The organism is Fictibacillus gelatini DSM 15865 (genome assembly GCF_000430745.1).
In the GTDB taxonomy this organism is placed as follows: Bacteria; Bacillota; Bacilli; order Bacillales; family Fictibacillaceae; genus Fictibacillus_A; species Fictibacillus_A gelatini.
Genome location: NZ_AUMP01000021.1, coordinates 1 through 56,571, shown reverse-complemented (window position 1 = coordinate 56,571; position 56,571 = coordinate 1). Strand labels below are relative to the sequence as shown.

The 56,571-nt window shown below is 40.0% G+C and carries 68 protein-coding genes, 1 pseudogene and 1 riboswitch (1 of these 70 only partly in view); of the genes and pseudogenes, 20 read left to right on the top strand and 49 right to left on the bottom strand.

Going from position 1 to position 56,571, the window contains the following annotated elements:
• On the bottom strand, positions 1–116 hold the beginning of the coding sequence (locus H538_RS23760) for a hypothetical protein (RefSeq protein ID WP_035350745.1). It extends 160 nt beyond the left edge of the window; only the first 116 of its 276 coding nucleotides appear in the window; it begins with the start codon at positions 114–116; its stop codon lies off the left edge, out of view.
• Between the two features lie 73 nt (positions 117–189).
• Here H538_RS23760 and H538_RS23755 point away from each other — a divergent pair, with 73 nt between their 5' ends.
• Positions 190–654 (top strand): Hsp20/alpha crystallin family protein, encoded by a 465-nt coding sequence (locus H538_RS23755; RefSeq protein ID WP_051291458.1) that lies wholly within the window; start codon positions 190–192, stop codon positions 652–654.
• On the opposite strand, the gene H538_RS23750 is transcribed toward H538_RS23755, so the two are convergent.
• Positions 651–884 (bottom strand): hypothetical protein, encoded by a 234-nt coding sequence (locus H538_RS23750; RefSeq protein ID WP_035350697.1) that lies wholly within the window; start codon positions 882–884, stop codon positions 651–653. The two genes, H538_RS23755 and H538_RS23750, sit on opposite strands and share 4 nt — an antisense overlap.
• A gap of 118 nt (positions 885–1,002) precedes the next feature.
• Between H538_RS23750 and H538_RS0112070 the strand changes: the two genes are divergently transcribed.
• Positions 1,003–1,386, top strand: coding sequence for a hypothetical protein (locus H538_RS0112070; protein WP_026677820.1), 384 nt, complete (start codon positions 1,003–1,005; stop codon positions 1,384–1,386).
• 9 nt (positions 1,387–1,395) lie between these two features.
• On the opposite strand, the gene H538_RS0112065 is transcribed toward H538_RS0112070, so the two are convergent.
• From H538_RS0112065 to H538_RS0112005, 13 genes are all read right to left on the bottom strand, one after another.
• On the bottom strand, positions 1,396–2,325 hold the full coding sequence (locus H538_RS0112065) for a pseudouridine-5'-phosphate glycosidase (RefSeq protein WP_026677819.1): 930 nt from the start codon (positions 2,323–2,325) through the stop codon (positions 1,396–1,398).
• Complete coding sequence (locus H538_RS0112060) at positions 2,322–3,416, bottom strand: carbohydrate kinase (protein ID WP_026677818.1); 1,095 nt, start codon at positions 3,414–3,416, stop codon at positions 2,322–2,324. Before H538_RS0112060 ends, H538_RS0112065 begins: the two co-directional genes overlap by 4 nt.
• Before the next feature lie 97 nt (positions 3,417–3,513).
• The gene (locus H538_RS0112055; RefSeq protein ID WP_026677817.1) at positions 3,514–4,383 is read right to left on the bottom strand and encodes a DUF421 domain-containing protein; all 870 of its coding nucleotides are present in this window, start codon (positions 4,381–4,383) and stop codon (positions 3,514–3,516) included.
• 37 nt (positions 4,384–4,420) lie between these two features.
• The gene (locus tag H538_RS0112050) at positions 4,421–4,627 is read right to left on the bottom strand and encodes a DUF1657 domain-containing protein (protein WP_026677816.1); all 207 of its coding nucleotides are present in this window, start codon (positions 4,625–4,627) and stop codon (positions 4,421–4,423) included.
• Between the two features lie 61 nt (positions 4,628–4,688).
• The gene (spoVAE, locus tag H538_RS0112045) at positions 4,689–5,042 is read right to left on the bottom strand and encodes a stage V sporulation protein AE (RefSeq protein WP_026677815.1); all 354 of its coding nucleotides are present in this window, start codon (positions 5,040–5,042) and stop codon (positions 4,689–4,691) included.
• Positions 5,043–6,056 (bottom strand): stage V sporulation protein AD, encoded by a 1,014-nt coding sequence (spoVAD, locus tag H538_RS0112040; RefSeq protein ID WP_026677814.1) that lies wholly within the window; start codon positions 6,054–6,056, stop codon positions 5,043–5,045. It lies immediately after the preceding gene.
• The gene (spoVAC, locus tag H538_RS0112035; protein ID WP_026677813.1) at positions 6,057–6,536 is read right to left on the bottom strand and encodes a stage V sporulation protein AC; all 480 of its coding nucleotides are present in this window, start codon (positions 6,534–6,536) and stop codon (positions 6,057–6,059) included.
• 19 nt (positions 6,537–6,555) lie between these two features.
• Positions 6,556–7,002 (bottom strand): YhcN/YlaJ family sporulation lipoprotein, encoded by a 447-nt coding sequence (locus H538_RS0112030; RefSeq protein ID WP_026677812.1) that lies wholly within the window; start codon positions 7,000–7,002, stop codon positions 6,556–6,558.
• Between the two features lie 73 nt (positions 7,003–7,075).
• Positions 7,076–7,279 carry a DUF1657 domain-containing protein gene (locus H538_RS0112025; RefSeq protein WP_026677811.1) on the bottom strand — a complete coding sequence of 68 codons (204 nt, stop codon included), beginning with the start codon at positions 7,277–7,279 and terminating at the stop codon, positions 7,076–7,078.
• Between the two features lie 91 nt (positions 7,280–7,370).
• Positions 7,371–7,589, bottom strand: a complete 219-nt coding sequence (locus H538_RS0112020; protein WP_026677810.1) for a hypothetical protein — start codon at positions 7,587–7,589, stop codon at positions 7,371–7,373.
• A 117-nt stretch (positions 7,590–7,706) separates the two neighbouring features.
• A complete protein-coding gene (locus tag H538_RS23745; RefSeq protein WP_051291457.1) occupies positions 7,707–9,041 on the bottom strand; it encodes a nucleobase:cation symporter-2 family protein in 1,335 nt (444 codons plus the stop codon).
• The gene (locus H538_RS0112010) at positions 9,034–9,627 is read right to left on the bottom strand and encodes a xanthine phosphoribosyltransferase (RefSeq protein ID WP_026677809.1); all 594 of its coding nucleotides are present in this window, start codon (positions 9,625–9,627) and stop codon (positions 9,034–9,036) included. Before H538_RS0112010 ends, H538_RS23745 begins: the two co-directional genes overlap by 8 nt.
• 122 nt (positions 9,628–9,749) lie before the next feature.
• Positions 9,750–9,851: riboswitch (purine riboswitch) on the bottom strand.
• Positions 9,852–9,903: 52 nt separating this feature from the next.
• Positions 9,904–11,028, bottom strand: a complete 1,125-nt coding sequence (locus H538_RS0112005; RefSeq protein ID WP_026677808.1) for an MGDG synthase family glycosyltransferase — start codon at positions 11,026–11,028, stop codon at positions 9,904–9,906.
• Positions 11,029–11,160: 132 nt separating this feature from the next.
• Between H538_RS0112005 and H538_RS0112000 the strand changes: the two genes are divergently transcribed.
• Both H538_RS0112000 and H538_RS0111995 read left to right on the top strand, forming a co-directional pair.
• Positions 11,161–11,736, top strand: a complete 576-nt coding sequence (locus H538_RS0112000; RefSeq protein WP_026677807.1) for a YkoP family protein — start codon at positions 11,161–11,163, stop codon at positions 11,734–11,736.
• 60 nt (positions 11,737–11,796) lie between these two features.
• Complete coding sequence (locus H538_RS0111995; protein WP_026677806.1) at positions 11,797–12,606, top strand: metallophosphoesterase; 810 nt, start codon at positions 11,797–11,799, stop codon at positions 12,604–12,606.
• A 32-nt stretch (positions 12,607–12,638) separates the two neighbouring features.
• Here H538_RS0111995 and H538_RS0111990 read toward each other — a convergent pair whose 3' ends face one another.
• From H538_RS0111990 to H538_RS0111960, 7 genes are all read right to left on the bottom strand, one after another.
• The gene (locus H538_RS0111990) at positions 12,639–13,220 is read right to left on the bottom strand and encodes a superoxide dismutase family protein (protein ID WP_026677805.1); all 582 of its coding nucleotides are present in this window, start codon (positions 13,218–13,220) and stop codon (positions 12,639–12,641) included.
• Between the two features lie 157 nt (positions 13,221–13,377).
• On the bottom strand, positions 13,378–14,682 hold the full coding sequence (locus H538_RS0111985) for an ABC transporter permease (RefSeq protein WP_026677804.1): 1,305 nt from the start codon (positions 14,680–14,682) through the stop codon (positions 13,378–13,380).
• Positions 14,666–15,370, bottom strand: coding sequence for an ABC transporter ATP-binding protein (locus tag H538_RS0111980; RefSeq protein ID WP_026677803.1), 705 nt, complete (start codon positions 15,368–15,370; stop codon positions 14,666–14,668). The genes H538_RS0111985 and H538_RS0111980 overlap by 17 nt, the downstream gene beginning before the upstream one ends.
• A gap of 226 nt (positions 15,371–15,596) precedes the next feature.
• Positions 15,597–16,286, bottom strand: a complete 690-nt coding sequence (locus H538_RS0111975) for a hypothetical protein (protein WP_026677802.1) — start codon at positions 16,284–16,286, stop codon at positions 15,597–15,599.
• The gene (locus H538_RS23740; RefSeq protein ID WP_154657971.1) at positions 16,271–16,852 is read right to left on the bottom strand and encodes a sigma-70 family RNA polymerase sigma factor; all 582 of its coding nucleotides are present in this window, start codon (positions 16,850–16,852) and stop codon (positions 16,271–16,273) included. Before H538_RS23740 ends, H538_RS0111975 begins: the two co-directional genes overlap by 16 nt.
• 98 nt (positions 16,853–16,950) lie before the next feature.
• On the bottom strand, positions 16,951–17,826 hold the full coding sequence (locus H538_RS0111965; RefSeq protein WP_026677801.1) for an alpha/beta fold hydrolase: 876 nt from the start codon (positions 17,824–17,826) through the stop codon (positions 16,951–16,953).
• A 140-nt stretch (positions 17,827–17,966) separates the two neighbouring features.
• On the bottom strand, positions 17,967–19,031 hold the full coding sequence (locus H538_RS0111960; RefSeq protein ID WP_026677800.1) for a M42 family metallopeptidase: 1,065 nt from the start codon (positions 19,029–19,031) through the stop codon (positions 17,967–17,969).
• A gap of 256 nt (positions 19,032–19,287) precedes the next feature.
• Between H538_RS0111960 and H538_RS0111955 the strand changes: the two genes are divergently transcribed.
• Both H538_RS0111955 and H538_RS26115 read left to right on the top strand, forming a co-directional pair.
• Positions 19,288–20,598, top strand: a complete 1,311-nt coding sequence (locus tag H538_RS0111955; RefSeq protein ID WP_026677799.1) for a murein hydrolase activator EnvC family protein — start codon at positions 19,288–19,290, stop codon at positions 20,596–20,598.
• A 101-nt stretch (positions 20,599–20,699) separates the two neighbouring features.
• Entirely contained in the window at positions 20,700–20,846 is a 147-nt protein-coding gene (locus H538_RS26115; RefSeq protein ID WP_154657969.1) for a hypothetical protein, read from the top strand.
• A gap of 51 nt (positions 20,847–20,897) precedes the next feature.
• Here H538_RS26115 and H538_RS0111945 read toward each other — a convergent pair whose 3' ends face one another.
• The 5 genes from H538_RS0111945 to H538_RS0111925 form a co-directional block, all read right to left on the bottom strand.
• Positions 20,898–21,662, bottom strand: coding sequence for a hypothetical protein (locus H538_RS0111945; RefSeq protein ID WP_026677798.1), 765 nt, complete (start codon positions 21,660–21,662; stop codon positions 20,898–20,900).
• A 134-nt stretch (positions 21,663–21,796) separates the two neighbouring features.
• A complete protein-coding gene (locus tag H538_RS23735; RefSeq protein ID WP_051291455.1) occupies positions 21,797–22,816 on the bottom strand; it encodes an ABC transporter permease in 1,020 nt (339 codons plus the stop codon).
• On the bottom strand, positions 22,813–23,667 hold the full coding sequence (locus H538_RS0111935; protein ID WP_026677797.1) for an ABC transporter permease subunit: 855 nt from the start codon (positions 23,665–23,667) through the stop codon (positions 22,813–22,815). Before H538_RS0111935 ends, H538_RS23735 begins: the two co-directional genes overlap by 4 nt.
• A 131-nt stretch (positions 23,668–23,798) precedes the next feature.
• Positions 23,799–24,338 (bottom strand): hypothetical protein, encoded by a 540-nt coding sequence (locus H538_RS0111930; RefSeq protein ID WP_026677796.1) that lies wholly within the window; start codon positions 24,336–24,338, stop codon positions 23,799–23,801.
• 120 nt (positions 24,339–24,458) lie between these two features.
• Positions 24,459–25,259, bottom strand: a complete 801-nt coding sequence (locus H538_RS0111925) for a DUF2935 domain-containing protein (protein ID WP_026677795.1) — start codon at positions 25,257–25,259, stop codon at positions 24,459–24,461.
• Between the two features lie 105 nt (positions 25,260–25,364).
• Between H538_RS0111925 and H538_RS0111920 the strand changes: the two genes are divergently transcribed.
• From H538_RS0111920 to H538_RS26465, 4 genes are all read left to right on the top strand, one after another.
• Positions 25,365–26,084, top strand: a complete 720-nt coding sequence (locus H538_RS0111920; RefSeq protein ID WP_026677794.1) for a helix-turn-helix domain-containing protein — start codon at positions 25,365–25,367, stop codon at positions 26,082–26,084.
• A gap of 58 nt (positions 26,085–26,142) precedes the next feature.
• A complete protein-coding gene (locus H538_RS23730) occupies positions 26,143–27,060 on the top strand; it encodes a DMT family transporter (protein WP_211235568.1) in 918 nt (305 codons plus the stop codon).
• 90 nt (positions 27,061–27,150) lie between these two features.
• A complete protein-coding gene (locus H538_RS23725) occupies positions 27,151–28,014 on the top strand; it encodes a hypothetical protein (RefSeq protein ID WP_051291454.1) in 864 nt (287 codons plus the stop codon).
• Positions 28,014–28,169 carry a hypothetical protein gene (locus tag H538_RS26465; protein ID WP_169729206.1) on the top strand — a complete coding sequence of 52 codons (156 nt, stop codon included), beginning with the start codon at positions 28,014–28,016 and terminating at the stop codon, positions 28,167–28,169. Before H538_RS23725 ends, H538_RS26465 begins: the two co-directional genes overlap by 1 nt.
• 11 nt (positions 28,170–28,180) lie before the next feature.
• On the opposite strand, the gene H538_RS26955 is transcribed toward H538_RS26465, so the two are convergent.
• Positions 28,181–28,309 carry a hypothetical protein gene (locus H538_RS26955; protein ID WP_281172188.1) on the bottom strand — a complete coding sequence of 43 codons (129 nt, stop codon included), beginning with the start codon at positions 28,307–28,309 and terminating at the stop codon, positions 28,181–28,183.
• Positions 28,310–28,494: 185 nt separating this feature from the next.
• On the opposite strand from H538_RS26955, the gene H538_RS0111895 reads away from it, so the two are divergent.
• The 3 genes from H538_RS0111895 to H538_RS0111885 all read left to right on the top strand — a co-directional run bounded on the left by H538_RS0111895 (position 28,495) and on the right by H538_RS0111885 (position 30,991).
• Positions 28,495–29,835 (top strand): Nramp family divalent metal transporter, encoded by a 1,341-nt coding sequence (locus H538_RS0111895; RefSeq protein WP_026677793.1) that lies wholly within the window; start codon positions 28,495–28,497, stop codon positions 29,833–29,835.
• A gap of 149 nt (positions 29,836–29,984) precedes the next feature.
• Positions 29,985–30,107, top strand: coding sequence for a hypothetical protein (locus H538_RS26950; protein WP_281172187.1), 123 nt, complete (start codon positions 29,985–29,987; stop codon positions 30,105–30,107).
• 95 nt (positions 30,108–30,202) lie between these two features.
• On the top strand, positions 30,203–30,991 hold the full coding sequence (locus tag H538_RS0111885; protein ID WP_035350692.1) for a TatD family hydrolase: 789 nt from the start codon (positions 30,203–30,205) through the stop codon (positions 30,989–30,991).
• Positions 30,992–31,083: 92 nt separating this feature from the next.
• Here the strand turns inward: H538_RS0111885 and H538_RS26110 are convergent, their stop codons facing one another.
• Positions 31,084–31,242 (bottom strand): hypothetical protein, encoded by a 159-nt coding sequence (locus tag H538_RS26110; protein WP_154657967.1) that lies wholly within the window; start codon positions 31,240–31,242, stop codon positions 31,084–31,086.
• 123 nt (positions 31,243–31,365) lie between these two features.
• Here H538_RS26110 and H538_RS0111875 point away from each other — a divergent pair, with 123 nt between their 5' ends.
• The 7 genes from H538_RS0111875 (at position 31,366) to H538_RS0111840 (ending at position 39,747) form a co-directional block, all read left to right on the top strand.
• Positions 31,366–32,055, top strand: a complete 690-nt coding sequence (locus H538_RS0111875) for a response regulator transcription factor (protein WP_026677791.1) — start codon at positions 31,366–31,368, stop codon at positions 32,053–32,055.
• Positions 32,056–32,068: 13 nt separating this feature from the next.
• A complete protein-coding gene (locus tag H538_RS0111870; RefSeq protein ID WP_026677790.1) occupies positions 32,069–33,055 on the top strand; it encodes a sensor histidine kinase in 987 nt (328 codons plus the stop codon).
• Positions 33,056–33,197: 142 nt separating this feature from the next.
• Positions 33,198–33,854, top strand: coding sequence for a lysozyme family protein (locus H538_RS0111865; protein ID WP_026677789.1), 657 nt, complete (start codon positions 33,198–33,200; stop codon positions 33,852–33,854).
• 122 nt (positions 33,855–33,976) lie between these two features.
• Positions 33,977–34,747: an ABC transporter ATP-binding protein gene (locus H538_RS0111860; RefSeq protein WP_026677788.1), complete on the top strand. Its 771-nt coding sequence runs from the start codon at positions 33,977–33,979 to the stop codon at positions 34,745–34,747.
• Positions 34,722–36,647, top strand: coding sequence for an ABC transporter permease (locus tag H538_RS0111855; protein WP_026677787.1), 1,926 nt, complete (start codon positions 34,722–34,724; stop codon positions 36,645–36,647). Before H538_RS0111860 ends, H538_RS0111855 begins: the two co-directional genes overlap by 26 nt.
• A gap of 339 nt (positions 36,648–36,986) precedes the next feature.
• Positions 36,987–37,823: a transglycosylase domain-containing protein gene (locus tag H538_RS23720; protein WP_051291453.1), complete on the top strand. Its 837-nt coding sequence runs from the start codon at positions 36,987–36,989 to the stop codon at positions 37,821–37,823.
• Between the two features lie 34 nt (positions 37,824–37,857).
• A complete protein-coding gene (locus tag H538_RS0111840; RefSeq protein ID WP_026677786.1) occupies positions 37,858–39,747 on the top strand; it encodes an FtsX-like permease family protein in 1,890 nt (629 codons plus the stop codon).
• Positions 39,748–39,783: 36 nt separating this feature from the next.
• On the opposite strand, the gene H538_RS23715 is transcribed toward H538_RS0111840, so the two are convergent.
• From H538_RS23715 to H538_RS26720, 20 genes and pseudogenes are all read right to left on the bottom strand, one after another.
• On the bottom strand, positions 39,784–40,293 hold the full coding sequence (locus H538_RS23715) for a YhcN/YlaJ family sporulation lipoprotein (RefSeq protein WP_051291452.1): 510 nt from the start codon (positions 40,291–40,293) through the stop codon (positions 39,784–39,786).
• Positions 40,294–40,434: 141 nt separating this feature from the next.
• A complete protein-coding gene (locus tag H538_RS25570) occupies positions 40,435–40,662 on the bottom strand; it encodes a hypothetical protein (protein WP_081412645.1) in 228 nt (75 codons plus the stop codon).
• A 171-nt stretch (positions 40,663–40,833) separates the two neighbouring features.
• A complete protein-coding gene (locus tag H538_RS0111825) occupies positions 40,834–41,661 on the bottom strand; it encodes an SAM-dependent methyltransferase (RefSeq protein ID WP_026677784.1) in 828 nt (275 codons plus the stop codon).
• A gap of 80 nt (positions 41,662–41,741) precedes the next feature.
• Positions 41,742–42,572, bottom strand: a complete 831-nt coding sequence (gene bioC / locus H538_RS0111820) for a malonyl-ACP O-methyltransferase BioC (RefSeq protein ID WP_026677783.1) — start codon at positions 42,570–42,572, stop codon at positions 41,742–41,744.
• The gene (locus tag H538_RS0111815; protein ID WP_026677782.1) at positions 42,517–43,314 is read right to left on the bottom strand and encodes an alpha/beta fold hydrolase; all 798 of its coding nucleotides are present in this window, start codon (positions 43,312–43,314) and stop codon (positions 42,517–42,519) included. Before H538_RS0111815 ends, bioC begins: the two co-directional genes overlap by 56 nt.
• Positions 43,311–44,489 (bottom strand): 8-amino-7-oxononanoate synthase, encoded by a 1,179-nt coding sequence (bioF, locus tag H538_RS0111810; protein ID WP_026677781.1) that lies wholly within the window; start codon positions 44,487–44,489, stop codon positions 43,311–43,313. Before bioF ends, H538_RS0111815 begins: the two co-directional genes overlap by 4 nt.
• A gap of 129 nt (positions 44,490–44,618) precedes the next feature.
• A complete protein-coding gene (locus H538_RS0111805; protein WP_026677780.1) occupies positions 44,619–44,942 on the bottom strand; it encodes a c-type cytochrome in 324 nt (107 codons plus the stop codon).
• Positions 44,943–45,351: 409 nt separating this feature from the next.
• Positions 45,352–45,492, bottom strand: coding sequence for a hypothetical protein (locus H538_RS26575; protein ID WP_211235567.1), 141 nt, complete (start codon positions 45,490–45,492; stop codon positions 45,352–45,354).
• A 175-nt stretch (positions 45,493–45,667) separates the two neighbouring features.
• Positions 45,668–47,491 carry a ribosomal protection-like ABC-F family protein gene (abc-f, locus tag H538_RS0111790; RefSeq protein ID WP_035350717.1) on the bottom strand — a complete coding sequence of 608 codons (1,824 nt, stop codon included), beginning with the start codon at positions 47,489–47,491 and terminating at the stop codon, positions 45,668–45,670.
• A 398-nt stretch (positions 47,492–47,889) separates the two neighbouring features.
• On the bottom strand, positions 47,890–49,083 hold the full coding sequence (gene dltD / locus H538_RS0111785) for a D-alanyl-lipoteichoic acid biosynthesis protein DltD (RefSeq protein WP_026677778.1): 1,194 nt from the start codon (positions 49,081–49,083) through the stop codon (positions 47,890–47,892).
• The gene (gene dltC, locus H538_RS0111780; protein WP_026677777.1) at positions 49,080–49,319 is read right to left on the bottom strand and encodes a D-alanine--poly(phosphoribitol) ligase subunit 2; all 240 of its coding nucleotides are present in this window, start codon (positions 49,317–49,319) and stop codon (positions 49,080–49,082) included. Before dltC ends, dltD begins: the two co-directional genes overlap by 4 nt.
• Before the next feature lie 32 nt (positions 49,320–49,351).
• Entirely contained in the window at positions 49,352–50,500 is a 1,149-nt protein-coding gene (gene dltB / locus H538_RS0111775; protein WP_026677776.1) for a D-alanyl-lipoteichoic acid biosynthesis protein DltB, read from the bottom strand.
• Positions 50,497–52,008: a D-alanine--poly(phosphoribitol) ligase subunit DltA gene (gene dltA / locus H538_RS0111770; protein ID WP_026677775.1), complete on the bottom strand. Its 1,512-nt coding sequence runs from the start codon at positions 52,006–52,008 to the stop codon at positions 50,497–50,499. The genes dltB and dltA overlap by 4 nt, the downstream gene beginning before the upstream one ends.
• Positions 52,009–52,025: 17 nt before the next feature.
• Positions 52,026–52,175, bottom strand: a complete 150-nt coding sequence (locus tag H538_RS0111765) for a teichoic acid D-Ala incorporation-associated protein DltX (protein WP_026677774.1) — start codon at positions 52,173–52,175, stop codon at positions 52,026–52,028.
• Positions 52,176–52,528: 353 nt separating this feature from the next.
• A complete protein-coding gene (locus tag H538_RS0111760) occupies positions 52,529–54,289 on the bottom strand; it encodes a methyl-accepting chemotaxis protein (RefSeq protein WP_026677773.1) in 1,761 nt (586 codons plus the stop codon).
• A 242-nt stretch (positions 54,290–54,531) separates the two neighbouring features.
• Positions 54,532–54,891, bottom strand: coding sequence for a Na-translocating system protein MpsC family protein (locus tag H538_RS0111755; RefSeq protein ID WP_026677772.1), 360 nt, complete (start codon positions 54,889–54,891; stop codon positions 54,532–54,534).
• On the bottom strand, positions 54,888–55,328 hold the full coding sequence (locus H538_RS0111750) for a phosphate-starvation-inducible protein PsiE (protein WP_026677771.1): 441 nt from the start codon (positions 55,326–55,328) through the stop codon (positions 54,888–54,890). Before H538_RS0111750 ends, H538_RS0111755 begins: the two co-directional genes overlap by 4 nt.
• Before the next feature lie 59 nt (positions 55,329–55,387).
• Positions 55,388–55,867 (bottom strand): helical membrane plugin domain-containing protein, encoded by a 480-nt coding sequence (locus tag H538_RS0111745; RefSeq protein ID WP_026677770.1) that lies wholly within the window; start codon positions 55,865–55,867, stop codon positions 55,388–55,390.
• A pseudogene (locus tag H538_RS25565) lies at positions 55,867–56,265 on the bottom strand (molybdopterin dinucleotide binding domain-containing protein); the annotation flags it as partial. The gene H538_RS0111745 and the pseudogene H538_RS25565, both read right to left, overlap by 1 nt.
• Before the next feature lie 37 nt (positions 56,266–56,302).
• The coding region (locus H538_RS26720) for an ATP-binding protein (RefSeq protein WP_161627203.1) at positions 56,303–56,571 on the bottom strand (269 nt) is incomplete at its 5' end.

Below are 56,571 nucleotides of genomic sequence, written 5' to 3'. Positions count from 1 at the left end.
GAGTTGCTCCAGTCAGCTAAATAATTCTCCCCGATATTTACTGCTGAAGCATTTTCAAAGGAATTAATTTTAAAAAGAAAAATATTTATGACTATAGAAGGTGAACTCACTATTATCCCCCCTTTTCCCTTACAATATATGTTCACTCCCCATGAATATGTTCCCTAATCGATCTGGAGGTGATTGTTAATGGACGTAGACAAATTGAAGCAATGGCTGGAAATCGCGCAAAAGTTTCAGGGAATGGATTTTTGGAACGGCATATTCGATAAAGACCAATCAAGGAAAATGAACGAATTGGCAAACATCCCCGGGTTTCAAGGAGGAAATAATGCACCTGTCGAATTGCCAAGGGTGGACATTTATAAAAGTCATCGCGAGTTAATTGTCGTCATTGATTTGCCCGGGCTTAATAAAAGTGATGTCCAACTTTCTCTTTCCGGCGACCAATTAATGATTAAAGGATTTGCCCGAACACCTTATCAAGATATTACCTCTATTCAGTCTGAACGATTAAAAGGTTCGTTTGAGCGGATTATACAGCTCCCTGAAACGGTGAATGAAGCGCGGACTGCAGCGAAATTTCAAAATGGCGTGCTTGAAGTTCGCATCTTGCGGGCCCATACATCCCATAAACAAATACGGATCGACTAGCGATGTGATCTTTTTCGATTAATGCAATCGAAAATATCGCTGTCGTCTACAAATGAAATGGGGATATGCACCCGAACACAATCAGCATTTTGTTCACCGAACCCTTCTGTTTTTTTATTCGTTTGATGAATGCCGGTTGCAGCTGTTTGGCCAACGGAAAACTTGCAGTGCTGGCCAAGAGAATTAATTTTAATGTATGATATGTTCGCCTCTGTAGATCGAAATTTCACCTGTCTCACCTCCTCCCCTTTCCCTTGCCCGCCTTCCACTTCTTACTTCTAGAAAGTTAACTTGTACATATGAATGAAAGTAGGAGCTATGAATCGGAAATGAAATGTGGGGATCCTTATGCTTTTTAAAAGAGTACTCAACCGGTTAATAAAAAATGATTCGAATGTAAAAGAATTAAATAAAAAGATTCAATGGCTCGAAATGCAATTACAAGAAATAAAAGAGATAGAAAAGCCATCTCCAATCGTTATTGAAAAACTGAATATTGAAAAGATCTGTATTGATAAATATGAATTGAACAATAATTTTGGCGCGCTGGGGATAAAAGAACTCTCCGGTAAACTGAATATTGGCGCCAATTACGGCGAAGGGATGCCGATTCCAAGTGACAAGGGGCTTAAATTAGCCGAGAAAAGAGAGGAAAAGGCGAATAAAAAAGAAGAGACACACAAAAAAGGAGAAGGGCCAAGCTATTCAATTAAACCACGAAATTCAACATAACACCTGGATTTAGTCCAGGTGTTGATGTTGCAAGCGATTAAAGGCTACGGCAATTTTTGCAGCTACTTCAGCATTATGTTTCACGAGTGCAATATTCGTTTCTAAGCTTTTTCCACCCGTTAATTCTTTAATTTTAGCCAGCAAGAATGGCGTTACTTTTTTTCCTGTAATGCCGCTATCCTGCGCTTCTTTCAAAGCCTTCCCGATCACCTCTTCAATTTCGTTATAGCGAAGCGCGTCTTTTTCCGGTACAGGGTTGGCGACTACAAGGCCCCCATCTAAACCGAGCTTCCATTTGGCATCCATTAATTCGGCTACACTTTCTGCTGTATCTAAACGGTAATCGACCTGGTAATCGCTTTCACGTGAATAAAACGAAGGGAAGGCATCACACTTGTATCCTACAACCGGGACACCATGTGTCTCGAGGTATTCCAAAGTTCTGCCTATGTCTAAAATTGATTTCGCTCCCGCGCAAATGACAGCCACATTCGTTTGTGCCAGTTCGGTTAAATCCGCGGAGACGTCCCATGATTTTTCTCCTTCCCGATGAACGCCGCCAATGCCGCCGGTCGCAAACGTGTGAATGCCTGCCAGTTTTGCGGCAATCATCGTTCCCGCAACCGTTGTCGCACCAATTTTCTTTGTGGAAAGGATATAGGGAAAATCACGGCGGCTAACTTTTTCAACTTCTTTGCTTGTTGCAAATTCTTCAAGTTCTTTCTCATTAAGACCTATTTTCACTTTTCCATTCATTATCCCAATGGTCGCCGGCACTGCACCGTGTTCGCGAATAATGGTTTCCACTTGTTTTGCCATTTCGAGGTTTTCCGGGTAGGGCATTCCGTGCGAAATAATCGTTGACTCTAAAGCAACAATTGGAAGCTTCTTTTCTTTCGCCTGTTGGACTTCTTCTGAATAGGATAAAAATAGTTTCATAATGGAATCTCCTTTACAAATTTCAAAATTTTTTCAGGCAATAATAATGGGGAAACAGAATGCTCCGTCATTAACGTCAATGCTGACGCAGCGAGCCCAAACTGGCATGAAAGGGCGAGTGGCTTCCCATTCATCATGCCGTAAATGACACCTGAAGCAAATGCGTCACCTGCCCCCGTCACATCAACAATATCTACTTCATAAGGTAACAAATGTCCTGTATCATCTTGTGAAGCGTAATAAACACCTTCTTCACCGAGTGTAATGATAACGCTTTCAACACCGAGCTTTAAAATAGCCTGACTTGCCTCTTTGCAATCAGATATGGATAAAATCTTTATTCCAGTGAGCTCTTCGGCTTCTTCCCGATTTGGAAGAATCGCCTTAACCCCATCTAAACGTTTTGGAAGTTTACTTGTTTTTGTGGAAGAAACCGGATCGATGAAAACTGGTAAATTTATTTCATAGCAACGTTTCAATAAGAATTCAATGCTATCAGCCGGGATATTGGTATCTAAAAAGACAGCATTGCTTGACGCAATATACGACCATTTCTCCTCCAACAGTAAAGGTGTCAGTTTATCGTAAATCTCCATGTCTGCTAATGAAACGACCATTTCACCATCGATATTAAGCAAGGCCGTATACGTTCCGGTCCGCTCCGTTGGAAAAGTCCAAACCTGGCTTATATCGATTCCTTGATTATTCGTATGTTCAAGAAGAGATTTTCCTTCTTTATCATCACCGACACAAGTTAGAATGGCTGTCTCCATCCCGAGCTTTTGCAAATTTTCAGCAATGTTTCTTGCGACCCCGCCATATGACTCAGACATAACAACTGGATTAGAAGAATGCAATCTAACGTTTTGCTTTGTGCGAGCTTTTCGGTCAATATTTGCCCCACCAATACATAAGATCATAGACTCTTCCCGGAGAATGTAAGCACGGCCTTTAATTTCCCCCTTCCTCATTAAACTCGCAATATAATTGGCTACGGCCGGCCTCGACAAACCTACTTTTTCAGAAAGTTCTTGCTGAGATATAAACGGATTTAAACGAATATATTCTAAAATTTGTTTTTCTTTATCCATAACTTCCCCCCTCCCTCCTTCAAACATAAGTTTATCATATAAACTTATGTTTGAAAACGCTTTAAAAAAGAGCTAAAAGTTCAATGACTTTTAGCTCTTAACCTTGAAGAAGATGCTTCGCTTTATCGATGATTTCTTCTAGCCGTTTTGCATTTTTAATATACATTGCCTGCGCTTCTTTTGATTCCGTTTGCAAGGCAAAGCTTTCAAGATCCGCCTGGCACTTTTTGATATTGGCAAGAAGCATCGGTTTTTCTTGCGGAGAAGGGACGCTGAGCTTATCATCGTACAGATCGACGGTTAAACCTCCGTATGAATCAACTTGTCCGATAAACACATTTTCAAGCGAGACCCCAAGTTTATCCAGCTCTTTTTGGAGCCAGGCGCGGTTAAATCCGCTATTTGCAAGTGGTTCATCCAACAATTTCCCATCCATTATAATCGTTTGCGTCTCTTTTTCCGGAGCGACTTTCAAAAGTAGATCCTTTGGGGTAAGCGGTTGCTTTTCCCTTTTTAGTAAGACATTTAAGTCGCCTGTCGGTTCAAGGACGGCAAATTCAACATCTGCAAGCTTGTATACATCTTTTTTCCTTAGTTGTTCAAGCAATTCATCAACCGTATAACGTTCTCGCTTTAAATTATCTTCAAGCACTTTTCCATCTTTAATAAACACGGTCGCCTTGCCTTCAATAAAATTGCGGAGGCGTTTATTTTTCACTGAAATGTAACTGATCAAAAATGGGATAACCGTCCAAACGATCAAGCTGATAAAACCGTGAACGAAATTGCTTTCTAACCCTGTTGACACTTCAGCCGCAATACTCCCAATTGTAATTCCCGTAATATATTCGAAAAAAGAAAGCTGAGCAATTTGTTTTTTTCCTAACCATTTTGTCAATAAAAACAATGCAACTAAAAAGGCGATTGAACGGACGCAAATATCTAACCAGCCTGGTAAATTTGGAATATCTGTCACTGACCTTCCCCCCTTTAAGAGAAATCCGTTAAAATCCTTTATACTGTGGTTCTTCAAGTTCTAATTGCCCGATTCGCTTTTCAAGATCCGCAATGATGCCTCTTGTTTCCATCATGCAATCATGAAAAATCCGTTTTGCATCATTGCTTTGCGATTTCAGCGCAAATTCACTAAATCCGGCCTCTATTCCTTTTAACGTTGCAAGACATTGTTTGACGCTAGAAGCAACTGTCATAGTTGAATACTCCTTTATTTTTGCATTGTTGCCGTCATATTTCCCGGCCGCAAGCGCTTTTTTATCCTTTTGGCTTAAATAATAATGCTCCGATAAAGCCGAAAATGATAGCTGCCGATATACCGGCGCTTGTTACCTTAAACATGCCCGTTACCACCCCGATCAACCCGTGTTGATGTGCTTCAGCCATTGCCCCATGAACGAGCGCATTTCCAAAGCTTGTGATTGGGACTGTTGCGCCCGCTCCGGCAAAATCGATTAACGGTTCATATAGATTAAAGCCATCAAGAAGCGCCCCAATGACGACAAGTGTTGACATCGTATGGGCGGGGGTAAGCTTTAACACATCAAACATAATTTGGCCGATGACACATATAATTCCCCCTATAATAAAAGCCCAAAAAAAGATGGCCATTTAACTTCCACCTCCATACTCAATCGATACGGCGTGAGCGATACAAGGAATCGATTCTTTTTGTTGAAACGATAAAGGAGATAACAATGCACCTGTTGCGACAACGAGCATTTTCTTAAATTCACCCTTTTTCATTCGATTCAACAAATGACCGTAAACGACAACGGCTGAACACCCTGAACCGCTTCCACCTGCAAGAACAGGCTGATCATCTTTGTAAATCAATAAGCCGCAATCTTGAAAATGCTGTTCCGACAATGATACTCCGTGTTTCTCTAATAAATCTCTTGCCACTGTATACCCGATACGGCCAAGATCCCCCGTCACAATCAAGTCATAATAAGAGGCATCAATTTGCCGGTCCCGCAGATGAGCCTCGATTGTATCTACAGCGGCCGGAGCCATCGCGCCCCCCATATTAAACGGATCAGTCAGTCCCATATCAACCACTCTTCCAATCGTTGCCGATGTAATTTGCGGTCCCTCGCCAACGCTTGCTACAACCGCGGACCCGGCACCCGTCACCGTCCATTGGGCGGTTGGCGGCTTTTGTCCGCCATATTCTGTCGGGTAGCGGAATTGTTTTTCATTAGCAGCATTGTGGCTTGATGAGCCCGTCAAAACATACTTTGCCCCTTTTCCATTTACTAAAAAGGCACTTAAAGCAAGCCCTTCCATCGAAGTAGAACAGGCGCCAAACAAACCGAGGTAGGGCATGCCAAGCGTCCGGCAGGCGAATGTAGACGGAGTTAATTGATTGATTAAATCCCCTGCCAAAATAAATTGAATATCTTCTTTTCTTACACCTGCTTTTTCAATCGCTTTATTACAAGATTCTTCAAAAAGCACCGTTTGCGCTTTTTCATAAGAATCTTGTTCGGCCCATAAATCCGCATGAAGAAAATCAAAATCGTCTGCTATTTTCCCCTGTGCTTCAAATGGACCTCCGACCGCCGCCGTGCCTAAGATAACCGGCTTATTTTCAAATTCCCATGTTCGATGTCCTTTGAGCATTTACAGGCCTCCCCATTGAATGAGAATTGTTTTAACCGTTGCGATGACAAAAGCTGAAAATACCCCGAACAAGATGACCGATCCCGCCAATTTAAACATGTTTCCACCGACGCCGAGAACAAATCCCTCTGTTCGATGCTCGATGCATGCTGAAACGACGGAATTGCCGAATCCTGTTACAGGTACCGCGCTTCCTGCACCAGCAAACTGGCCGATTCGGTCATACACGCCAAGTCCTGTAAGCAGCATTGAAATAAAGATCAATGTAGCAACAGTTGGATTTCCGGCTGAACGTTCAGTAAAATCAAAGAAATAAATGTAAAATGATGAGATGAATTGACCGATCAGACAGATGAATCCCCCTACAAAAAAAGCTTTCACGCAATTTTTAAAGACAGGGCGTTTCGCTTCTCGTTCACTTTGAAATTTTTGATATTCTTGTTGAACCGGCGTCAGCTTTTTATTTTTTTTGTTTGCCATTTGAATGCCCCTTTTCTTATTAAATATCTGAATTCATTTCCGATTTAATGACTTTTAATTTCGATTCAATTGTTTTTTCGCCAGGGTTTTTCGTTCGAATCAAATTTTCCAGATCCGACAACAACATGTAAATTTTTTTATCCGCACTAACGTATACTTCTTTCCCGCGCACCTGTTTTTGCACTTTACTTTTTATTGTCTTTAAGAGTTTCTTTAAACGAAACCGGTCAAAATGGTCAACTTTCACCGCGACATAAACTTCTTTATCAGAATTGACCGCTTTTACCGCCTGTACTTCTTCCATATTTTTAATGGCTTCTTTTGCAGTATTTGATGGTTTTTGGCTTGTCGAGCTCACATGAATATTGGATGTTTTCAATTGTTCCTTATTTTGATCCGTACAGCCGGATATCCCGCCAATCAAAGAAAAAACGAAAAATAATGTGTATAAATAGTTCTTGCGCATCCTATCATTCCGTTTCTATGTAGTGATGAAAAAGGATGATATAATGTATCACCCTTTTTTCGCTATTTCGTAATTATTGTTTATATTGAGGCTCTTCTTGTTCTACTTGCTGCAAGCGTGGAGAGAGTGTATCAATAATCGTTTGAGCTTGTTGGGCAGCATTTTTATAAAGTTGTTTCGCTTGTTGGTTATCAGTATCAAGGGCAAATCCCTCTAAGCTTGCCTGAGCGCTTTTTAATCCGGAAATCGTTTGTTTTAAATTATTGATAACTGTCATGATTTGACCTCCTTAAATAAATGTTTTCAAATTCATGAATTAGAATGTCTTTCTTGTACAGGAAATATGTTTGTAATTTTTGGCATAAACTTTATTTTTTCTGAAATTGACCGAGATTCGTGATACCTGCCAGATTACGGCCTTTTTGCATACCGAAAAATGCTGTAGCTATTCCAATGATTAAAGCAAGAGAAGAAAATAGAATGCCACCTCTTCCATTTCTTCGGTAGCCAAACCTCCTCATAACAGGGTCCAACAGCCGCCCATTTCGCCGGTTAAACAAGGATGCCATCCCGATTAATCTGTTCACTTTATCACCTCCTTTAAATATTCAATACATTTAGTGTATGAAGATCGGAAATTGTCATCCTTCAAAACGAAAACCAGAATTGGAAATAAAAAAAAGAAATACGACAAAGCGTATTTCTTAAAGTGTGGATGTCATTTTTTTATCAACCGGTTGAATTGGTTGTTTGTTATGGTGTAAAGCTGGAATTTTCATTTTTTTGGATTTTAACGTAAACAATATATTCAGTAATATCGCGGTTAAACTTCCGGCAACGATGCCATTCGATGTAATGAGTTGAACCCCCTGTGGAAGTTTTACAAACATTTGCGGCTCGACTGTCACGCCAAGACCAACACCTACTGATAAAGCAATAATCAACAAATTTTCTTGTTTAGAAAAATCGACTTTGCTTAACGTCTTAATTCCTGCGGCAACGACCATTCCAAACATTGCCATCATCGCTCCTCCTAATACGGAAGTAGGAATTAATGTCGTAATGGTTGCAATTTTCGGGACAAACCCTAAAACAACAAGTATTCCGCCTGCAGCGTAGATGACGTTTTTAGTTTTCACCCCTGAAAGCTGAAGAAGGCCGACATTTTGCGAAAATGTCGTATATGGAAAGGCGTTAAAAAGACCGCCTAAAATGCTTGCAAGACCTTCGGAACGATAGCCTTTCGTTAAATCATTTGTCTTTAAATCCTTTTCGCAAATTTCACTTAATGCCATAAATACACCGGTAGATTCCACTAAACTTACGATAGCGACAATCGTCATCGTAATCATTCCACTTAAGTGAAAAGAAGGAACACCAAAATAAAATGGATGCACCATATGAAACCACGACGCTTCTTTAACAGGCATTAAATCGACCATCCCCATCAAATAAGCGGCAATTGTTCCAACAATCATCCCGAGCAATACAGCGATTGCCCGAAGATATCCCTTGCAAAAACGATAAACAACAATAATAAAAAGCAAAACGCCGAACGATAAAATAAGATTTTCTATTGATCCGAAACCCGGGCTTCCTTTCCCGCCTGCCATATCTTCAATGGCAACCGGAATTAATGTCACTCCAATCACCGTAATAACAGATCCAGTAACAATCGGCGGAAAGAGCCTCGCAATTTTCCCAAACAACCCTGAAATGAGGACAACGATTAGTCCAGAGAAAATAATAGAACCGTAAATGGCCGTCATACCAAATGATTTACCGATGGCAAGCATCGGGCCCACCGCCGTAAATGTACATCCGAGAACAACCGGCAATCCTATGCCAAAAAATCGATTGCTCCAAACTTGAAGCAATGTGGCTAGCCCGCTAGTCGCTAAATCGATCGATACTAAATAAGAAAGCTGCTCCGTTGTAAGATGTAATTGTTGCCCGATGATTAATGGAACGATAACGGCCCCTGCATACATTGCAAGCACGTGTTGAAAGCCTAAAGAAAACACTTTTCCTTTATTCATTGCATGCCACCTCTTCAGAAACAAAAGTTACTTTTCCGTTTGAAAGAGAGCCAATTCGTGCTAAAGATTCAATTCGGTACCCTTCTTCTTCAAGCTTCCGGCGACCAGCCTGAAAGGATTTTTCAATGACGATTCCGATGCCGCTAATAGTCGCTCCTGCTTGCTTTACTAATGAAGCAAGTCCAAGTGCGGCTTCTCCATGGGCAAGAAAATCATCAATGATGAGCACATGGTCTTCAGGGAGCAGCCATTTATTCGAAACCGATATTTCATTCGTTTCTTGTTTCGTAAACGAATAGACTTGAGCCGTAATCAAATCTTGATTTAATGTTAACGATTTCTTTTTGCGGGCAAAAACAACCGGTACATTCATTTCTAACCCCGCCATAACCGCTGGTGCAATTCCGGATGACTCAATCGTTAAAATCTTTGTGATCGGGTCGTTTTTAAAACGACGGCTGAACTCCTTTCCGATCTCTAGCATCACTTCCGGTTTTATTTGATGGTTCAAAAATGAATCAACCTTTAAAATATTGTCGGACAATACCGTACCTTCCTCACAAATTACTTTCTCAAGAAAGTTCACTACCCTCACCCTTTAACATAAAAATAAAAAACTCGAAGAATCGCTACAAAGTGAAGCAATCCTTCGAGTTTAATTCGAAAGAAAAAAGAACTAGTGCCAGGGCAAAAAGCTGCTCTAACCGTTCTATATTTTGCGTCACCCGTAGTCGGATTATTTACGGTAATCCGGTAGAAACTTGCAGGCCTTATTCCTGCGATTATACGAGTTCTATGAAGATAGGCACATTATACTTTACTTTTACATAGAAGAAAAGCCTTAAATGGAAATTTCCTATATTCACATTTTTCCATCACCCGATACACATGACTGCAGCACCATTTTTAAAGAAGAAGATAGATCTATTCTTTCTGAGAAGCAGCGGCGAATGGCATTGATGTACTCTTCTTTTTTCGTAGGACAATCTAAAAATGAGAGAAGCCTATTTTCGTGTTGTTTCATTTTCCATTCCGGTAAACGAAAAGCAATGCCAGCCTTTGTTAAATAGTCCATATTCAATTCTTCCTGCCCTGGAAGCGCGTGATAAATAAAAAAAGGTAATCGTTTCATGATGCATTCGCTTACGGTCACGCCTCCGGGTTTAGAAAGAACGGCGTCCATTTTATCGTACAATGTATTCATTTCTGCTCTCGAAGAGATATAAGGCAAAGGCGTCACAGTCTCTCTATTTAGTTTTTTAATACGATAATATAACTTTTCGTTTTTTCCGCACAATACATAATAATGCAATCGGTTCATTTGAAACGGAGTATTCAAAAGCGTGTCCATCGGCCCAACTCCGAGACTTCCACCAGTCACTAAAACATTGTACTTCTTTTTATGCTGGAACATGCTTTCGCGACGTTCAATTTCCGGATGGACAGGAATTCCGGTCACCCAAATCCGTTTCTCGTCCACCCCTTTTTGCATTAGCCATTTTTTTAACGCTCCGTTCGGAACAAAGTGGTATTCAATCGCTGAAATCCCCCATATGTGATGAATAAAAAAGTCCGTGTAGGCATTTATAACCGGAACATTAATTCTTCCATTTAGTTTTAGGCGATTGAGCAAATAGGACGGAAGTGAATGACTGCAAATAACTAAATCCGGTTGCTCTTCGCGTATTAAGTTAAACATGCTTTTTAAAAAAAGGCATTCATAGAAGAAAAAACGTTTGTTTTTATCTAACTGTTCATAAACCGATTTTTTATAAAGCCAGCTGTATAAACCCGGGGCTAAATTAATCCAGCGCAAATAAGCCCCTGATATTAAAGATTCTAAATTCCCAAATGTATAAGTTAATATATCGACTTTTTTACATTGAATGGAAGGATCTATTTTCTTTATATTTGCTATTAATGCATTCGCGACTTGATGGTGTCCTGATGAAATTTGCAAAAAAGGCAAAAACAAAACCTTTTTCATATAAAATAGTCTCCCTTGTTTTTTCCTTTAGTATGGTACTTTTCCAGGAAGCCGTTTCATCCTTTCTTTTCCATCAATACAACGATTTGTTTTTAGATATCCTAAAACAAGAAAGGGGGAATGAAAGAAAATATGAACGTCAGACTTTACTTTTTATCCATTTGGAGCCTCTTAGACCCGATTTATTTTGTCCTTACACGATTAACGTATATTGATCAGGAAAAAAAGAACATTTTCAGGGTCAGGCTTACAAAATATAAAGGAAGAGACGTGATTCTATCCGACGGTTCAAGGATCGTTAAAAATGACCTGCTCATAAAAATTCATTTGCATAATGCCCGTTTATTAAAAGAAATTAAATTGCTCTCCAACCCTTTAAGCAAAGGAAAATTAATTCATAAACTCATTTATGATTCCATGCCAGAATTAGCGAAATATATAAATAATCATTCATTAGAAAAAGAAATAAAGGGGATTATTGGAATCACAATGATTAACAAAGGATTTCGTGCTCTTGGGTTTGAATGTTTTTCCCCTGTTAGCCGGATCTATAAATGGTTCAAATTTATTACACAGCTGCCTATTTTCTTGCTGTCTACCTCGCATTTTTCTATAAAAAATTTCCATAAACATTCACCTATCTACTTAGTAATGTCAAAAGATCAGCTACTTAATAAATATTATAGACCAACTGGAAACTCCCAGTAATCGCCTATTGGTTTACCACCCTCTCATTCACTATACTGTAAATGGGAGGGGATATTTTTTATGATCTGGTATGTTCTTTTATTTTTCGTTTTATTAATGATTTTATATAAAGCAAATAAAAACACAAAAAAAGTTGAAGTTAACACCATTTCACTCGAAACCCCGGACAAAAAGGATTCCATTTCTAAATTAACGGTTTTGCACCTTTCTGATATTCATCTTGAAAATATTTCTGTTTCCCCTGCTGAATTATATGAACAAATACGCCATGACACTATTGATATAATTGCTTTAACTGGTGATTTTCTTGATCGCAAAAGAAGCATTCCTAAGCTCGTTCCGTATCTTCAAGTATTGCAAAAAATCAATCCTACCCATGGAACGTTCGCTGTTTTTGGGAATCATGATTATGTGTTAAAAGGGGAGCATTTTGATAGATTGAAAGAAACACTTGAATCTAACGGTTGCCGCACATTGCAAAACGAGAATGTAACAATCGAAATTGAAGGCAATCTATTAAACATTATTGGAATTGATGACTATAGCACAAACCGGAGTAATTTAGCCCAATCGTTTGAAGGGGTCAAAGAAGGATATAACCTTGTATTAACACATGATCCTAATGTCGTATTGGAGATGGATAACTTCCATTTTGACTACCTTCTATCAGGACATTTCCATGGAGGACAGATTCATTGGCCAAAACCTTATCATCTTAAGAAAATGGGCAAGCTAGTCGGCATGAATATGATCAAAGGGCTTCATTATCATAAAGGAAAACCTTTTTATATTAGTGAAGGGTTAGGGCAAACTGGTGTCAATATTCGGATCGGCAGCCGTCCCGAAATTACGTTGCATCAACTTTCATAAAAAATGGTGTGAGGAAAAATCCTCACACCATTTTATTTTAGCATTCCACACATCACGCGATCGCCTGCATTACCCGCTGGATCACTTCGATAATCATCCGCTTTTGCATGAATGACCAATGCCGATCCATCAGCATCCAAAAGCGAGTTTGGCTTGCCTTTTTCAAGTGTTACTAATCCGGTAATAAATTCCGCTCTTGCACGTCCTTTTTGATCCGCAATGATATTTTCAAGGTCTCCGACATGCGGTCCTTTCGGGTTTAAAAAGCCGTGGTGTTTCCCGTATGGATTAAAATGCGCTCCTGCTGACTTAAAGGTTGGGGCTTTGCAAATCGCTTTTTCATGAAAGTGAATCCCATGCTTTCCCGGAGCGAGGCCAGAAGCGTACACTCTTACCTTTACTCCATCAACGACTTGCATAAGTGTCGCATATCCTGCTGATTTACCTTCCGCATTGACCAGGTTGACTTTAACTGTTTTCGCTCTCTCCATTTTTGAAACAACCTGAGCTTTTTGCTTGTGATTCGTCTGTTGTTTGGCATGGTCATGATCGGCACATGCCGTAAGTACCGCCGCCAAAACAAACGACATCGACATCGTCATCCATTTTTTCAATTGAAAAACCTCCCTTTTTTTCTCTTTGGATTTAAGCATCCACTTGTAGTGTCCGCCAATAAAGGGAGGTTTCAAACATGATTTGCCTAAATTGTTTGTTTCAAGTTCTTGTTCCACGATTTTCCGTTTATCTTAAATTTCTAAAGAATCCCCCTTTCTAAACATCACGACGCAGCGCTTGTAGTACATCTACCTGTGTCGCTTTTCTGGCGGGTCGCCAACCAGAAATGAGCGTTACGACAATGCAAATGACAGTAGCAATTAACGTTAAAGACAACGGAATATAAGAGAAAGAAAGGTCGCCCGGGACATTTTCCCCTGTAAACTGCTTAATCACAATCGGTAAAATCAAGTTCACCGCAAAACTGATAATATAAGCAATTAACGTTCCAAGAAGTGCTCCAAGCAATCCGATAAAACTGGACTCCATTAAGAAAATACGTTTAATCGTTTGAGGATGTGCTCCGATCGCCTTCATAATGCCAATATCCTGGGCGCGTTCCGTAACGGCCATCGTCATCGTGTTAAAAATACCGATAGAAGCAATGAGTACGGCAATCGTTCCAACGAAAATTAAGCCGACTTTAATGATCATAAATATAAGGTTCACTTCTTTCAATTCACTGTATACCGAATACGTTTGATATCCCAAATCGTTTATCTTTTCCGTAAACGTTTTGACATCATCCATTGATTTCGTATATACATTAACTTCATCATACGTCCGGGTAGAGCCTTCTTGCTTTTTTTCCTGCTGACGTTCACCGATATAACGATTAATTGTATGAAGGACGGTTTCGGAAATGTAGACAGAACGATCGTCGATCCATGCTTTCTTCGGCTTCTTACCGATACCAACGATCGTCAGCGGAATTTTTTTCACTTTTTTGCCATCTCTCTTCTGCACTTCTAATTGAACCGTTTTTCCAAGCAACTTACCTCTATACCGATTTTCTTCAAGCTTTTCTTTAACCTCTTTCTCGGTCAATCCGGAATCCTCTTTGTTTACTCCTTTTTTTATAAAAGCTTGACTGCTACTATACCCGACAACGATTTCATTTTCAGATTTCGGCAGCCTTCCCTCACTTAATTCAAAGCCCGCTTTCTTTTCTTGTTCCATATTTACCGACACTACAGGCAGATCCCCTTCGTAATTACGAAAAGAGATTTTACTTGCTTCGCTATAGTTTTTTGTTGTAACCGCCTTAATTCCTTTTAATGTTTCTAGTTTCTTAACATCCTTTTCCGTTAAAGGTCCTTTTTCACTATGGACTTCAATTTGATTAACTAGCTTGCGGCTCATAATATCATTCGCTATATACTGATGCAGGCCAAATCCGACAGAGGCAAGAACGATTAAAAACGAACAGCCTATTGTTGCTGCTAATACGGTCATAAATATCCGCATTTTGTTTTTCTTCATATTCGCCCGAACGAACCGATATTTATCCTTGAATCTCATGAAAAACTCTCCCTTCTAGCAGACTTCCATCCTTAATTTCTATCTTTCTATGAGCAATAGATGCCACCTCTTCATCATGGGTAATGATTAAAAAAGTGATACCAAGCTCTTGATTCAATTCTTGAATAAAGGTAAGGAGAGACTGTTCATTTTCGCTGTCAAGACTTCCCGTCGGTTCGTCTGCAAGAATGATGGGAGGGTTAACAACTAACGCACGTGCAATGCTGACGCGTTGCTGCTGTCCTCCCGATAATTCCGAGGGGTAATGTCCGCCGTATTCTTCTAATCCTACTTTTTTCAACATAGCCTCCGTTTGTTGTTTCCGTTCTTGTTCGTTTGCGCCCTTTAACACGAGGGGTAATTCTACATTTTCATAAGCTGTCATGCTCTGGATCAATTGGAAGCTTTGAAATATAAATCCTAAATGCATCAGGCGAAAATCAGCCCATTGCCCTTCGCTAAAGTGCGTAACATTTGTTCCATTAATGATAATTTCTCCTTTTACCGGTTTCATGTACCCGCTGATCAAATTAAGCAATGTCGATTTGCCTGAACCGCTTCGCCCAACTATGGCAACAATTTCTCCTTTCTTTACTTGAAGATTAATCGTATGTAAGACTGGAACAACTCGTTTCCTCTCTTTCTTTCCCAGATTAAAGCTGTGTGATAAATTTTTCACTTCTATCAAGATAATCCTCCTTATCTAATGTGTATTATGATGTATAGTACACATAATACAAACAGAACTCAAAATTGTCAACCGGTTCCATGTAATGTTAGCGAATGATTCTTAACAAGACCGTTCAAAAATTCTTAAATCTTTCTTAAAAAAAATCGGAGCGGGAAAATGAATCCCGCTCCATTACAGATGGCTATATCACATTGAAACAATAAAAATAATGGGCAGAGAGAGCTCAATACTTACTTCCAGACTTCTTTACTCCCTGCTCTACATCTTCTTCATCAAACGATCCCCATCTAATTTTCTTATCCCATGTCATTTTAACGCCCTCGGTTTTAAAATAAGGCCAATGGTAAGGATAATCGATTGAATCATCACTTATGCCAACCTGAATGGTCACATGCAGCTTGTTCCATAGCCCGCCCAGGCCATTCTGTTTATTATACGGTTCATCAAGCATCAGGTGGGATATTTTTTTTAATACTGTTTCTGCAATTTTATGTTTTTCTTGTTTGCTCACATGTTTCGCAAAAACGAAAGCAATGTTCAATGTTTCACCCGATTGGTAACCATATAGATCGTTGACTTTTTTCCCTGCCATCATCTGTTTTTGAACACTTGTCAAAATGGCTAAATTCACATAAGGGATGGCTCTCACCTGATTTTCTTTAGTCCGCTCTTTACCATCACGTTTCTCTTCGACTTTTCCGCCAGCTACTTGAAGGATAAAAAAGAGCAACAAACCACACACGATAAAGGTAAGCCCTTGATGGAGAAACTTAGAAAAAAAGGAGGGCTTTTTGCGGGCATTCATCCGATGAATTTTTCGAAACACATTGCGGCGGCCTTCTTCGGTAAACGTTACATGCTTTAGTTCTCCTTCGTTTAAAAGATGGGGTAAATCTTTTAATTGTCGCTCCATCCTTTCACCCCTTTCTGCTGGAGCTTCCCTTTAAGCATTTCCCTTGCCCGTTGCAAGCGTGTCCGAATGGTTGCTTCTTTTTTCTGTAAAACTTCCTCCATTTCTTTAATCGACAAATCTTGATAATAATGCAGGATGATGACTTCACGGTATTTGATCGGCAATGTAAATACGCCGTTTATCAATTCTTCCTGTTCGCTTTTTTGCACAACTTTCAGTTCGGGTGTGGATGGATCGGATTTTTTCAACTTTACCATAAGGTCAACGACATTTATGTACTTTTTCCAGCCGCTTCTTAAATAATCTTTACAAAGATTGGCGGTTATCGTAAACACCCATGTTTTTAATGAGGCTTCATGGCGGAATCCGTCAATATGCATATAACAACGGACAAATACCTCCTGGGCGATATCTTCCGCAGCTCTTCGATCCCGCACATACGTATAAGCAAGGCGAATGACGCTTTGCTCATACATGTCCATTAATTGATGCAGTATTTCTTCCCGTGATTGATAGTAGATCCATTTCTCTTTTCCGGCAGGCATGGCCATTCTCTTTCCCCTCACTACAACCCTCCCCCTTTTCAACTACTATTGACGATTCGGATTTGAATTATTATTCAAAAAATTTTCTAAGCCCGCATTACAATATGCAGGCTTCCCATTTACTGAAGTTGATTAGTGGGATATTTACGAAAAAATGTGTTAACAATGCCCATAAACTCTTCAGGGTATTGGCGAAATGGAGCATGATACCCTTTTTCAATGATATGAAATTCGCTATTTTTCAAAAGACGGTGATATTGCTCGCCACTAGCAACCGGAACGGCCCTGTCTTTTCGTCCCCAGACAATTAACGTCGGCAATGTCATTTCTTTTGCTGCAATCCGCAAACGTCTCGGCCGCTGTTTGTATATCTCTTTATAGTGACGATGATCGTTGCGGTTGTTTTTCACCAATCGTTCATTGTACGCCATTACTTCAGAAACGTTGGACAGCGAATCATTAAATATTGGCTTTTTACCTGGCATGCCCGCTGTCAGGGATTCTACACCCGGTGCATCAATTAATACAAGGTGGCTCACGGCCCCGGGGTAAAGGTAACTTAGATTAAGGGCAATTTCCCCTCCCATCGAATGGCCGAGTACGGCAAATTTTGTATACCCGAGTTTTTTCATTAACTTGTAGTAAAGGTTGGCATGCGTTTGGAACGAATAATAAAAATTCATCGGTTTAGATGATCTGCCGAACCCTAATAGATCGACCGAAACAATTGTAAATTGTTTCGATAGCGCTGGATAAACGGCTTTAAACCCATCGGAAGAACCACCGAAACCATGCAGCATAAGGAGCGGGTACTTGCCATTGCCAATTTTTTTAAAATAAAGAGTTTGCCCTTTAATATCGACCATTTTCTCTTCCATCTTCATCATTTCCGGAAAGCTTATCCTGCGATCCGACGCATAAGAGCTTATTTGTTTTTCACTGCAGCCCGACAAAATGCAAATGAAGAGTAATCCTACTACGGCTATTTTTTTCAACCTTTGTCATCCCTTTCAGTGTGTTCCCTCCTATTATGTAACACAGTTACTGGAAATACTATGCTTTTTTTGGAATAAAAAACTCGACTTTAATCAAGTGGATCAAGTCGAGTACGCCTACTTAGTGGTGAATTTTTCTTTTACTGATTGTCGTGTAAATTTTTCAGCCAGGTGCTGTCCATTTTGCGTATACATGATTTTATTAACGCTACCGCATTTTCAAAATCATCACGGTTTAATAGTCCTGTGTGGCTATGAATATAACGGGTCGGGACGGTAATCGCAATGGAAGGGACCCCCCTCCCAAAATATTGCGCAGCACCGGCATCCGTTCCGCCGCTAACAGCATCCAATTGATAAGGGATTTGTTCTTCTTCAGCTGTTTCAATTACAAAATCAAGCAGTCCTTTATGAGGAATATGATAGGAATCTTTAATGAAGATGACCGGGCCTTTACCCATTTTTGATGTTGACTTATCTCCCGGTACATCATTCGCAATCGTTACATCTACCGCAAACATTACATCAGGGGCAACAGCTTCTGTTGATGTTTTGGCACCTCGACATCCGATTTCCTCTTGCACCGTCCCAACCCCAAATACAGTATTTGGATGCTCCGTTTCCTTTAATTGTTTTAGCAATTCGATTGTAATAGAACAACCAATGCGATTATCCCACGCTTTGGCCACTAACAATTTTGGATTTTCCAACTGCGTCAATTCTGTATCAGGAATAACCATATCGCCCGGTCTAACTCCATATTCGACTGCTTGTTCTTTGCTTTCCGCTCCTATATCGATAAACATATCTTTCATTTCTACAGTTTTCTCCCGGTTTGTTTCCGGAAATTTAAATCCGATAATCCCCTTTACTTCTTTCTGCCTCGTAATGACTTTAACTTTCTGGGCCATCATATTTTGCGTCCACCAGAAACCAAGTGGTTCAATTCTCAAAAATCCTTCTTCGGTAATTTTTGTTACCATAAATCCGATTTCATCTAAATGACCTGCAACCATAATCCGCGGCCCTTCAGATGTTCCTTTTTGCTCGGCAATCAAACTTCCAAGATGATCATATTGAATAGAGTCAGCAAATGGAATGATGTATTTTTCCATTACTTTTCTTACTTCACGCTCATTTCCCGGGACACCATGTGCCTCTGTCAGCTCTTTAAACATTTTCAGCGTTTGATCCATTTTCCCAATCACACCCATTCTATCATTCTATTATCCCGAATTTTCTGAACTTCAATTCAACTATAGCATATTGCCTGTTTCACAGGCTATCATATGCACTTAACAGACAAATAAAAGCCACTTTGCTTGCATTTTTTGTCTAGCATTATCGGCTTTTGTAACATTTTGAAATATAATTGTAATAGTAATGACAGAGAAACAAACGATTTTTCAGTGGTATAATAACCTTTGTGATAATGAGATTAAGAGAAGGGGAGTATTAGTTTTGAAACGAAAGATTGCGATTACAGCACTATCTCTCAGTCTGGGATTCGGAGCATTTACATATACTACGGCTCATGCGGAATCATTAAGTGACATACATAAGAAGCAAGCGGAAAATGCGGCAAAAAAGGCAAAGAAAAACAAGGAAATGAGCAAAGTAAAAGAGCAACAGAAAGATCTGTTGAACGATTTAAGCCAAATTAATGAGAAACTGGCGACAACTGAAAATGAAATTGAATCGAAGAAGCAAGCCATTTCAAAAACGAAGTCCGAAATTGAAAAGTTGCAAAAAGAAATCAAAGTACTGGAAAAACGGATTAAAGAGCGCGATGCCATTTTAAAGGAAAGGGTTCGCTCCATGTATGAAAGCGGCGGGTCTACCGGCTATTTAGACGTAATTCTTGGTTCTAAAAGCTTCGGAGATTTCATCGACCGCATGGTTTCATTAAACGTGATTGCCCAATCGGATGAAAATATTTTAAAAGAGCAAAGAGAAGATAAGAAAAATGTCGAAGAGAAAAAAGTCCGGGTTGAATCTAAATTAGCTTCATTAAATGCAAAACTAAATGAATTGAATGCTCTTAAATCAGATTTAAATAAACAAAAAGCGGATAAAAAGAATATCGTCAAAAAGTTAAAGAAAAAAGAAGATCATATTGATGCTGAAATGAAAGATTTGAAAGAAAGAGATGCGATTTTAGCAGCTCAGGAAGAAGCGGTTAAAGCAGAAATCGAACGTGCTAAAAAAGAAGAAGCAGCTAGAAAAGCAAGAGAAGCGGCGGCTGCAAAAGCAGCACAGGCAAAAGCGGCGCAAGCTTCCAAACCGGCATCTTCCGGTCACTCAAGTTCTTCAAGCTCTCACAGTTCAAGCAGCCCGGAACCTACACCGGCCCCAACGCCGAGCGGACATGGTATGTTTATTAAACCGGCTGCAGGCGCCTTTACATCCGGCTTTGGCTCTAGAAGCGGAGAATACTCTGGTTTCCATCCCGGGGTTGATATTGCTGCACCGGGAACGGTTCCAATTGTTGCTGCAGCTGACGGAACGGTCATTCGTTCTTACAAATCATCAAGCTACGGAAATTGTGTATTCATTTCTCATTACATTGATGGGCAATTATACACAACCGTTTATGCGCACATGAGAAGCCGTCAAGTGTCTAACGGTCAGACCGTTCATCAGGGTCAGGTCATCGGCTATATGGGAAGCACTGGCTGGTCAACCGGACAACATTTACACTTTGAAATCCATAAAGGCGAGTGGAATTATCAAAAATCAAACGCGGTAAATCCAATGCAATATATTAATTAATCTGAATCACACTTTGGCGCTTTGCCAAAGTGTGTTTTTCTATTAAGAATGTATCGCATAAACCTGGGCAAACTGGTAAGGAAAAGGAAGGTGACCTCCAGATGAGTTTTACACTGGCCCAATTAAATGAACTGCAAAAAACAAAAATTAAACAGCTGGAAAATGAGTTAAATGTCGTGCTCGTTGCGTGGGAAAAAGAGGGTGAAGAAACAAACGCCCTGCAAAATATGCAAGGAGAAGGTATATAAGTATGAAAGACGTTTGCCGGCCATCGGCAAACGTCTTTTCTTTATCGTACGTTACGCTAACAATCTCCGTATCGGGTGACCCGTATATTCTGCCATCAACCTGTAATTCGGGCGGATGATTTGATTCGTTAAAAAAGCAGAAACGGTCGCACCCGGTCTTCTTCTTTGATTTAAAATTTCAATAATGCTTTCGAGTGTTCCGATGCCAATTCCGTGGCCAAAATACGTTCCATTACCTAAATCGATAATGTTTTCTCCTTGCCATTGAGGGGTTAACGGATGAAACTCGGGATTTTTTATATAAAGGACATCACCGGGCATTGAATCACCCTGGACGGCTACAAGCTGCAGGTCTTCATCATGTTCTGTGCTCCACAATAACAATCCTCTAAAAAGCTGGTTAAATTTCACTTCACCAATTGTATCAAGCACACCTTTATATAGTAGAATCATAATTCCGGTTGTACATTCAAATGCATATAATTTCCCATTAATGTAAATATCATTAATAGCAGCACTCGGAGTGACATCCGGTCTTAGTAAAAAACCTCCGTATCTCGTTAATAACCAATAAGCCGGATTGCATCTTGCCGTACTGAATGACGCAAAACCAGGATTGCTTTTTTTTAGTGCATAGCAGGCGGCCACAATGTTTTTTCTAAATTTGGTTTCAAACGTTAGTTGCCTGACAGTTTGATACACAAATTCTTCCCTGCTGTTGATCAATTTCATTGCAATCTGTTTTTCTTGTTGATCAAGCTGCTTTATATGCTCAATCATTGAGGCATTCACAGGCATGCCATTTACATAGATCAATTCTCCCCACCTCTTCTTTGCGCGTGCTTCTTTATCATATGACTTCTAGAGGTGAGAGGTGAGAAGTGAGAGGTGGGAGTTTAAGTATCTCTAGAAGAAGAAAAGGCTGACCGAAACTGCCTTACTGTTTTTCGCTATGCCCCCTTTTGATCAATGAATGTAAATTTGTTTTCTGTTTTTTCTATAGTTGGCTGCTGCTGTAAAGTTGCCTTTTTGTTTTTCTTACCTTTTTTCAAAATTTGTTTGTTTTGACTATAATGTGTCTGCATCCCTTCTGTGATTAAATTAAAAGCGTAAATGACGATCGCAAACATGATGATTGGACCTATTGCCACAAACGGATGGGTAAAGATTTCAATATAATAATTACCGATCAATCCTGACCATTCATTCGATAAAGAACGTGGTGGATCAGGAGCCATCTGGTTAAAATCAATAAACGAGCCGCCAAAAAACAGTTTAAAATACCCGAGGTGGATAAAAATAATTAAAACTTGGACACATTGCTGGGTAAAAACTATTAACATTTTCGGCACTAAATGGGGAAGCAAATGTTTATGAAAGATCCGCCATTTACTTGCCCCAAGGACTTTCGCCCCTTCGACAAACTCCTCTTTCATTAAGGCCGCCATCATATTTCCAATCATGACACTAATTAACGGTACAACCAGGACAGTTAAAATAACAACTTCCAGAATGATTCGCATCGGAAAACTGTAAAGAAAACCGTTCACTGTATTTTGTAAAATCGGTGTCAATATAAAGATTGCGAGTATAGTAAGTGGCACATAATAAAACGAGCTTAATAGTTTCTCAAGCCACAACCTCATACTTGAACGGATATAAAACGCATACGGAATCGCAACAAATAATGAAATAATTACTCTTAAAAGCGCAATCAATACAGCAAAACAGATCGTAAATTTCGCTCCTTGCAACACCTTTAATCCGATATCATAGCCCAGTTTATCCGTCCCTAACGGAAACTTTAACGAAGGAGGAAATGGTGCGGCACCGATCACATTGTGATGGTTATCATAGATAATTTGTTGCTGGCGAATATAGCTGTCAAAGAAAAGCGTATGAATGAAACTCCCTGTAACCAACAAGAGTATAATCGATAATCCGATCCAAAATTTAACGCTGCGAATCATAATGCCACCTCTTCCTTCATCTTCCTGGAAAGAAGCCATTCCAGCAAGGCATACAGTACGAAAAACGGCACTGCAATTAAAATAAGGCAAATCGCCAAAATTTCCGGCCGGAAATCATCGTACATGTAATGGGTAATACCGTTCATGTTAAAAATCCACTCGACTAATAGCAAATTGGATATCATAAACCAGAGGACCGTTTTCGAAAAGTGAAACAAATTTTCATGCGTATTTCTCGTGACATGAAATAAATAAACGTACACATCCTTAAGCCCTTTTGCCCGGCCAAATTCGAAATATGGCTTTTGACTTTCCTCTTCAGCAAGCAATACCATCATTTTATAAAAATAAATCGTCGGCAAAATCATCAAACAAACGATAGGAACGATATAAATTCGCTGCTCACCCATTGCCGCAACATTTGAAAGCAAAATATGCGTTTTTTTATAGAAATAGACGATAAAAATTTGCATAAGGGCAAATACAAGCAAATCTGGCAATGACTCAAAAAATGTAAGCACATTTTTAATTAATTTTCTTAGAAAAGTAGGCAACAACAGCGTTACCCATGTTAATAGTTGAGCCATTACATATGCCAAAAGTAATGAAATGATTAAAATCGTTATTGAATAAAAGTACGGGCTTAAAACCTCCGGAAAAAGCGGCATCTCCCTTCCTTTATAAAAATACGTCATGTCCCCTGCCCTATATAACCATAACGCTACCTCCTTCACCTTTTGAACATAAAGCCTGAAATCCTTCTGCATAATAAGTGCCGGTAAACCGCTGATTAAAATAATCGAAACAACGGTTAAAATCCATTGAATAATCATTTTCAGCAAGATCTTCATGGCGCTCCCCCTTTTTTATCTCCCTCTTTTAGATTAGACGTATATAAAACAAATTTTCATTCATTTTTTCTACTATTAAGAAACGCCAATTATAAAAAAGCCCCAAACTAAAAGACAGCATGCCGCCGTCTTTAGTTTGGAGAACCGTATTTTTGAATTTCTTTTTCGTGAATCTCCCTGAAAATCTGCTTTAATGATTTCCCTTCCGTTGAAATCCCTAAAGCTTTTGCTTTATTGTGTAAAAACGTTTTGATTCTTTTGGTTCGTTTTGCAGTTATGTCATTCATTACTTGTTTGAGCGATTTGTTTTTCGTCGCAATCTTTTCACGTTTGGCCATTTCATAAATTTGCGCTTTATGTAATTCTAATTTTTTATTTACAATTTGTTTGGCAATAGCCGCTGTATTCTTATCTTTAATTTGATAATGTTTCGCCAGTTTTTCTGCTCGCTTGTCGACATGCGCTTTCTGCTCTTTATCCAGTTCATTGTAGTGATTGGCGACATAGTTCCAAAAGTGAACTTCGGAAAGCCAGGTTCCGCTTTTCATATGATGATAGTGCATATCGAGATGATTTACCGGTCTTACCTTTGTTTCAGCTCCCGCTTTAAAGCTGAAACCTCCCAACATCAAAAACACTGCTACTGAGAGTGCCATTATTTTTATTTTCATGCCCGAGCCTCCTTGTATTTTTATACCAGTTAGTATGACCGATATCATGAAAATTATGAGTCTCGTAGTAAATCCATCCACACTATTTACGGGTGGATGGATTCACGTTGTATCACCGGTTTATTCCGTTCTTGGCTTTGTCGGGTCACAATTTGGTTGATCGACCCCCGCCGACTCAGAAAGTTTCATTAAATAATAACACTCTTCCCTTGCCATATGATCCGCCATAAGGGCAGTGAAATTCCCTAATACCTCTGCAGACAGCTCCATTTCCTCAAGCTCTTCTAAAAATTTTTTGAACAACTTCATTTCTAATTGGACATCATTATTCATCCTTTTTAATGCCGGGAATGTATCTAAATTTGTTCGCAAATAACCCGCCATTTCTACCGCTTTTAAATAAAAATGTTCAAAATGCTTTTCAAACATCTCGCTCTTTTCTCTGAGTCGATATTCGACCATATCCATATTTTGATTAACAGCGCCCGCATGGAACGCTGCATCCGACAGCCAGACAAGATGATAATGAAGTTCATGAAAAATTGGAGGTGTTTTTTGTTTCAATAAATAATCGAGGATCATTACATATTCGTCTAGTTCGTTGACCATATGATTAAAGAAGCTTGGCGATAAATGAATGGACGTCGCCCCTTTTAATTTTCGTTCTAAAAGATGAAGTTTATATTCCCTTAATTCCCTTGTATATTTTTCAGCCTTTTGTGTCAGGGAAATGATGTTCGGCCTTCCTCTTGCCTCAATCAGTAAACGGTCAAATGCTTCCTTCAACGATTTCGCCCGGGCAATTTCCGTCTTTTCGTATTCAGACAGCCCTTCTAAAATAAAACGGGAGTGATCCCCGAGGATTTGCAGCCAAAACCGATGTTCAAACAAGGCGCTCTGTTCAAATGATGTTCCCGCCAATTTTGCTCCCTCCCCTTCCTTCTCCTTTCATATGTATCAAAAAAGAAAAAGGATATTCCAAAGATTTTTAATATACTGTACTATACATAGAAGGGGGTATTCGTTATGTCCATCAGGCAAACCGTTTGCGAGCGAAGAATTTATTCAGACCGTCCACATACACATGAACATGACTATTACCAGATCCTTTTCCCGCTAAAAGGAACATTAAATGTGGAGACAAGACAAAAGGATTCACAACTTGATCAACGACATTTATTAATTTTGCCGCCACAATGTGAGCATACATATTATGCAAACGAACGAAATGAATTTCTAGTATTGGATATTCCGATTGGCATGTTTCAAATACATGATGTTAAAAATGAACGCTATCTTGCCCTTAATGATAAATGGAAATCTATTCGTTTTCTTTTATTAAATGAGCTTGAGGAGGCAGATTCCGCAACGAGAATTCAGGATCTTATCCAATATGCAGCACGCCTGGTCACGCCGAAGCCAGAATCTCCTTCCATCCAATACATCCAAAACCATTTTAATGAAGCAATTTCCCTGGAAAAACTAGCTGCGATGGAAAATTATTCACCGTCATACTATATTCAATGGTTTCATAAAAAAATGGGAATGACCCCTGTAAAATACATTCAAAAATTACGGGTAAATCATGCGAAACATTTGCTTCTCAATACAAACTATACGATTCAGCAAATCGCCCATTTGGTAGGGTATGAACATCAATCATCATTAACACGTTTGTTTCAAAAGTTTAAAGGCATTACCCCAAATCGCTATAAATTGGATAAAAATAATCAAAATTTCGGCTAAAATCCTCCTCCCCCATTCATTTAAAATGGATAAAAATAATGTTTTAGGAGGAGAAATCATGGTGAAATCATCAATGAAAGGACCGATTTATTTATCCATTGCGGCGGGGATCTGGGGCGGTATGTATGTGGTAAGCAAATATGCCCTTTATACCGTGCCTCCGATGACACTGCTTTTTTTGCGATACTTTATCGCTTCCATCATTTTAACATTGATTTGTTTTCAGAAGGGTGAATCTTTACGTGTGAAACATTGGAGCTTATTTGTTCAGGTAGGTGCTATTGGCTATTTATTATCGATCGCGGCGCAATTTTTCGGAACAAAATATTCGTCCGCCCATTTGGGAGCATTAATTACTACGCTTTCTCCGCTTTTTTTATCGCTATTTGCGATGATTTTACTAAAAGAGAAGCTTTCCGTTAAGCAAGGGATGGCGATGCTCGCCGCTTTTATCGGTGTCATTATTATCGTCGGGTTTCCAGGGAGCGATGGAAAAAGCATGCTGGCCGGCAAAATCATCCTGCTTATTGCCGCCATTTCCTGGGGATATTATTCCGTCATTTCGAGAAAGGCATCTTCCATTTATTCACCATTGCAAATTTCAACGATCGGCATTTGGATTGCCACTTTATTATCATTCCCCGCTGTATTTATCGAATGGCGCCAGTGGAATGTTCATGACCTCTTTGATTGGCCAATCCTGGTAAGCGTGTGTTACATCGGGGTCATTTCGACGGCTGTTGCTTTTCATTGCTGGAATGTCGGGCTGAAACTGACACCATCCCATCAGGCAGGAATTTATTTTTTCCTTCAGCCTGTAGTAGGAAGCCTTCTTGGCTGGCTCATACTTGATGAACATTTATCCCTTTCCTTCTTCATCGGCAGTTTATTTATCATTTTTGGTGTTTATCAAAGCATTAAAGCAGAAGAACCATTAAATCCAGCCTCCATACAAACCACTCACGAAGCGAAATGATTTTTCGCTTCTTTTGATTTTCATTCGGATGAATTCTGTTGAAAGGTTACATAATAAGCAATACCACACTTCGATAGAATGGTGAACATCATGAACTACAAGAAAAAAACGATGGCATTTGCCTTCATCATTTTTTTGCTGATTTCTCATCAAACCATTGCCAGGGATAAGAAACCCCCTACTTATTTTCCTATAACTGAGCATGGAAAAATGATACCGTGGGAGAAAGTGAAAACATTGCTTCCAATAGGCAAAAAATTTGAAGTTATTGATTTTGAAACGGGATTCCATTTTATGGTTCAAAGACGGGCCGGGGATAAACATGCGGATGTCCAACCATTGACGTACAAAGATACAACGATAATGAAGCACGTATTTAACGGAAAATGGAGCTGGAAGCGCCGGGCGATTTTAATTCCTGCCAAAGGAAAAATGATTGCCGCTTCAATGCATGGGATGCCACACGGTGCCGGAGCTCTTGCCAATGGATTTCCCGGACATTTCTGCATTCATTTTCCCGGGAGCACCACACATCGGACAAAAAATGAAGATCCTTCCCATCAGCTTATGATCATAAAAGCAGCAGGAAAACTGGATGATTATGCCCAAAAGGCGACACCGAAGCAAGTTGTAAACCTGTTTTTAGTAGGTGTCAAACAAGGCGATGAACGCTTTATACTCCCGGCTTTAAAAAATCAAAAGCTAAAAAGAAACTACCTTTCGATCACAAAAGATATTTCAGCGATCCAATATAAAATCCGTACAGATGGCATTCGTCCGTCGTTTGTAGTAAAAACGGAAATTCCCGTTGAAGCATCGATCTACTGGAGTGAAAGAGGAAATGAAAAGACTGACCTTCTTTTTACAGTTGAGCGTCTTTCACTGACAGATCCGTGGAAAATTTCAAACATTGAGTTTGGAGAGTCTAAAAGCAAAAAAGGAGTAGAATTTTAATGAAAAAACGAAATGAAGAAAAAAATGAGCCGAAATATGCACCGGGCATGGATGACCAGGAGGAATTGAACCGGGATGCAACCAAAGAAGAAATCAAAAAAGGAGATTATACGGAAGTTACCACTTTATCTTATGATGAAGTAGGTCCAAGTTAAAGCGGGCATCTTTATATGCCCGCTTCGTTTTCTTGCACATTTTCACCAGGTACAAAATCATTTTTCCGCAAATCCTCATCAGTATCCAATCCCAAATGGTATTCGCCTTGTTTTTCTTCTTTTTCACTTTTTCTTCTCATCGTTCCTCTCCTCTCTTCATTTTGTTTTATTAGTAATTTTTCCAGAAAGCGCCCATTGGAACAAGGAATTTTTTGTAATATAATTTTACCAGAGGCAAAAAAATATTACATGATCATAATTGTAGTGTTTATTAAAAAGTAATGTTAAGATACAACAAGAATGTACGTTGAGGTAGGTGAGATCGATGTTTAAAGAAAAAAAAATAATGGACAATAGCGGCTTCAGGCAAAATCGAAAATCCGCCAGTCTACAAGAAGTTCATCAAAGCATCCCCGTCCCTAAAAGAGGGGGATTCCTTCGAAAATTTTTGGCGTTTCTTGGCCCGGGCTATTTAGTTGCGGTTGGATATATGGATCCGGGGAACTGGGCAACGTCCCTTGAAGGCGGATCAAAATATAGTTATTCATTATTATTTGTTATTTTAATTTCCAATATTATGGCAATTATTTTACAATCCCTGTCCGCAAAGCTCGGAATTGTCACGGGCCGGGATTTAGCGCAGGCCTGTCGCGACCATTTTTCTAAACCGGTCTCTTTTGTTTTATGGATTCTTTGTGAGTCGGCGATTGCTGCCTGTGATCTTGCGGAAGTCATCGGTTCGGCCATTGCCCTTAACCTTTTGTTCCATATTCCGCTCCTATACGGGGTGTGTATTACGGCATTTGATATTTTGCTGGTCATGCTCTTGCAAAACAAAGGGTTCCGTTATATTGAAGCATTCGTAATGGCATTAATCGCCACAATTACCGGATGTTTTATTGTTGAGCTGTTTTTATCACAACCGGCGATTTCCGAAGTCGTGAAAGGATTTATTCCAAGTTCGCAAATCGTTTCTAATCCAAGCATGCTTTATATTTCCCTTGGAATTTTAGGGGCAACGGTTATGCCGCACAATTTATACTTGCATTCTTCGATTGTGCAAACCCGCAAATACGAGAATTCAACGAATGGGATACGTGAAGCGATTAAATTTGCAACTCTGGATTCGACAATTGCTCTTATGCTCGCCTTATTTGTTAATGCCGGGATTCTTATTTTGGCGGCTTCCGCCTTTTATCAAACGGGCCATAAAGGCGTTGCTGAAATACAGGACGCGTATAAACTGTTAACTCCGCTCTTAGGCAGCGGCATTGCGAGCATCTTATTCGGGGTAGCCCTATTAGCATCAGGACAAAACTCTACCCTAACCGGAACACTCGCAGGACAAATTGTTATGGAAGGATTTTTAAACATTAAGCTGAAGCCATGGCTACGCAGGTTGGTTACGCGTCTAATTGCCATCATACCGGCGGTCATCGTCACCTTTTTATATGGCGAAAAAGGAACAAATGAATTGCTTATATTAAGCCAGGTCATTTTATCCGTCCAACTTTCTTTTGCCGTTATTCCGCTCGTTATGTTTACAGGCGATAAAAAGAAAATGGGTGAATTTGTTAACCGTCCATGGTTAAAAATCCTCGCCTGGTTTATCGCCATTCTAATTGCTGTTTTAAATATGTATTTACTATGGACGACACTTTTTTAAAGAGATGGTCTAAACCTCTCTTTAGTTGTTAAGAATACACTACATTTGAAATTTTATTCCTGCTTCCTGATGCCACAAAAAGGCATGCTTTTTTCTATTGCACTTTGGTCAAAATATAAACATCCTTTTTTATTAAGGAGTTGAAACTTATGGCTAGAGGCAAACATTATCATCATAAGCGGAAAGGCCATGAACAACAACCGCCGAAGCACGCGGCAGAAACTGAACTTCCAGCTGAACCAAGAGCGGAACGGATGAAGCCGAACAAATAAGTTAAGCACCGGGGATCAATTCGCTCCCCGGTGCTTTTTTAAGATTGCTATGTATGGTAAAGTTGATGTATTCCAAGATTAAAGGAGTGCCTATTATGTATGGCATTGATGCCCATCTTCATTTGGATCAATATGACAAAGCCGCTCAAGAACAAATAATAAGCGAACTCAGCGAACATAAAATAAAGGGCGTCGTAGCCGTATCGATGAACCTTGGCTCATGCATGAATACATATCAATTGGCTGAGGCCAATCCCGGAAAGATTTATCCCGCTTTTGGCTTTCACCCGGAGCAACCTCTTCCCTCCGAAAAAGATATCGACCTTTTATTTCAATGGATTTTCAAGCATCAAGAGATAATGGTTGCGATTGGAGAGGTTGGGCTCCCTTATTATGAGCGAACAAAAGCCGAAGAAGAAAATCGTCAATTTGAGCTTGCACCTTACATTCATTTGTTAGAGAAATTCATCCTTCTTGCAAAAGAGATAAATAAGCCGATTGTCCTTCACTCTGTATATGAAGATGCGGTGACCACATGTGAATTGCTTGAAAAACACAGGATCAAAAAAGCGCATTTTCATTGGTATAAAGGATCGGCTTCAACGACAAAGCGATTAATGAACAACGGCTACTTTATCTCAATTACTCCTGATGTTTTTTATGAAAAAGACATTCAGGAACTAGTGAAAAAATATCCGTTAGAACAAATGATGGTTGAAACCGATGGTCCATGGCCTTTTGAGGGACCGTTCGCACATAAGATGACCCATCCGAAAATAATCCATGAAGTCATTCCTAAGATTGCCGAAATTAAGAATTTACCGTTAAAAACTTCGTATGAACGGATTATGGAAAATACGATTCAGTTTTATGACTTAAAATAATGTAACCTATAAGATGTTGAAAGATGCAAAATTAAAAAGCTGATGATCTTATCACAACGAAGAAACATCAGCTTTAATTACTTTTTTTCATTTCAATAAACTTCTTTTCTAAAAATCAACTTACATTCGTCAACGACAAGACTGCTCCTTTCCTTCATCTTCAAATTAACCAACACGTCTTTTGTCAACAGGGCGGAACCCCCAATTGCTGCAATAAATGTAAAAACAGTTAGTTGTGCTATAATAAACATCGGATAAAACATCTCCCATTCGTTTTTGTTACTTTCATTTTACTTACTGGCCTGTTTTTCACCTATCGATTTTTCTTTCAGCCGACTTACATTTTTGTAAGACTTTTAAAGGAGAAGTTATTTATGAATAAAATTTTAATCGTAGAAGATGATCCAAAAATCGCTGAATTGCTCAGGTCCCATATTGAAAAATACGGATATGAGGCATATAGCGCAAAAGACTTTGACCATGTACTTGAATACTTTCATGAAGTTCAGCCCAATTTAGTGTTGTTGGATGTGAATTTGCCAAGCTTTGACGGTTACTATTGGTGCCGCCAAATTCGCTCTATCTCGACGTGCCCCATTATTTTCATTTCTGCCCGAGCAGGGGAAATGGATCAAGTAATGGCTCTTGAAAACGGTGCAGACGATTATATTACAAAGCCGTTTCATTTTGAAATTGTCATGGCGAAAATCCGTAGCCAACTCCGAAGAGCATATGGGGAATATGCTCCGAAAATGGAAGAGAGAATTGTTGAGCAGTCGGGGCTTACCCTATTCCCCGAGCGGATGGAACTTAAACTCGGTGAAATCGTAACATCATTAACAAAAAAAGAAGCCGTCCTTTTAGAAACGCTTTTAAAACGATTTCCTCGAGTGGTTAGCCGTGAAACGCTTTTAGAAAAGCTCTGGGACGATCAATCGTATGTTGATGATAATACGTTAAATGTCAATATTACGCGTGTGCGGAAAAAGCTTTCAGAATTAGGGATTACGGATGCGATTGAAACGGTTCGGGGTGCCGGTTACCGTTTCCATGTCACGTGGTGAAAGGTGAATCACCATGAAACTATTTTTTAAAGAACATGTCCCACTTATTTTAGTTACGATTGTTCAATTGTTTGTCGTACTCCTTATTTATTGGCTTGATGGCTATCATCATTTATTAACCGCATTGTATTCGGTATTTCTTGGCATTTGTTTATTGGCCGGTTACTTATTGTACCGTTATTTCACCCATCGAGCGTTTTATAAACGATTATCCGATCCTCCGCATTCGTTCGATGAAATTGCGCAAAAAACCGGCTTTTCACCGTTAGCGGCCGCACTTGATGAATTGCTTCAGACACAGTACCGGCATTATCAAAACCAACTAAGAACGTGGGAAAGGAAAAAGAGTGAACACCTCACCTTTATGAATCAATGGGTTCATCAAATGAAAACCCCTCTTTCCGTCATCGAACTGTTAATTCAAGATGACGATGATCCTCGTTTTGAAAGTATTGCTGAAGAAACAGACCGCATACGAAAAGGGTTAGAGATGGTTCTATATGTTGCACGGCTTGGCGTGTTTGAACATGATTTCCGGGTGGAACAAGTCCGGCTTCATGAAATAGTAGATAAAGCTATTCATGAAAACAAAAAACTGTTTATACGAAATCATGTGTTTCCCGAAGTAACCATTGATCCTTTGTTAACTGTAGAATCCGATGCGAAATGGCTTCGATTTATCCTTAACCAATTGCTGTCGAATGCCATTAAATATTCAGCGGGAAGCCATGAGAAAGTAACTGTTTCTGCTTATGCCAAAGAGCGATCCGTAATATTGGAAGTCATAGACCGGGGAATTGGTATTCCGAAAGCCGATTTATCCCGCGTTTTTCGTCCGTTTTATACCGGGGAAAACGGACGAAAATTTAAGGAGTCAACCGGTATGGGTCTATACCTTGTTCATGAAGTATGTGAAAAATTAAACCACCATATCGATTTAGATTCCGAAGCGGGCAAAGGAACAACCGCCCGTCTTACCTTTCCATTTGCCCATCATTAAATTTCCAGTTAAAGGAGCCTATGCCACAATCGAGGCTCCTTTTCCCTTACAAAATTGTAAGGGAGATCTCGTTCATTTGTCACCTTTTTGATCATTTATTTGCTTTATAATGTTTAAAAAGAATGAAGTTTGGGAGAGAAAAATGAAACGAAAACGGAAGAAGAGAGTTAAAACCATTTTTGTCATGGTTTTGTTTATATTTGCTTTTTTTATCGTATTGAAAGCCATCCGGTCTCCACTAGAAGTCGCCAATCGCTTAAACGAACAAGACTCGTATGATAATGTAAAAAAATACGAACCATTTTTGCGTAAAGAGTTGGCCAAATATCAATTGCAAAACTATACACCTACCCTTCTCGCAGTAATGCAACAAGAAAGCAAAGGAAAAGGCGGTGACCCGATGCAAGCTTCCGAGTCTGCCGGCCTAAAACCGAACGCCATCCAAAATCCTGAAGAAAGCATTCGCCGTGGTGTGAAACATTTTCAAAGAGCACTAACGTATGGCAAAAAGGAAAAGGTGGACTTTGCGACAGTAATACAGGCATACAATATGGGAATCGGATATATTGACTTTGTAAAGAAACACGGCGGCAAGCATAATGAACAGCTGGCAAAGCAATTTTCATTGATTCAAGTTCATAAAAAACCGGATCAATATAATTGCGGCGGCGATAAACATAATTTTCGCTATCCTTACTGTTACGGAGATTTTACGTATAGTACGAAAGTCATGGAAAACATCAAATCAATCACCGCATCTCTTCCTGCAAGTAAAAACCAAACCGACGGCTCTTTTTAAGTCCGCCGGTTTGTTTCTTATCTTACAAGAATGTAAGAAAAATGAAAGCTATTTCGATTGGGAAAACTAATCATCTCCTCTAAACTAAAGGTAAGATTGATCTACATGAAGGAGGTATCCGAATGGATATTCTTAAAGTTCGCGGACTTAGCAAAGTGTACGGTGGCAAAGTGTCCTATAAAGCGCTTTCTGATATCGATTTAACGATCGAAAATGGGGATTTTGTCGGCGTCATGGGCCCATCAGGAAGCGGGAAAACAACACTGCTCAATATGGTGTCAACAATCGATTCTCCCACCACAGGGGAAATACGAATCGGGGGAAAAAATCCTCATGAATTAAAGAAAAATGAATTGGCATTGTTCAGGCGGCGGGAATTAGGCTTTGTCTTCCAATCTTTTAACTTACTCGATACGTTAACGGTGGAAGAAAATATCGTTCTTCCATTAACTCTAGACGGCGTAAGTGTAAAGGAAATGGATGAAAAGGTAATTCAAATAGCGAAAAAGCTCGGAATTACAGACATCCTCAATAAACGGACGTATGAAATATCCGGCGGCCAGGCACAACGGACCGCAATCGCCCGGGCAATCATCCATTCTCCGAAATTGCTTCTTGCCGATGAGCCAACGGGGAATCTTGACTCTAAAGCGTCCAGGGATGTCATGGAACTATTAGAAACGATTAATAAAAATGACGGAACGACAATGATGATGGTAACACATGATCCGCTTGCCGCCAGTTTTTGTAACCGTGTCATTTTTATTAAAGACGGGCAATTATATAATGAAATCGATCGCGGAGACAACCGCCAGGCCTTTTTCCAAAAAATTATCGATGTTCTTTCATTACTTGGTGGAGGCGCTTATGACCTTTCGTCAGTTCGCATGTAATAATGTAACGAGAAAAACGCGGACATATGCTGCTTATTTTTTGAGCAGCGCTTTTTCCGTTATGATTTTCTTCGTCTATGCGATGTTTATCTTTCATCCAAATATTGAAAAAGGAATGATTTCGAAATATGCTGCAGGCGGAATGAAAGCAGCGGAATACATTATTTTTGTCTTTTCTTTTTTCTTTATTTTGTATTCCGTGAGTGCTTTTCTCCAATCACGGAAAAGGGAATTTGGCATTTTAATGATGCACGGGATGACAAAAAGACAACTTAATCGCTTAATCTTTTTGGAAAACATGTTGATCGGTACTGCTGCCATCATCGTTGGAATCGGTATTGGGCTTATATTTGCGAAAGCGTTTCTCCTAATTGGTGCAAGCATTCTTGATGTAAATGAAATGCCCTTTTACTTATCATGGAAAGCCGTGCTCTTGACTTTCGCAAGCTTTATCGCACTCTTTCTAATTATTTCCACCTTAACATCCGTTTTTATTCGAACAAACAAAATCATCGATCTTTTAAACGGCAGCCAAAAGCCGAAGCCTGAACCGAAAGCATCTATTACCCTTTCTATAGTTGCAGTTGTATTATTGATTTCCGGTTATGCCCTTTCATGTACGACAACAGAACAAAACTTAAATCAACGCATAATGATCGTTCCCATTATTGTCATCATCGGCACATACTTTTTATTTGACCAACTGTCCGTTTATACCATTCGAGTGTTGAAGAAAAATTTGCGATTCTATCGAAAACAAACAAATATTATTGTGCTATCCGATTTAGCCTATCGAATGAAGGATAACGCAAGAATGTTTTTTCTCGTCACCATCGTATCGACAGTTGCGTTTTGTGGAGTTGGTGCCTTTGCGGCAATGGGCACATTAACGAAAATGTATGAAATCAATTATCCTTTTGCCATTACTTATGTTTCCGATCCCGGAAATCCAAAAGAGAAGCGGCACCTGTCGATCATTGAACATGACTTACATCATCATCATCTTCACTATACGAAAGCTGAATTAACCGTGAAATCGCAAACGAGTGCCACAACTAAAAATACGGTAACGCTTATAAAAGTATCCGATTTTAACCGTTTTGCCAGACTTTTAAATGTACCCGGGCTTTCGTTAAAACATCACGAAGCACACGTCATTCCGAGCGACTTTGAGCAAAGGAACGATTTGACAAATGAACCGATAGACGTAACCTTGAAAGAAAGCCATAGAACCGTTCATGTAAATGGTTCGGTAAAAAAGCCGATCTTTTCGCCCTATTCTCTCGGATCAAATTTGCTTGTGGTTTCAGATAAAGTTTTTTCTGAAGTGAAAAAACCTTCCAACCAAACCCCTTTCTATCCGAAGTTTGGGGCAAAATATATCGGATATAAGGTAGCGGACTGGAAAGAGACCAACCAAATCGGAACCAAAATTACGGACGAAAGAGATGCCATAATTGATAAAGGCGGTGACACAGCCTTTTATTTTTCTTCAGCCGGAAGCGATTATTTGATGACAAAGCAATTATATAATGTGTCGTTATTTATCGGTTTGCTTATTGGAGCCGTTTTTTATATTGCGGCTGGAAGCTTCTTATATTTTCGTCTCTATACCGATTTAGAAAATGACAAACGGAAATACAGGGCAATCGCCAAGATCGGGATGACGGAAAAAGAATTGAGCAAAATTGCTACAACAGAACTTGCCCTTATGTTCTTTATTCCGATCATGGCAGCCATTATTCACAGCTGCTTTGCATTTGTCGCCTTGCAAAGCTTGTTCCACTTATCGATCGTACGCGAGACAATGGCCGTTTTAGTTGGCTTTATCATTGCGCAAGTTCTCTACTTTTCCTTTATCCGATCCCGTTATTTACGGCATCTAAAAGAAGTCTTATAAAACCGGAAGCGAAAATTACGCTTCCGGTTTGTATTTTCGCTATACATTCTCATAATATCCGGTCATTTCAGCAAATGCATGTTTATCATTTACTACAACGAAATTAGCCCTTTTTTAATTCTTACAAAAGTGTAAGGCGGATGAAAGGAAATTCGATGGGAGGATTGCGCTTCCCATCTTATACTGAAAACAAAGATGAAGGTAAATGGGGTGGGACTATGAAACAAATCAATAAAATCATGTTTGTTTATATGACGATCTTAATTGCGATTATGATGACATTCAGTTATATGTATATCTCGAGATAAAAACTTGGCAAAAGCGACGGAGGGGATGTCAGTGAGCCACTGCGCACATTCAATTAAAAATCAAAAAGTACTTACCGCTCAAAAACCAAAGAGAACAATGAAGGCTGTTAAAACATGTGCGATCATTATAACATTAGCCATATTGCTGCTTAACCTTTTATGGTATACGATATTCGGAGCGGGAAATATTCTCATATATAATGAAAAATTGCCTGTATTTAGTGCTTCGAATACGATCAAAACGTCCGGTATAATTTTTCAAAACCGACCTTTTGTCACAACAGACCATATGCCTGATTATGTATGGAAATCTTTTATTGCCATTGAAGATCACCGTTTCAATCATCATTTTGGGGTAGATCCAATATCGATGGCCAGGGCTTCTGTCGCAGATGTGAAAGCCGGTCATTTTGTCCAGGGTGGAAGTACAATCACAATGCAGCTGGCCCGCAATTTATTTTTAACACATGATAAAACGATGAGCCGGAAGATGAAAGAAATGGTCATTGCCATGAACTTAGAACACCGCTATACGAAAAAACAAATTCTTAGCATGTATTTAAATACGATCTATTTCGGCCACGGACAGTACGGGATCGAAAATGCCGCAAATTACTACTTTGGAAAAACAGTGAAAGCCAATGACCCGAATAAAGAAACGATCAATATGAGTGAAGCGGCTATCCTAGCTGCATTGCCAAAGGCACCGGAATATTATTCCCCCTACCGCCATCTTGCCGAAGCAAAAGAACGCCAAAAGCTCATATTGCACAAAATGCTGGATTACGGCATTATTCGAAAGTCCGAAATGCAATCGGCACTAAGAGAACCTATCGTTTTGAATCCGTCGCCAATACAACCACAATGAATCTAAACCATTAAAACAAAAGGAGGGGAAAATTGTGACCTTTCGCCAATTGGCCTTTAAAAATGTTTCACGCAATAAACGTACTTATGCCGCTTATTTCTTAAGCAGTGCCTTTTCCGTCATGGTTTTCTTTGTATATGCCGTCTTCGCATTTCATCCGTCATTTTCTAAAGAACATCTTGGCAGTTATGTTTCTTTAGGCATGCACTTTGCTGAATCCATTATTTACGTCTTCTCCTTTTTCTTTGTTTTATATTCGATGAGTGCGTTTTTAAAATCGCGCAAAAAGGAATTTGGCATTTTCGTCATGCACGGCATTACTACTTTTCAATTAAAGCTGCTCGTTTTTTTTGAAAATATGATCATCGGCTTTGTCTCGACGATATCCGGGATGTTAGGCGGGCTCATCTTTGCAAAAGCGTTGTTGCTCATTGGAGAAAATGCACTCGGGATACCGAAAGAACTGCCTTTTTATTTTCCCTGGAAGGCCATTGTTTTAACTTTTTTTGCCTTTTTTTCACTTTACTTATTTATTTCGCTGTTCACCGCTGCTATTTTACGCAGCAACCAATTAATCGATTTACTAACTGGAAGTGCCAAACCGAAATCCGAACCGAAAGCTTCTATTTTCTTATCCATACTCGCCGCGGTTCTTTTAATCACGGGATACGTTGTCGCATTGTCGGTAAAAGAAGTCGGGGTTGTTTTGGCCATGATCCCAGTTACAATTATTGTGACGATTGGAACCTACTTTTTCTTTACTCAACTTAGCGTAGCGTTCATCACGATGTTAAAACGAAATAAAAAACGCTATCGCTACAAAACGAATCTCATTGCCTTTTCCAATTTGGCCTATCGGATGAAAGATAATGCACGGATTTTTTTCATTGTAGCCATCGTGTCGACCGTCGCATTTGCTTCTATTGGCACATTGGTCGGCTTTCGCTCAATGATTGGCGATATGATGACAAACGGGAAGCCATATGCCTTCACCTACTCTTCTAAACAGGGGAATAAAATGGAAAAAAAGCATATTGCTCTTATCGAAAATACGTTAAAAAATGAAAAAATAAACTACGTAAAAACGAAAGTCACCGTAAAAAAAGAGACGAGCGCCAGAACAGGAAATGAGGTTACGCTCGCGAAATTATCCGATTATAATGCATTTGCCAAAAGCGAAAAGCAAAAAACCCTTTCTCTTAAAGGCAACGAAACGATCTTTGTTCCGGATGAAAAAGAAGCGGGGGGGAATCAACCCATTCGTAAAAATATTCTATTGAAAGAAAGTAACATTACACTACATCCAATTGGAATAACAAATAAATCGGATTTTCCAATTAGCAATGTCAGCTTTAATTTGTTAATCGTTCCTGACTCTCTTTATCAAAAAATTTCACGGTCAGGAGAAAGAGATTATATCTTTTTTGATGTGAAGCGATGGAAAGAAACGAGAAAGGCAGGCGACTATTTGCTTAAAAAAATTCCTCCTTCGCCTAATGGAGCTTATGTTTTTTCATCTTTAGCTTCTGAAGTCGGCAAAGCAAGAGATGGAATGAGCATGATTTTATTCGTAGGATTGTTTATTGGGGCCGTATTTTTCGTGTCCGCAGGAAGCTTTCTCTATTTTCGCCTATATACCGATTTAAGCGAAGACATCAAGCAATACCGGGCGATCACAAAGCTAGGGTTAACGCCGCGTGAGCTTTCTAAAGTAATGACATTTCAGCTGGCTTTACTATTTTTTGTCCCGATTATTGTCGCCACGATCCACGGTGCCGTAGCACTTACTGCATTGCAGCATTTGTTCGATTACTCGCTTGTGAAAGAGTCACTTTTTGTTCTCGGCAGCTTCTTTTTCATTCAAGTCATTTATTTCTTATTTATGAGAGCCCGATATATTAATCATATCAAAAGAGCACTTTAAAAAAGTACCTACCGGATGGTAGGCACTTTTTATGTTTTAGCGTGCATTCGGGAATAATCGCTGCACCATTTTTGAAAATTCATTAACGAAACCAGAGATCGGCCGTCCTTCTCGAATATCTTTTGCATATCGTTTCATATGGTTAACAAAATCGGGGTTTGTTGAAACATAAACATTATTTATGGTAGGATCAGCTTTTTTCACTTCATCTGCCATTTTCTTTTCAAGATCTTTTGTTAACTTCTTGCCGCCTTCCAATACAGCTGCAACATAGGCATTATTATCCGTGACAATGACATTGGCGGTGTGTACTTCCGGTAAATTAGCCACATTTTCGGCCGCATCATCTGCAACTTGCATATTCGTTTTGTTTTTAACGTAAGCGCGCTGTTTATGAGGCTGGTCGTCATTGTACGTGACATTTTGCCGATCACTCTGGTTTCGCAATTCTTGTCTTGACGCATCTTGTCCACTACGACAAGCTGAAAGCAGTGCAAACATAAAAAGAAGCATCACAAAAGCTATTCGTTTATAGCGAACAAACATTGTTGTCACTCCTTATCAATGGATTATATATAACGTCTGCTGTCTTTTTAAAAATTATTCATTTATTATATTAACCGCCTATTGCAAGAAAAATGTCATGGAATCATTTCCATGACATTTTTCTGTATGACTCTCATGACTTTAGCCATGATGGTAATGGCCATAAGGATAATGGTGATAATAATAAGGGTAATGATGATAATATGGATATGGGTAATATGGTGGATAGTAAGACGGCGGGTAATAATAAGGCGGATAGTACGGATAATAGGGATATGGCCTTGGCCCGGGATAATAAGGACGCGTTTCTTCTGCAGCGGCATTCGATTGACTCGGTTGATAAAGGTGAACCCCATCCTGATCGTACATACTTTCTCCTCCCCTTCCTTTTATATAGTCCAACATATGTATAAGTAAAGGAATTGGAGCCTATCCAATCTGAAGTCGTTCCTTTGAAAATGAACGATAAACAGCACAGGTAACCTTTCGCTGTGCTGTTTTACACTTATCTCATTTTCTGATTCGTCATCCAAAATTTTTCTACTTTTTATAGGCAGTCACTAAGAAAGTTTTTGGAAAATCGGTAAGTTCTCTCGGTATTATCGGAAACGGCCAGCGTCCATAATCCGCTTCATACGATCCTGGTTGAACCGCTTGAGCATCCCAACCAAACCGTTTTAAAAACCGTTCCGGTTCATCCGTGCCAAACTCCCAGGAAAGTCCATATTTTTTTAAATAGGTTCGGTCTTTTTCCGCCCACGGCCCATTAATGAATGCTTCGCTTATAAGGTCTGCTCCGAGCCAGCTACCAGAAGCAGACAGCCTTTCAACTTGCTTCAAGACATGTTCGACCGACGGCTGTTTTAAGTACACAAAAAAGCCTTCCGCAAGCCAGATGGCTGGCTTTTCTGGGTGGAACCCCGCTTCAATCAGCTGGCGCTCCCACTCTTTCGATAAATCAGCGCCAATTGTATAGCGGTCGCAATAAGGGATCGCATGTTCATTTGAAAGAATTTGATTTTTCAAGGCTATTAGTTCTGGGCGGTCAAGCTCAAATAATTTGTAATGGGAAAGCAATGGCAAACGATAAGCACGGGCATCCATCCCTGCGGCTAAAATGACGATTTGGTCAATTGTTGTATGTTGCAGTATTCGCATTAGAAAATCATCAAAGTATTTAGTTCGAATAGGCAAAAACGGATTTTCAATACCGCTTCCATGTTCTTGCTCCAAATTCCTCATTATCGTAAAACCAATATCACCCGCTAAAGTTCTCGCATACGGATCAAAAAAAAGGCGATCCGGCCTTTCGCTTTCTCTGGCGCGAACAGCAGCAGTATATCGAGACGTATCGGCGACTGGATCCATTTCATTCGCTCCTTTAACAATATTTCTCTCGATATACTATGGTTGGAGCTCAGCTGATGTCAGTGAAATTTAATTTCATCCTATTTGCAATTATCTTTTCTGTTTTTCTCGATCGTCACATACAAACAATGATAGGTTGCTTTAATGAGATCATCCAACCTATAGTGAGATTCATAAATTCTCATCATCTTTTTAAAAACGGCTGGCCGCTGGCAATAATCCCCTTCATTGCTATTGTTGGCACCAATTTTTTTAATCGATGTAAGAAAGTCTCTTACGTCAGGGAAAGTTTGAACTTCTAATCTTTCTTTTCCTTTGAAGGAAAAAGATGATGGCTCCAGCGAATGAGCAATTACTTTTTGCAAGCCTTTTAGTGAATGAAATGGTTGTCCCGGGCGATTTGTGTCTTCAAGCTGAAAAGACCGTTTGGCCTGGCGGAAAGACGCATGGAGCTCTTGAAACGTCAAATGCCCGAACGTCGAAAAACATAGAACCCCGTTTTGCTTTAAGTGTGAAAAAAGATATTGAAGCGTATGTTCAAGCTGATTCAGCCATTGAAACGTCGCATTCGAAATGATGAGGTCATATTTATGCTGTAACATCATTTCTTCGATATCTCCACAAAGGAATGAAACATTTCGTTGCATTACCCGCTTTTGAGCAACGCTGATCATCCCCGGTGCAAGATCAACAGCGTGAATCAAAGCGTTTGGAAAAAAGGCGCAAAGCCGCTCCGTTAAATAGCCTGTCCCGCATCCTATTTCGAGAACGGCGACCGTTTCATTTTTCAACTTTTGCCGTTTTACTATTGCCAATACTTCTTCGGCCATTTTCTTTTGAACAACGGCAAATTGGTCATACGTTTCCGCCTGTTTGCTGAATCGTTTTTGCAATAACTGTTTGTTGATCATGATTGGCTTCTCCTCCCACAAACTCTTTAATCCAATGCAAACATTGATCGGGCATTGTGAAAAACGGAATGTGCCCCGTATGTTGCAGCCGTTTTATAGTCACATTTTCTTTTATCCGTTGCTCAATATACTGTGAAGCGCGAAAAGGGCATATGGCATCTTCTTCGCCGTGAATCAATAAGACTGGCGATGAGATTTGTTCCAATTTGCTGCGGAAATCTGACGCTATTAAATAATCCAATCCACTTCGCAAGGAATGAACATCATCACCAACAAACTTCTCGCCGATTTCTCCCATAAACCGCTGAACCTCCCCTTTTCGCCGTTCTTCAGTTGAAAACATCGATTCATAGAAAGACGCTAATGTTTTTTCCTTATTACGCATAAGTTGCCGTTTCATTCTTTCAACCATTTTCGGATGCACTCCGCATTCATAATCGGAATCCATTGTGAACCGGCTTGTTCCGCTTAATAAAATGAGATGCCTTACTTTCGAAGGATATGTACTAGCTATATCGATCGCCGCAAGTGAACCGAGTGACCAACCAATGACTGTGAAAGACTCCATTGTATCCTGTTGGATGTACTCGTTTACCCGTTTCCTCACACCATCAATTGTTTTAAGCCCGCGCCAGTCCACAAGCTGGATTGAAAAGCTTTCGCGAAGCCCGTCCGCAAGAAGCGACCAGACCGCACTTTCCATCCCCCATCCTGGCAGCATAACCAACTGTTTTTTGCTCATGCGATTACTCCCATCTCTTTACCAACTAAAACGATTTTCTTTACAGCCCACTCTAGATCTTTAAGGTCATGGGTAGCCATTATTGAAAAGCGGATTCTTGCCGCGTTTTCCGGGACCGTTGGCGGACGAATGGCAATTGCCGCAACTCCTTCTTCTTGCAGCCTTTGACTAAAGCGAATGGCCCCTTCAGTTGAACCAATCTTAATCGGAACAATTTGTGTCTCGCTTCCGCAAAGATCAAATCCCGACTCCTCTAGTGCGATCCGAAAATACGTTACATTTTTCCAGAGACGCTCGCGCAAATGCCAATTCGTTCGAACAATTTCGATGGCTGAACTAATCGACCCAAGAATAGAAGGCGGAAGAGCCGTCGTATAAATGAAACTTCGCGATTGATTAAGAAGATATTCTATCAACCATGCTTCCCCAACGATGTACGCACCGAAAGACCCGAGCGCTTTACTGAATGTTCCCATTTGAATATCAATTTTTCCTTGTAGTTTCAAATGATGGACAAGTCCCTCGCCATGATCACCATAGATACCAGTGCTGTGAGCTTCATCGACCATCAATATTGCCCCATACCGCTCTTTAAGCGTAACTAAATCTTTTAGCAGCGCCGTATCGCCATCCATGCTAAATACACTGTCTGTTACAATAAGTTTCCGTTGATCGGGCGATGCCTTTTTCAATAACTCTTCAAGATGATTAAGATCATTGTGGCGGTACCGTTTATGTTCCGCACGGCTAAGAATGATTCCGTCGATAATAGAAGCGTGGTTTAACTTATCACTGAATACAATGCTTTTTCGATCACAGATCGCAGAAATGATTCCTAAATTAGCGGTATAGCCGGAAGTGAAAATGACTCCGGCTTCAGATTCTTTCCAGTCTGTTAACAAGGCTTCTGCTTGTTCATAAAGAGGATGGTTTCCGACAATAAGCCTTGAAGCAGCCGCACCTGTTCCGTATTGTTCAACGGCTTGAACGGCAGCTTTTTTCAGCCGTATATCTCCCGCTAATCCTAAATAATTATTGGAAGCTAAATTGAGAAGCTTTTTGTTTTGCCTGATCAGCCATGGCTCTATCGCCTTTTCAGCCACCATCATATTCCTCTTCTTATGCAGCTGCTTTAACCTTGCCAGTTCATCTTTAAGGTCACTTTCAAACGTCATCATTCACCACTTCCCTCCCTCACTTTTTATTTTACTCGCAAGGCCGACATTTGTTAACTAATATTATTTATAGGTTAACAATACTTTGTTAAAAAAAGCAACCTTTCATCGAAGAAAGGTTGCCATTTTTTATTTTTTAGAAGCGAGCCATCCAGCAACGTTTTCGGCATCATTTCCTTTAATGAGTCCGCCTGGCATTCCGCCTCCTCCATTTTTGATTTGATTAAGAATTTGATCTTTACTCATTTTTTTGCCAACATCACTTAGTTTTGGAGCAGCATTTGTACCTTCTAAGTTTTGGCCGTGGCAGCTGGCACAGTTTTGTTTAAATACTTGTTTTGCAGCAGCAGTATCAACTTTACCTCCGCCAGGCTTTTCTTCTTTTGTCTGCTTATTGGCCGCACATGCGGCAAGTGATAGCGCGAGGCAAGTTATAATAATTAATTTTTTCATGATTCTTCTCCTTTAAATACATTTTGTTTTTATTATAACTTCTTTAAGGCCGAATATACGAGAGATAACATTTTTTGAATTTTATTTGGAGCAAGATCTTTAGGCTTTGACGGATACGGAAAGTTCGCGAAGAAACAATGAAGGCGAATTAGACAGAAACTCAATCAAAACAGCAATTGAACATTTAACTAATTTAACAAAAACGGTTCTCAAATTCATTATTTTGCTTATGTAACTATGTGCGTTTTGTGATGGCTAACGTTTCAGCTGATTACTTGTACTGTCCCGCCCATCCTTCTTTATGAATCGGGAATCGTTCTTCCAATAATACGTCCCAAACGCTGAGAAAAAGTGGTGATCTAAAATCACCGCTTTCTCATTTTGAAAACCTATACGTTGTCTAGAAAATTTATTTTGAAATATACTCTAACACATCTTGCAGTACGCTAATATCATTTGTAATAAGTAAAGCAGGCAATAAGGCGATGGTTAAAATAACAGCTGCATTTGCGACAAATACATATTTAAAGACTTTTTTCAAAATTTTCATTTCACCACAACTCCTTTATGATAAAGTGGTTTTTAACTTTGTTTTATCATAACACCATTTCATCATTTTTGCGAGCATTTTGTCATCATTTTGTCAAAATTAGATGTTGCACTTTAAGAAAACGCTACCATTCAAAGCGAATCCCCCGCACAATTGAAATGCGGGGGAAATAAAGCTATTCTCCTTTTAACCGGGCAATTTCTCGTTTAATCGTTTGGATCCGCTTGAGACGTTCCGCTTCAATCGCTTCACTTCCCTGCTCCTCTGCGATGCTATTGATAAGATCAAGCTCAAGTTTTTTAATTTGATTCACAACGAGTGAATCGACTGGATGGTGGCTATTTTCCATTCTCTCGAAGAAATCTTTATACGGTTCCTGAAAGATCTCAACCTCTCCTTCATTTAATCGGATGACGCGATTGGCAACCTTTTGCAAAAGATAGCGGTCGTGAGAAACGATCAACATCGCTCCAGGATAGTCGATAAACGCCTCTTCAAGCCTTTCTCTCGTTTCAATATCCAGATAATTGGTCGGTTCATCCAGCACAAGCAAATTCGCATCTGAAAAGTAAAGCTTTACGAGCGCCACCCTGCATTTTTCTCCCATACTTAAATCCGCTATTCGCTTGTACACATCATCTTTTCGAAAGAGAAAACAAGCAAGGATCGTTCTCGCCTTCGATTCTGTCATATCTGGAAGGGATAAAAATGTATCCAATATCGTTTTACTAAAATCAAGGTCTTCCAGTTCCTGGGCAAAATAGCCGATTTTCAGCTGTGGGTGATGAACGATTTTTCCTTCTTCCGGCAATAATTTTCCTGTTAAAAGCCTTAAAAATGTCGTTTTTCCCGCGCCATTTGGACCGACAACTGCGATCCGGTCACCGCGGTTTACAATTAAATGAAGCTGCCTAACGATGTTATTTTCTCCATATGAAAATGATATGTTCATTGCCCGTAGTAGCGTGCGCGCCTCGAAACTTTCTTCAAACTTCACTTGAAGAGAAGGATCTTTTTTGACTTTCGTAACCGATTCTTTATCCAGTCGTTCTAACTCTTTTTCTTTAGCCTGCGCTCTCGTAATATTTTTCATCGCTTTCTTTTTCGCACCTGGATCGCGCACGGAAGCCGCATGATGTGCTGAGTTAAACCACTGGCGATAACGCTGAATCGCTTCAAGCAATTGTTTTCTTTCTTGTTGCTGCTTTTTATAGACGGCCATTTGTGTCTGTTCTTCAATGTCTTTTTGCCGCCGATATTCGCTATAGCCACCTTTGTACACCTTCGTTCCTTCATTTGTTAATTCATATGTTTTATGTGCCGTTCGGTCTAAAAAGCGGCGGTCATGCGAAACATAAATGACCGTGCCTTTAAAATGGTTCATCCATTCTTCCAGCCAACCCATCGTCTCTGTATCTAAATGATTGGTCGGTTCATCTAAAATGATCAGTTTTGGTTTTCCAATTAAAATGCGGGCTAACTGTGCTTTCGTTTTTTGGCCGCCGCTTAAACGTTCATAAGGGGTTTCCCAATCTTGTGGCTTAAATTTTAATTTTGTGAGACATTTCTCTATTTCAAGTTCCCATTCATACCCGCCATTTAAAATGTACTGTTCCTGAAGTTCACTATATCGGTTCATGATTTGGTCAAAAAACGTTTCCTCTTGTTTCGCCATTCGATTTTGCAATTGTTCAAGTTCGTTTTTTATCTCATATAGATAACGATGCCCTTTCTTGACATATTCAAGAAGAGTACACATTTCCTCTTGTCCCGTTTGCTGTTCAAGCATTCCCCATTGACTGGCCGGTACCTTACTGTAAATCGTTCCCGAGTCTTTTTCTACTTCACCTTTCAATATTTTTAAAAGTGTTGTTTTTCCTACACCATTTTTTCCTATGATTGCTATATGCTCCCCTTCAAACACTTCAATATTCGCATTTTTAAAAAGGAGATTCCCATTCAATTCCTTTGAAAGACGTTCAGCCTTTAAAATTAACATCATTACACCCCCGATAAATTTGCTGGCAGAAAAGTTCGTACCCCGCTTAACAGGACCTTCAAACCGAAACCAGGCAATAAAAAAATCACAGACGGCAGCCTGTGAGATCAAGGGCGGAAAAAATACACGAAAATAAACGATGGCCAAAAGCCAATCGTAAATATATATGCTATAAAAAGATAAAAATAGGCATACGTATCCCGTCCGCTCTCCCACCGGCAGAGCCATTTGTCCGTATTAAAAATGATTTACGCAACAAAAGTCGGGATATCAATCATCGGCCTAAATTTAATCCTCCTTCTTATTTCCAAAACTTTCTTCCTCTATATCATATCCGATGTAAAAAAGAAATTCAACCCGCTGATAAATGAATCATTTATCAGCGGGTTGCTGTTTAATTAATATTTTTTAGAGATTGGTTTCTTTGAATGATAAAATTCTGCAATCGCTCGGTCAAAATAGACCCAGCCTTTCCATCCTAAATGCATCGTGTCTTTCAAGAAATATTTGTCGTACTCATGATTGGAAAAGTCGGCGACCGGGAATCCGGCTTTTTCAATTTGGTGTCTCACTTTTTTATAATAGACCTGGCGCCGTTCTTTCGGCACGCCTGCAAAGTCATACCATTTTCCGTTCACCGGGATAGAAACGAACAACGCCTGGGTATGATTTTCCCTGAATAAATCTAAAATGAGCTGTAAGTCCCGATATTCCGGCGAATGGTTGTAATGCTCTTTCGCCCGGTAGCCTTTCAATTCATTAATCCGCGGTTCGATTTTCCGCTTATAATACCGATCGGTAATGCCGTATGGGTTGGAACGGGAACTTCTCTCTCCCGTGATCTCAGCTCGCTTGATCAACTCTTCCCATGATAACGACCCAAGGCTTGGATCGACTTTTGCCTTACGGGCATGAATGGAGCGGGATTGGACGAAATCCCTCCACGTAAGCACTTTATAGTTTGCATACGCATACGGAGTAAAGGCGTATTTTTTCGCCTGATCGATCGGATCCCCATGAACAACCCCATTTAAGAGGGCGGCGAGGTCTCTATCTTTTCGGATAAATGGAAAAGACAACAGCCTTTTCGCTGCCCGCTTTTTCAATATCGGATCGATCGTGTCGTTAAACGCCAGATCGTACGCCTGAAGCTTCGAAAAGTTCGGCGCAAAATGGCGGTGATTCAAGCCTTCCTTCACGAACCATTGCGGGGAAAGGATAAAAACGACCTTGCGATTTTTCAGTTCGTTTGAAGTCGCCGCCAGGTTTAAAAACTGCACGAGCGATTGGGTTCCCCCTCGCCCGACTAAAAAGGGGATGAAGCCTTCATGTTTGACTTTAAAGTAATTTGAAGGGTGGTATTCGTCTAATCGAAAAAGCTCGGATGACCCATACAATGGAAGGTAATGCTTATCTTGAAGCATTTTCTTTTGCAGCGCTATCCCTTGAAACATGTTGGGATCCAAGCTTGTTGCGGCCTGTTTCACCTCATTGTTCGTCACTGAAGACTGTAACAAGCTAGTTGGAATCCATAAAAGGATAAGAAAGATGAGAACCGCCGCAATGATAGGGCCAAACGTTGCCTTTTTCATCTCATGTCCGCCAGCTTTTGAATAATAAGGTTCGGGGTCGCCCATTCCTCCCGGTCAAAGTCGGAAATGGAGACTTCTAGTCCTAGCCGTTGTTCAATTTCGACGAGTAAAGATACCGTCCCGAACGAATCGAGCAGCCCTTCTTCAAACAGCTTCACATCGGGATTTTCTTTCACAACTTCGTTTTCACACACTTCTTCTAAAATCTCCAATACTTGTTCTTTTACGTTTTCCATGGTGATAAACTCCTTTATTTTACATAGTGTTTTTAGATGATCCTTCCAGAGAAGATCAAAAAGCCGAAACAAACGAAATGGAACGTAATGATGACGGCAAGACAATCGGTCAGCCGGTTTTGCGGCCAAAAACGACGCTTTTTGTTTTGGCGTTCAAACAGATCAAACAAGATAAATAAAGCGGCATGGTATAACCCGTACACGATATAGTTGACGTGCGGACCGTGCCAGATGCCCATGATCAAAAAGTTTAAAAGAAAGCCCATATAGGAAATAAGGTATCGGTCTTTAATGACTTTCTTTTTAATCATAAAATAGACGAACCGCATATAGACGTAGTCGCGGAACCAGAATGACAGTGTCATATGCCAGCGGTCCCAGAATTCTTTAATGTTCCGGCTGATAAACGGTTTATTGAAGTTTTCCGGCGTTTTAATGCCGAGCATATAGCTCACGCCGATCGCAAAAGCGCTGTAGCCGGCAAAGTCAAAGAACAGGTACATGCTATAGGCGTACATATACAGCCATGTGCCCATAAACGTATGTTCCTGAACCGGTCCGGAACTCATAATATAGTGATGGATCAAATACCCGATAATGAATTTGTATAAAAACCCCTGGAAAATCCGGTTAACCCCAGTATATAACAGGTTTTTGTATTCGTCTTTCGTCGGGGTGTGCTCGATATCTTTTTCAAACCGGCGGTACCGGTCAATCGGACCGGATGTAATGGTCGGGAAAAAGAGCAGAAAGCGTAAAAAACGATAGAACGAGACCTCTTTTATCCGGCCATCCCGGATTTCCATAATCATTTGGACAGCTTTAAATGTCAAATATGAAATGCCCAAAAAGCCAACCAGACTGCCGCTTGTAAAAAACGGCGCAAACTTGGAAAGGGCGAGCGGTAAAATCGCAAGCACCATCGCCCCGTAAAAATAGCCTGTTGAATTGTGTTTGAGCCTGGTGGTTAAATACCCTTTGACTAACACTGCCTGCCAGATCGTAAAGAGAATGAGGGAACCGGCTTCAAGCGGCTGGTTCGCGAAAATGATCGCTAAAAAAACGACCGTTAAACAGGCGTTATAGGTTTTGAACGTTTTTCCCCGGAGCCCGGCGATAATGGACGGGAGGAGAAAAACCGCTAAGATGATAAAATACGTCAGTGTTGCATAAGGTGTCATGCGGTAACCTCTTCAAGCAATTTTTTGCGGTCCACCTTTCCGTTGGCCGTCATCGGGACGGAAGACCGGTAGACGAATTTCCGCGGAATCATGTACGCCGGCAGAATTTCTGCCAGCTCTTTTTTTATCGCGGATGTCAGCTGGTATTCTTTTTCAAACTCGTGGCTGCCTGCCACAACGATTGCGAGCAGATGATCGTATTTGTCGTTCTTTTTAACCGGAACGACAACGGCCGTTTGCACGTACGAACTTGCGCGCAAATGATGTTCAATTTCTTCGAGCTCCATACGGTATCCGTGGAGTTTAATCTGGAAGTCGAGCCGGCCGTGGCAAAAGAGCAGCCCGTCTTTTAAAGAGCCGGCGTCTTTTGTCCGATAGGCCCGCTCGCCGTTGATCATAAGAAACGCTTCTTCCGTTCGCGCCGGATCGCTCAAGTAGCCTTTCGCCACACTTGGGCCGACGATGACGATTTCTCCTTTTTCCCCGTCAGGAAGAACGGTGCCGTCTTCAGCCATGATCAAAATGCGGCAATCGGATTTGCAGTATCCGACCGGAAGCGGTTGATATTGCTCGATCGTTTCTTTCGTGATCTCGATGCTCGTGACGGCGACAGTCGCTTCAGTTGGGCCGTACGAATTGATCACTTTCGCCTTTGGAAAGCGCTCAAGCAATTGTTTCGCAACATCGTTCGATAAGACTTCCCCGCAAAACAAAAAGGTGTCAAGCCCCGGCAGCATATTCTCGCCAAACGCCGGTTCCATCAAACACATTTCGACGAAGGACGGAGTTGATGTCCAGACGTTAACGCCCGACTCCGCCAAAGATGTAAACAATTCCTTCGGTTTCGCAATCATCTGTTTATCGATCGCCCAGAGCGTTCCCCCTGTAACGAGTGATGGATACAGATCCATGACGGATAAATCAAAGGAAAATGGTGCCTGATTTAAAAACACCTGGCCGGTTGTCAGGCCGAAGTCGCGAAGCGTCCAGCTGACAAAGCTCTCCAGGCAATCGTGGGTAATTTGAACCCCTTTCGGGTTGCCTGTACTTCCGGATGTATAGATAATATAAAAGTTATCATCTCCATCCACCGCCAATTCCCGGTCAAGGGACTCTCCGCTCAACCTTTCGGCGATCGATCGGATTTCGTTTCTATCGATCCGCTTTAGCGGAAGGTTAAGTGATGTCTCTTCAACAGCGAAAAACAGCTTCGCACCCGAATTTTCGGCGATGCGTTCAATGCGTTCATTCGGAATCGAAACATCGACCGGAATGTAAGCGCGGCCGGATTTGACCGCAGCCAAAAAGCAAACGATCATCTCTGGCTGCATATGGCCATACACCATGATTGGCGCCGAATCATTCGGGAAATTTTGTTGAATCCAAACGCTCAGCGCATCGGATTGGTTCTTTAACTGCCCATACGATAGCACATGCTCTCTATAACGGAAGGCCGGCCGATCAGGATGTTCGATGGCCCATTTCTCGATTTGTTTTAGTAAACTCATTCGTTCATCCTACCTTTTTAAAATTCATTATAAATAAATGGCGCATTGCCGCCAGTGCCATTAATGCCATACAACCATAAAAGGCCTATTAAGATCGCCAGGTAATAGGAAGTTTTAAACACCCATTGTGTAAGTGGCTTAGACCATAGTTTTTTTAACATTTTCAATTTCCCCTTTAAAATACTTTCGTGTTTAATTTAAGATTTAAAGGTTTTAAACATTATAATCGTTTTATTTCGTGTTCAAAAAGGAGGACAAACAGAGCCAAGAAGTTCAAGGAAGCGCAGCCTCCGCGCACCGGAGCGTATGTTTTTAATACGTGAGGAGCACAGGAGCAAGCTGACGTAGAAATTCGCAGGCAATGTTTCCCGGACTTTTTGAACATCCAATTGTTATATTACTACAACGACTAAGTATAGAGGCAAAAAACAAAAAAAGGGTAACAAAAAAGTTACAAATTTATAAACCAAAATCACATAAAAAGCCCCCATATCGCTTTCCTGTATATGGGGGACTTTTCCTAAAGCTTAAATTGATTCGTTTTCGTTTCAAGATTATGGATCGCTTTTGACACTCGTTCAACATTTTCTGCAAAGTGATGAACGTTTGATTCTACTTGTTGAATGGTAGCTGTAACTTCTTCAGTCGTTGCGGCCGTTTCTTCAGATACAGCCGTAACAGACATGACTTCCTCATTTATTTTCATTTGTTGTTCTTTCATCATTGAAATGAGATTAAAGATCGTAACGATTGACTTCTTTGACTCTTCAACTAGCTCGGTTAGATGAAGGACACTTTGTTTTACTTCTTCCATTTCCCTATACTGCTCGTTAAATTGATGAACCGTTTCTTCCGTTTTTGTAATCGTTTCTACTATATGTGTTTGAATCTCAGCGATATTTTTTTCAATCGATTTTGTCGCTTCTGACGATTGATTTGCCAGATTCCCGACTTCATTCGCGACAACGGCAAAGCCCTTTCCATGCTCCCCAGCGCGGGCTGCTTCAATCGATGCATTAAGCGCTAATAAATTCGTTTGGCCAGCAATGGAATGAATTTCCTTTACAATGTTTCCAATTTGTTCAGAATGTTTATTGAGCCTGTCCATAGCCTTTGTTACATCGGCAAACTTTTCTCTTGTATCCTCACTGGCTGTAATCAACCCTTGCAGCGATTCGAAGCTTTTTTGTTGAGTGTAAGAAACATCATTCGTGATTTCTTCCATTTTTCCGACCGCCTCATAAACAGTTTGAACTTCTTTCTGAAATCCATTTATGACGCTGGACGTGTTTTCCATCGAAGAGGCAACCCCTTCATTTCCGCTCGCAATTTCTTCACTTGCCGTACGAATACTCAAGGCCTGTTCCTGTATTCCTCTAATTTCGTCCGCAATGACAGAAAATTGTTCATTGGTTTGTTTTGCCGTTTCTTTCACATCCAAAATTAGTTTATTTAATTGAACTTTCATGTTGTTGAACGACTCATAAATTCTTCCAACTTCGTTATGTTTAGTATACGAGAGCTCTTCTAAGCGGAAGTCGCCCTCTGCAATTTTCGCCGCTTGCTCTTCTAAATGTGTTAACGGCTTTAATGTACGTCTGCAATAAAAATAAATAAGGCCGACAGACAATAGCAAAGTGACAATATTAACGATGACTAAAACGAAACTTTCCTCTTTTAAAATATTCATACTAATACTAGCGGCATCTTTTGCTTTAATATCGATACCGAGAACACCGATGACATCGCCTGAAGAATTTTTAATCGGGGCAAACGCCGATAAGTAATCACCATACTCAGCATCATGGACAATGTTCGTACTTGCCGTCTTTCCGTTTAACACATCTTTTACATCATTGTACGTTGTAGCGGTGGTAGGTGCACCGATCTTCGATGCATTTTTAGCGTTTTTATCCATCCCGTCCACTAAAATGGACAATTTCTGATTGTCTTTAACTTCTATCGTATAAACATAAAAAGCGCCAATCTTTTTTCGAAATTCGTTAAGTTCATCCCGCAATTTCCAATATGCATCATTCTCTGTTTTATTTTGCAAAAATTCTTCATATAAAGCAGGATCAAGTTGTTTGGAAAAACTATCCGCAACAATCGTTCCAAAATTCCCAAGCGTTCTATCGGTTGAAGTGAAAACCGTTTTGTACAATAAAAAACCATTAATCACCATGAGTAAAATTAATGTCAAACTTGTAAACCCGATAATCGGTTTAGCAATGGATGATTCTTTTTTAGGTTTCCCGATGTTTCCTTTTGATCTTTTCATTATTGACTCAGCTCACCTTTCAAACTTCTTTTACTATATATCGGCATATAAGGCATTAACTTTTAGTATAGTAGTAATCTCTTTTTCGGCAAAAGGTGAGCTTACTTTATTACTCCAACGTTGAAAATTATGGACCATGGTATGATTGAATAAAAAAGTGTGTAACTGGAGGTTTTATTACCATAGTAGCCTTATAATGTTTATTCATTGCATATAAGGCTACTATTATTAAGAACCATAGATCACAATGATCCATGAATAGGTCTGTCAAATACATAAATGGTCATTGCCGTATCAGTCTCTATATCAATGTCTGTAAAGATGTTTACAATTTTTGCTTCTGTAATTTCTTCAAATTTTTTCAAAACGACAGGATTCTTATAAATTTGCTTTACTAATTTTGTTCGCGCTTCATGAACTACCCGTTGCCCTTCTATTGAGCTTATCATAAAATGTTCCACATTCGTCAGATTGCCTTTCATCTCACTAATGACCCAATTGCCTGCAAAACGGGTAGTAATTTCTCTTGGTCCATTGCCAACATATTCTTTGCGTATTTCACGAATTAACATATTAAATTGATGTTCCACATTTTTTTTCATTTCATTTCATATCTCCTATCTAGCCCTTTTATCATTTTAGCTTCTGCCGGAGGCAAGATGATATAGCTAATGGTAAGTACAAAAATGACGACAGATAGCCATAAATTTTGAATGGGTTCTCCGTTATTTACGATGATGAATCGAATGGCAGCGGTAATTCCTATATAGAGAAGATATCGTAATGGAAAATGGTAATCTTCTCTGAAATATTGCACAATCATAGAAATGAATCCGAAATACAGGAAAAACACCAGGATTTTGCTAAAAATTTCATGAACATTCCTATTGGCAAAAAAAACATCATTAAAAATGTAATAAAGCTCCCTAAATAAAAAATACCCTAAAAGAAAGCTAAGTAAAATCAATGCTGTATTCAACATCATTTGATACAGTTGTATTAGCCACTTCCCTTTTTTTACATTATCCGATCCAAACATAAATATCCTCCATCTTTATTCTACCCTTTTGACATGAATAAAAAGTACATCTGCCGGGGCTAATCCTTAAGTCCTTCGCCTAACCCCTTTAATAAGTCAAGAGAAAACGTTATCACACGATTAATATCAGGGTCTTTCAATAATTTTACTAAATCGAAAACGCCAACTTTTTTATTCGTCCGTAACCCTTCCTCTGCTTTTTGAAGACCTTTCGATAGGCCTGCCGTCAGTTTTTTTGTTGTTTCAGGGTCTATTTCTGTTAATACCCCGGCTGCAGCCATTGCATTATTAAGGGCATTGGTTACGGGGGGACGTAACATTTGCCCTACTGCAATTTTTGCTACTTGTTCTTTTGCTTCAACAAGATGATTGATAGCTCCAAGAATCCCACTTTCGTGGAGTTCTTGGAGCAGTTGAATGGTTTCTTTAATCCCATCGGCATTTTTGGATACGTCTTCTAAAACTTTTTGAAGGGACTGATCTTGTTTTTCCTTTTCGGTAAGGACGGGTTCCTCTATCTTTGTGATTGGTTTTGCCATTATTTATTACCTCCTGGTATATTCACGTCAGCAATCGCTTCGTAATCTTTACGTGCCCACTTACGTTCCACTTGAACGCCAGGCTGCGGGTTACGTTTTGCGTAACGGGGGTTATACAGCGGAAGAGGCCTGTTTCCTTTTTTCTCAATGACCTCCATTTTCACTTTGATCTGTTTGTAGGCTGGAGTTTGTGTCCGAACATCACCGACACTTCCAGTTAAAAGATTAATTGCATTTTCATGGCTTACTGAGTGCATTGGAACGTACAATTCTTTGCCCTGGACTCGATCGGTCACCACTGCACGAAGCTTAATCGCGCCGTATGGAGAAATAAGGCGGACTAATGATCCGTCTTCTACCTTTCGATTGTCAACCTCAGTTGAAAATTCCCCAAAAATGCCGTTTTAAAATTCCCCATTATTAACACAAAAAGCTCTATCTTTCTATGGTATCACTTCCTTTCAATCGTGTTTGGGATTCCCTTTCCCCCGAGGGGGAAAGGGAATTGATCGAATATTCATTCACTGTTTTTTCCGTGTTGAAAAATCCTGCTTTCTTCTTCTCCTTGATTCGATAGCTTTCTCCTTTAATATTGATGGTATGTGAATAATGAAGTAGTCGATCTAAAATCGCTGACGCTAACACACGATCTCCAAAAATCTCTCCCCAATTTCCGTATGATTTGTTAGAGGTGAGGATAATGG

What these genes read in the sequence shown, in the direction of transcription:
- H538_RS23755 (WP_051291458.1), top strand. Translation starts at nt 190, where the DNA reads ATGGACGTAGACAAATTGAAGCAATGGCTGGAAATCGCGCAAAAGTTT.
- H538_RS0112070 (WP_026677820.1), top strand. Translation starts at nt 1,003, where the DNA reads ATGCTTTTTAAAAGAGTACTCAACCGGTTAATAAAAAATGATTCGAAT.
- H538_RS0112065 (WP_026677819.1), bottom strand. Translation starts at nt 2,325, where the DNA reads ATGAAACTATTTTTATCCTATTCAGAAGAAGTCCAACAGGCGAAAGAA.
- H538_RS0112060 (WP_026677818.1), bottom strand. Translation starts at nt 3,416, where the DNA reads ATGGATAAAGAAAAACAAATTTTAGAATATATTCGTTTAAATCCGTTT.
- H538_RS0112050 (WP_026677816.1), bottom strand. Translation starts at nt 4,627, where the DNA reads ATGACAGTTGCTTCTAGCGTCAAACAATGTCTTGCAACGTTAAAAGGA.
- spoVAE (WP_026677815.1), bottom strand. Translation starts at nt 5,042, where the DNA reads ATGGCCATCTTTTTTTGGGCTTTTATTATAGGGGGAATTATATGTGTC.
- spoVAD (WP_026677814.1), bottom strand. Translation starts at nt 6,056, where the DNA reads ATGCTCAAAGGACATCGAACATGGGAATTTGAAAATAAGCCGGTTATC.
- spoVAC (WP_026677813.1), bottom strand. Translation starts at nt 6,536, where the DNA reads ATGGCAAACAAAAAAAATAAAAAGCTGACGCCGGTTCAACAAGAATAT.
- H538_RS0112030 (WP_026677812.1), bottom strand. Translation starts at nt 7,002, where the DNA reads ATGCGCAAGAACTATTTATACACATTATTTTTCGTTTTTTCTTTGATT.
- H538_RS0112025 (WP_026677811.1), bottom strand. Translation starts at nt 7,279, where the DNA reads ATGACAGTTATCAATAATTTAAAACAAACGATTTCCGGATTAAAAAGC.
- H538_RS23745 (WP_051291457.1), bottom strand. Translation starts at nt 9,041, where the DNA reads ATGAATAAAGGAAAAGTGTTTTCTTTAGGCTTTCAACACGTGCTTGCA.
- H538_RS0112005 (WP_026677808.1), bottom strand. Translation starts at nt 11,028, where the DNA reads ATGAAAAAGGTTTTGTTTTTGCCTTTTTTGCAAATTTCATCAGGACAC.
- H538_RS0112000 (WP_026677807.1), top strand. Translation starts at nt 11,161, where the DNA reads ATGAACGTCAGACTTTACTTTTTATCCATTTGGAGCCTCTTAGACCCG.
- H538_RS0111995 (WP_026677806.1), top strand. Translation starts at nt 11,797, where the DNA reads ATGATCTGGTATGTTCTTTTATTTTTCGTTTTATTAATGATTTTATAT.
- H538_RS0111985 (WP_026677804.1), bottom strand. Translation starts at nt 14,682, where the DNA reads ATGAGATTCAAGGATAAATATCGGTTCGTTCGGGCGAATATGAAGAAA.
- H538_RS0111975 (WP_026677802.1), bottom strand. Translation starts at nt 16,286, where the DNA reads ATGGAGCGACAATTAAAAGATTTACCCCATCTTTTAAACGAAGGAGAA.
- H538_RS26115 (WP_154657969.1), top strand. Translation starts at nt 20,700, where the DNA reads ATGAGTTTTACACTGGCCCAATTAAATGAACTGCAAAAAACAAAAATT.
- H538_RS23735 (WP_051291455.1), bottom strand. Translation starts at nt 22,816, where the DNA reads ATGATTCGCAGCGTTAAATTTTGGATCGGATTATCGATTATACTCTTG.
- H538_RS0111935 (WP_026677797.1), bottom strand. Translation starts at nt 23,667, where the DNA reads ATGAAGATCTTGCTGAAAATGATTATTCAATGGATTTTAACCGTTGTT.
- H538_RS0111930 (WP_026677796.1), bottom strand. Translation starts at nt 24,338, where the DNA reads ATGAAAATAAAAATAATGGCACTCTCAGTAGCAGTGTTTTTGATGTTG.
- H538_RS0111920 (WP_026677794.1), top strand. Translation starts at nt 25,365, where the DNA reads ATGTCCATCAGGCAAACCGTTTGCGAGCGAAGAATTTATTCAGACCGT.
- H538_RS23730 (WP_211235568.1), top strand. Translation starts at nt 26,143, where the DNA reads ATGGTGAAATCATCAATGAAAGGACCGATTTATTTATCCATTGCGGCG.
- H538_RS23725 (WP_051291454.1), top strand. Translation starts at nt 27,151, where the DNA reads ATGAACTACAAGAAAAAAACGATGGCATTTGCCTTCATCATTTTTTTG.
- H538_RS26465 (WP_169729206.1), top strand. Translation starts at nt 28,014, where the DNA reads ATGAAAAAACGAAATGAAGAAAAAAATGAGCCGAAATATGCACCGGGC.
- H538_RS26955 (WP_281172188.1), bottom strand. Translation starts at nt 28,309, where the DNA reads ATGAGAAGAAAAAGTGAAAAAGAAGAAAAACAAGGCGAATACCATTTG.
- H538_RS0111895 (WP_026677793.1), top strand. Translation starts at nt 28,495, where the DNA reads ATGTTTAAAGAAAAAAAAATAATGGACAATAGCGGCTTCAGGCAAAAT.
- H538_RS26950 (WP_281172187.1), top strand. Translation starts at nt 29,985, where the DNA reads ATGGCTAGAGGCAAACATTATCATCATAAGCGGAAAGGCCATGAACAA.
- H538_RS0111885 (WP_035350692.1), top strand. Translation starts at nt 30,203, where the DNA reads ATGTATGGCATTGATGCCCATCTTCATTTGGATCAATATGACAAAGCC.
- H538_RS26110 (WP_154657967.1), bottom strand. Translation starts at nt 31,242, where the DNA reads ATGTTTATTATAGCACAACTAACTGTTTTTACATTTATTGCAGCAATT.
- H538_RS0111875 (WP_026677791.1), top strand. Translation starts at nt 31,366, where the DNA reads ATGAATAAAATTTTAATCGTAGAAGATGATCCAAAAATCGCTGAATTG.
- H538_RS0111870 (WP_026677790.1), top strand. Translation starts at nt 32,069, where the DNA reads ATGAAACTATTTTTTAAAGAACATGTCCCACTTATTTTAGTTACGATT.
- H538_RS0111865 (WP_026677789.1), top strand. Translation starts at nt 33,198, where the DNA reads ATGAAACGAAAACGGAAGAAGAGAGTTAAAACCATTTTTGTCATGGTT.
- H538_RS0111860 (WP_026677788.1), top strand. Translation starts at nt 33,977, where the DNA reads ATGGATATTCTTAAAGTTCGCGGACTTAGCAAAGTGTACGGTGGCAAA.
- H538_RS0111855 (WP_026677787.1), top strand. Translation starts at nt 34,722, where the DNA reads ATGACCTTTCGTCAGTTCGCATGTAATAATGTAACGAGAAAAACGCGG.
- H538_RS23715 (WP_051291452.1), bottom strand. Translation starts at nt 40,293, where the DNA reads ATGTTTGTTCGCTATAAACGAATAGCTTTTGTGATGCTTCTTTTTATG.
- H538_RS25570 (WP_081412645.1), bottom strand. Translation starts at nt 40,662, where the DNA reads ATGTACGATCAGGATGGGGTTCACCTTTATCAACCGAGTCAATCGAAT.
- H538_RS0111825 (WP_026677784.1), bottom strand. Translation starts at nt 41,661, where the DNA reads ATGGATCCAGTCGCCGATACGTCTCGATATACTGCTGCTGTTCGCGCC.
- bioC (WP_026677783.1), bottom strand. Translation starts at nt 42,572, where the DNA reads ATGATCAACAAACAGTTATTGCAAAAACGATTCAGCAAACAGGCGGAA.
- H538_RS0111815 (WP_026677782.1), bottom strand. Translation starts at nt 43,314, where the DNA reads ATGAGCAAAAAACAGTTGGTTATGCTGCCAGGATGGGGGATGGAAAGT.
- bioF (WP_026677781.1), bottom strand. Translation starts at nt 44,489, where the DNA reads ATGACGTTTGAAAGTGACCTTAAAGATGAACTGGCAAGGTTAAAGCAG.
- H538_RS0111805 (WP_026677780.1), bottom strand. Translation starts at nt 44,942, where the DNA reads ATGAAAAAATTAATTATTATAACTTGCCTCGCGCTATCACTTGCCGCA.
- H538_RS26575 (WP_211235567.1), bottom strand. Translation starts at nt 45,492, where the DNA reads ATGAAAATTTTGAAAAAAGTCTTTAAATATGTATTTGTCGCAAATGCA.
- abc-f (WP_035350717.1), bottom strand. Translation starts at nt 47,491, where the DNA reads ATGTTAATTTTAAAGGCTGAACGTCTTTCAAAGGAATTGAATGGGAAT.
- dltD (WP_026677778.1), bottom strand. Translation starts at nt 49,083, where the DNA reads ATGAAAAAGGCAACGTTTGGCCCTATCATTGCGGCGGTTCTCATCTTT.
- dltC (WP_026677777.1), bottom strand. Translation starts at nt 49,319, where the DNA reads ATGGAAAACGTAAAAGAACAAGTATTGGAGATTTTAGAAGAAGTGTGT.
- dltB (WP_026677776.1), bottom strand. Translation starts at nt 50,500, where the DNA reads ATGACACCTTATGCAACACTGACGTATTTTATCATCTTAGCGGTTTTT.
- dltA (WP_026677775.1), bottom strand. Translation starts at nt 52,008, where the DNA reads ATGAGTTTACTAAAACAAATCGAGAAATGGGCCATCGAACATCCTGAT.
- H538_RS0111760 (WP_026677773.1), bottom strand. Translation starts at nt 54,289, where the DNA reads ATGAAAAGATCAAAAGGAAACATCGGGAAACCTAAAAAAGAATCATCC.
- H538_RS0111755 (WP_026677772.1), bottom strand. Translation starts at nt 54,891, where the DNA reads ATGAAAAAAAATGTGGAACATCAATTTAATATGTTAATTCGTGAAATA.
- H538_RS0111750 (WP_026677771.1), bottom strand. Translation starts at nt 55,328, where the DNA reads ATGTTTGGATCGGATAATGTAAAAAAAGGGAAGTGGCTAATACAACTG.
- H538_RS0111745 (WP_026677770.1), bottom strand. Translation starts at nt 55,867, where the DNA reads ATGGCAAAACCAATCACAAAGATAGAGGAACCCGTCCTTACCGAAAAG.